Origin of the sequence: Variovorax sp. Root318D1, from assembly GCF_001424835.1 — a bacterium.
In the GTDB taxonomy this organism is placed as follows: Bacteria; Pseudomonadota; Gammaproteobacteria; order Burkholderiales; family Burkholderiaceae_C; genus Variovorax.
In genome coordinates this window covers 1-55,531 of sequence record NZ_LMCQ01000006.1, presented here as the reverse complement: position 1 = coordinate 55,531, position 55,531 = coordinate 1, and the positions used below count along the sequence as shown (strand labels likewise).

At 65.1% G+C, this 55,531-nt stretch carries 58 protein-coding genes and 1 pseudogene (1 of these 59 cut by a window edge); 44 read left to right on the top strand and 15 right to left on the bottom strand.

Annotated elements, in window-relative coordinates; all coding sequences use genetic code 11:
- The 5 genes in view from ASC78_RS07080 to ASC78_RS07060 are tightly spaced (at most 33 nt apart) and all read right to left on the bottom strand, a layout consistent with a single transcriptional unit that may run on beyond the window.
- Positions 1-143 carry the 5' portion of an ABC transporter ATP-binding protein gene (locus tag ASC78_RS07080; protein WP_055798471.1) on the bottom strand. Its footprint begins 568 nt before the window's first position, so 143 of the gene's 711 nt are visible here — the first part of the coding sequence; it begins with the start codon at positions 141-143; its stop codon lies off the left edge, out of view.
- Positions 140-955 carry an ABC transporter ATP-binding protein gene (locus tag ASC78_RS07075; RefSeq protein ID WP_055798468.1) on the bottom strand — a complete coding sequence of 272 codons (816 nt, stop codon included), beginning with the start codon at positions 953-955 and terminating at the stop codon, positions 140-142. The genes ASC78_RS07080 and ASC78_RS07075 overlap by 4 nt, the downstream gene beginning before the upstream one ends.
- A gap of 33 nt (positions 956-988) precedes the next feature.
- On the bottom strand, positions 989-1,555 hold the full coding sequence (locus tag ASC78_RS07070; protein ID WP_055798465.1) for a thiamine pyrophosphate-dependent enzyme: 567 nt from the start codon (positions 1,553-1,555) through the stop codon (positions 989-991).
- Positions 1,556-1,558: 3 nt separating this feature from the next.
- The gene (locus ASC78_RS07065) at positions 1,559-2,077 is read right to left on the bottom strand and encodes a thiamine pyrophosphate-binding protein (protein WP_055798463.1); all 519 of its coding nucleotides are present in this window, start codon (positions 2,075-2,077) and stop codon (positions 1,559-1,561) included.
- On the bottom strand, positions 2,074-3,537 hold the full coding sequence (locus tag ASC78_RS07060) for an aldehyde dehydrogenase (RefSeq protein WP_200934278.1): 1,464 nt from the start codon (positions 3,535-3,537) through the stop codon (positions 2,074-2,076). The genes ASC78_RS07065 and ASC78_RS07060 overlap by 4 nt, the downstream gene beginning before the upstream one ends.
- Before the next feature lie 101 nt (positions 3,538-3,638).
- On the opposite strand from ASC78_RS07060, the gene ASC78_RS07055 reads away from it, so the two are divergent.
- From ASC78_RS07055 to ASC78_RS27400, 8 genes and pseudogenes are all read left to right on the top strand, one after another.
- Positions 3,639-4,475, top strand: a complete 837-nt coding sequence (locus tag ASC78_RS07055) for an IclR family transcriptional regulator (protein WP_055798460.1) — start codon at positions 3,639-3,641, stop codon at positions 4,473-4,475.
- Positions 4,476-4,580: 105 nt separating this feature from the next.
- Positions 4,581-5,540, top strand: coding sequence for a dipeptidase (locus tag ASC78_RS07050; RefSeq protein ID WP_055798457.1), 960 nt, complete (start codon positions 4,581-4,583; stop codon positions 5,538-5,540).
- 17 nt (positions 5,541-5,557) lie between these two features.
- Entirely contained in the window at positions 5,558-6,313 is a 756-nt protein-coding gene (locus ASC78_RS07045; RefSeq protein WP_055798454.1) for an RraA family protein, read from the top strand.
- On the top strand, positions 6,307-7,284 hold the full coding sequence (locus tag ASC78_RS07040) for a Bug family tripartite tricarboxylate transporter substrate binding protein (RefSeq protein WP_082517458.1): 978 nt from the start codon (positions 6,307-6,309) through the stop codon (positions 7,282-7,284). Before ASC78_RS07045 ends, ASC78_RS07040 begins: the two co-directional genes overlap by 7 nt.
- A 3-nt stretch (positions 7,285-7,287) precedes the next feature.
- Entirely contained in the window at positions 7,288-8,109 is an 822-nt protein-coding gene (locus ASC78_RS07035; protein WP_055798449.1) for an amidohydrolase family protein, read from the top strand.
- The gene (locus tag ASC78_RS07030; RefSeq protein ID WP_055798446.1) at positions 8,106-8,765 is read left to right on the top strand and encodes a glutathione S-transferase family protein; all 660 of its coding nucleotides are present in this window, start codon (positions 8,106-8,108) and stop codon (positions 8,763-8,765) included. Before ASC78_RS07035 ends, ASC78_RS07030 begins: the two co-directional genes overlap by 4 nt.
- Positions 8,766-8,783: 18 nt before the next feature.
- Positions 8,784-8,975: a DUF1508 domain-containing protein gene (locus ASC78_RS07025; protein WP_055798443.1), complete on the top strand. Its 192-nt coding sequence runs from the start codon at positions 8,784-8,786 to the stop codon at positions 8,973-8,975.
- Between the two features lie 55 nt (positions 8,976-9,030).
- Positions 9,031-9,198: pseudogene (locus tag ASC78_RS27400) on the top strand (aldehyde dehydrogenase family protein); the annotation flags it as partial.
- A 153-nt stretch (positions 9,199-9,351) separates the two neighbouring features.
- Here the strand turns inward: ASC78_RS27400 and ASC78_RS07020 are convergent.
- Positions 9,352-9,807 (bottom strand): cupin domain-containing protein, encoded by a 456-nt coding sequence (locus tag ASC78_RS07020; RefSeq protein WP_055798441.1) that lies wholly within the window; start codon positions 9,805-9,807, stop codon positions 9,352-9,354.
- 480 nt (positions 9,808-10,287) lie between these two features.
- Between ASC78_RS07020 and ASC78_RS07015 the strand changes: the two genes are divergently transcribed.
- From ASC78_RS07015 to ASC78_RS06990, 6 genes are all read left to right on the top strand, one after another.
- Entirely contained in the window at positions 10,288-10,557 is a 270-nt protein-coding gene (locus tag ASC78_RS07015) for a hypothetical protein (protein WP_157634403.1), read from the top strand.
- A 109-nt stretch (positions 10,558-10,666) separates the two neighbouring features.
- Positions 10,667-11,518, top strand: a complete 852-nt coding sequence (locus tag ASC78_RS07010; protein ID WP_055798435.1) for a YihY family inner membrane protein — start codon at positions 10,667-10,669, stop codon at positions 11,516-11,518.
- Positions 11,519-11,539: 21 nt separating this feature from the next.
- Complete coding sequence (locus ASC78_RS07005) at positions 11,540-12,559, top strand: AraC family transcriptional regulator (protein ID WP_055798433.1); 1,020 nt, start codon at positions 11,540-11,542, stop codon at positions 12,557-12,559.
- 179 nt (positions 12,560-12,738) lie between these two features.
- On the top strand, positions 12,739-13,479 hold the full coding sequence (locus ASC78_RS07000; RefSeq protein ID WP_055798428.1) for a nitroreductase: 741 nt from the start codon (positions 12,739-12,741) through the stop codon (positions 13,477-13,479).
- On the top strand, positions 13,476-15,128 hold the full coding sequence (locus ASC78_RS06995) for an AMP-binding protein (RefSeq protein ID WP_055798427.1): 1,653 nt from the start codon (positions 13,476-13,478) through the stop codon (positions 15,126-15,128). The genes ASC78_RS07000 and ASC78_RS06995 overlap by 4 nt, the downstream gene beginning before the upstream one ends.
- On the top strand, positions 15,121-15,561 hold the full coding sequence (locus tag ASC78_RS06990) for a MaoC family dehydratase (RefSeq protein ID WP_055798424.1): 441 nt from the start codon (positions 15,121-15,123) through the stop codon (positions 15,559-15,561). The genes ASC78_RS06995 and ASC78_RS06990 overlap by 8 nt, the downstream gene beginning before the upstream one ends.
- 28 nt (positions 15,562-15,589) lie before the next feature.
- Here ASC78_RS06990 and ASC78_RS06985 read toward each other — a convergent pair whose 3' ends face one another.
- The 4 genes from ASC78_RS06985 to ASC78_RS06970 form a co-directional block, all read right to left on the bottom strand.
- Positions 15,590-17,113, bottom strand: a complete 1,524-nt coding sequence (locus ASC78_RS06985) for a tripartite tricarboxylate transporter permease (RefSeq protein WP_055798421.1) — start codon at positions 17,111-17,113, stop codon at positions 15,590-15,592.
- Between the two features lie 10 nt (positions 17,114-17,123).
- The gene (locus ASC78_RS06980; protein WP_327198115.1) at positions 17,124-17,546 is read right to left on the bottom strand and encodes a tripartite tricarboxylate transporter TctB family protein; all 423 of its coding nucleotides are present in this window, start codon (positions 17,544-17,546) and stop codon (positions 17,124-17,126) included.
- A 227-nt stretch (positions 17,547-17,773) separates the two neighbouring features.
- Positions 17,774-19,069 (bottom strand): aspartate carbamoyltransferase, encoded by a 1,296-nt coding sequence (locus ASC78_RS06975; protein WP_055798416.1) that lies wholly within the window; start codon positions 19,067-19,069, stop codon positions 17,774-17,776.
- Between the two features lie 96 nt (positions 19,070-19,165).
- Positions 19,166-20,473 carry a replication initiation protein gene (locus ASC78_RS06970; RefSeq protein ID WP_235505013.1) on the bottom strand — a complete coding sequence of 436 codons (1,308 nt, stop codon included), beginning with the start codon at positions 20,471-20,473 and terminating at the stop codon, positions 19,166-19,168.
- Positions 20,474-21,069: 596 nt separating this feature from the next.
- Here ASC78_RS06970 and ASC78_RS06965 point away from each other — a divergent pair.
- From ASC78_RS06965 to ASC78_RS06935, 7 genes are all read left to right on the top strand, one after another.
- Positions 21,070-22,305, top strand: a complete 1,236-nt coding sequence (locus ASC78_RS06965) for an AAA family ATPase (RefSeq protein ID WP_055798412.1) — start codon at positions 21,070-21,072, stop codon at positions 22,303-22,305.
- A gap of 231 nt (positions 22,306-22,536) precedes the next feature.
- Positions 22,537-23,616, top strand: coding sequence for a ParB/RepB/Spo0J family partition protein (locus ASC78_RS06960; RefSeq protein WP_055798409.1), 1,080 nt, complete (start codon positions 22,537-22,539; stop codon positions 23,614-23,616).
- 241 nt (positions 23,617-23,857) lie between these two features.
- A complete protein-coding gene (locus tag ASC78_RS06955) occupies positions 23,858-24,091 on the top strand; it encodes a hypothetical protein (RefSeq protein ID WP_157634402.1) in 234 nt (77 codons plus the stop codon).
- A gap of 479 nt (positions 24,092-24,570) precedes the next feature.
- The gene (locus ASC78_RS06950) at positions 24,571-24,831 is read left to right on the top strand and encodes a hypothetical protein (protein ID WP_055798404.1); all 261 of its coding nucleotides are present in this window, start codon (positions 24,571-24,573) and stop codon (positions 24,829-24,831) included.
- Positions 24,777-26,729: a phage integrase family protein gene (locus ASC78_RS06945; RefSeq protein WP_235505012.1), complete on the top strand. Its 1,953-nt coding sequence runs from the start codon at positions 24,777-24,779 to the stop codon at positions 26,727-26,729. Before ASC78_RS06950 ends, ASC78_RS06945 begins: the two co-directional genes overlap by 55 nt.
- A gap of 184 nt (positions 26,730-26,913) precedes the next feature.
- Positions 26,914-27,801: an amidohydrolase family protein gene (locus ASC78_RS06940; protein WP_055798398.1), complete on the top strand. Its 888-nt coding sequence runs from the start codon at positions 26,914-26,916 to the stop codon at positions 27,799-27,801.
- A 36-nt stretch (positions 27,802-27,837) separates the two neighbouring features.
- On the top strand, positions 27,838-28,752 hold the full coding sequence (locus tag ASC78_RS06935; protein ID WP_055798395.1) for a LysR substrate-binding domain-containing protein: 915 nt from the start codon (positions 27,838-27,840) through the stop codon (positions 28,750-28,752).
- Positions 28,753-28,772: 20 nt separating this feature from the next.
- Here the strand turns inward: ASC78_RS06935 and ASC78_RS06930 are convergent, their stop codons facing one another.
- Together ASC78_RS06930 and ASC78_RS06925 are read right to left on the bottom strand one after the other, a co-directional pair.
- Positions 28,773-29,750, bottom strand: a complete 978-nt coding sequence (locus ASC78_RS06930; RefSeq protein ID WP_055798392.1) for a Bug family tripartite tricarboxylate transporter substrate binding protein — start codon at positions 29,748-29,750, stop codon at positions 28,773-28,775.
- A gap of 41 nt (positions 29,751-29,791) precedes the next feature.
- On the bottom strand, positions 29,792-30,829 hold the full coding sequence (locus ASC78_RS06925; protein WP_162246090.1) for a porin: 1,038 nt from the start codon (positions 30,827-30,829) through the stop codon (positions 29,792-29,794).
- A gap of 265 nt (positions 30,830-31,094) precedes the next feature.
- Between ASC78_RS06925 and ASC78_RS06920 the strand changes: the two genes are divergently transcribed.
- Positions 31,095-34,103, top strand: a complete 3,009-nt coding sequence (locus ASC78_RS06920; protein ID WP_235505011.1) for a PAS domain-containing protein — start codon at positions 31,095-31,097, stop codon at positions 34,101-34,103.
- A gap of 102 nt (positions 34,104-34,205) precedes the next feature.
- On the opposite strand, the gene ASC78_RS06915 is transcribed toward ASC78_RS06920, so the two are convergent.
- Complete coding sequence (locus ASC78_RS06915) at positions 34,206-35,153, bottom strand: LysR substrate-binding domain-containing protein (protein ID WP_055798384.1); 948 nt, start codon at positions 35,151-35,153, stop codon at positions 34,206-34,208.
- A 236-nt stretch (positions 35,154-35,389) separates the two neighbouring features.
- Between ASC78_RS06915 and ASC78_RS06910 the strand changes: the two genes are divergently transcribed.
- The 21 genes from ASC78_RS06910 (at position 35,390) to ASC78_RS06810 (ending at position 53,394) form a co-directional block, all read left to right on the top strand.
- Positions 35,390-36,538 (top strand): ABC transporter substrate-binding protein, encoded by a 1,149-nt coding sequence (locus ASC78_RS06910; protein WP_055798380.1) that lies wholly within the window; start codon positions 35,390-35,392, stop codon positions 36,536-36,538.
- Between the two features lie 54 nt (positions 36,539-36,592).
- Positions 36,593-37,810, top strand: a complete 1,218-nt coding sequence (locus tag ASC78_RS06905; RefSeq protein WP_055798378.1) for a cytochrome P450 — start codon at positions 36,593-36,595, stop codon at positions 37,808-37,810.
- 3 nt (positions 37,811-37,813) lie between these two features.
- Positions 37,814-38,752 (top strand): alpha/beta hydrolase, encoded by a 939-nt coding sequence (locus tag ASC78_RS06900; RefSeq protein WP_055798376.1) that lies wholly within the window; start codon positions 37,814-37,816, stop codon positions 38,750-38,752.
- 28 nt (positions 38,753-38,780) lie between these two features.
- The gene (locus tag ASC78_RS06895; RefSeq protein ID WP_055798371.1) at positions 38,781-38,951 is read left to right on the top strand and encodes a rubredoxin; all 171 of its coding nucleotides are present in this window, start codon (positions 38,781-38,783) and stop codon (positions 38,949-38,951) included.
- Between the two features lie 2 nt (positions 38,952-38,953).
- A complete protein-coding gene (locus tag ASC78_RS06890; RefSeq protein ID WP_055798368.1) occupies positions 38,954-39,265 on the top strand; it encodes a ferredoxin family protein in 312 nt (103 codons plus the stop codon).
- Positions 39,266-39,293: 28 nt separating this feature from the next.
- The gene (locus ASC78_RS06885; protein ID WP_235505010.1) at positions 39,294-40,682 is read left to right on the top strand and encodes an FAD-dependent oxidoreductase; all 1,389 of its coding nucleotides are present in this window, start codon (positions 39,294-39,296) and stop codon (positions 40,680-40,682) included.
- A 7-nt stretch (positions 40,683-40,689) separates the two neighbouring features.
- The gene (locus tag ASC78_RS06880; RefSeq protein WP_055798366.1) at positions 40,690-41,493 is read left to right on the top strand and encodes a coniferyl-alcohol dehydrogenase; all 804 of its coding nucleotides are present in this window, start codon (positions 40,690-40,692) and stop codon (positions 41,491-41,493) included.
- A 46-nt stretch (positions 41,494-41,539) separates the two neighbouring features.
- Positions 41,540-42,112, top strand: a complete 573-nt coding sequence (locus ASC78_RS06875; RefSeq protein ID WP_055798362.1) for a RidA family protein — start codon at positions 41,540-41,542, stop codon at positions 42,110-42,112.
- Between the two features lie 22 nt (positions 42,113-42,134).
- Complete coding sequence (locus ASC78_RS06870; protein ID WP_055798359.1) at positions 42,135-43,409, top strand: flavin-dependent oxidoreductase; 1,275 nt, start codon at positions 42,135-42,137, stop codon at positions 43,407-43,409.
- 47 nt (positions 43,410-43,456) lie between these two features.
- Positions 43,457-44,395: a branched-chain amino acid ABC transporter permease gene (locus ASC78_RS06865; RefSeq protein WP_082517455.1), complete on the top strand. Its 939-nt coding sequence runs from the start codon at positions 43,457-43,459 to the stop codon at positions 44,393-44,395.
- Positions 44,368-45,222 (top strand): branched-chain amino acid ABC transporter permease, encoded by an 855-nt coding sequence (locus ASC78_RS06860; RefSeq protein ID WP_055798357.1) that lies wholly within the window; start codon positions 44,368-44,370, stop codon positions 45,220-45,222. Before ASC78_RS06865 ends, ASC78_RS06860 begins: the two co-directional genes overlap by 28 nt.
- A complete protein-coding gene (locus ASC78_RS06855) occupies positions 45,219-45,980 on the top strand; it encodes an ABC transporter ATP-binding protein (protein ID WP_055798354.1) in 762 nt (253 codons plus the stop codon). The genes ASC78_RS06860 and ASC78_RS06855 overlap by 4 nt, the downstream gene beginning before the upstream one ends.
- Positions 45,973-46,713, top strand: a complete 741-nt coding sequence (locus ASC78_RS06850; protein ID WP_055798353.1) for an ABC transporter ATP-binding protein — start codon at positions 45,973-45,975, stop codon at positions 46,711-46,713. Before ASC78_RS06855 ends, ASC78_RS06850 begins: the two co-directional genes overlap by 8 nt.
- A complete protein-coding gene (locus ASC78_RS06845; RefSeq protein ID WP_200934277.1) occupies positions 46,710-47,645 on the top strand; it encodes a VOC family protein in 936 nt (311 codons plus the stop codon). The genes ASC78_RS06850 and ASC78_RS06845 overlap by 4 nt, the downstream gene beginning before the upstream one ends.
- Positions 47,646-47,659: 14 nt before the next feature.
- On the top strand, positions 47,660-48,064 hold the full coding sequence (locus tag ASC78_RS06840; RefSeq protein ID WP_055798350.1) for a RidA family protein: 405 nt from the start codon (positions 47,660-47,662) through the stop codon (positions 48,062-48,064).
- Positions 48,061-48,831 carry a ribonuclease activity regulator RraA gene (locus ASC78_RS06835; RefSeq protein ID WP_055798347.1) on the top strand — a complete coding sequence of 257 codons (771 nt, stop codon included), beginning with the start codon at positions 48,061-48,063 and terminating at the stop codon, positions 48,829-48,831. The genes ASC78_RS06840 and ASC78_RS06835 overlap by 4 nt, the downstream gene beginning before the upstream one ends.
- Positions 48,828-49,253 (top strand): cupin domain-containing protein, encoded by a 426-nt coding sequence (locus ASC78_RS06830; protein ID WP_055798344.1) that lies wholly within the window; start codon positions 48,828-48,830, stop codon positions 49,251-49,253. Before ASC78_RS06835 ends, ASC78_RS06830 begins: the two co-directional genes overlap by 4 nt.
- A 13-nt stretch (positions 49,254-49,266) precedes the next feature.
- Positions 49,267-50,796: an aldehyde dehydrogenase family protein gene (locus ASC78_RS06825; protein ID WP_055798341.1), complete on the top strand. Its 1,530-nt coding sequence runs from the start codon at positions 49,267-49,269 to the stop codon at positions 50,794-50,796.
- A gap of 9 nt (positions 50,797-50,805) precedes the next feature.
- Entirely contained in the window at positions 50,806-51,711 is a 906-nt protein-coding gene (locus tag ASC78_RS06820) for a fumarylacetoacetate hydrolase family protein (protein WP_055798338.1), read from the top strand.
- 39 nt (positions 51,712-51,750) lie between these two features.
- Positions 51,751-52,338 (top strand): flavodoxin family protein, encoded by a 588-nt coding sequence (locus ASC78_RS06815; RefSeq protein ID WP_055798335.1) that lies wholly within the window; start codon positions 51,751-51,753, stop codon positions 52,336-52,338.
- Positions 52,339-52,401: 63 nt separating this feature from the next.
- A complete protein-coding gene (locus ASC78_RS06810) occupies positions 52,402-53,394 on the top strand; it encodes a Bug family tripartite tricarboxylate transporter substrate binding protein (protein ID WP_055798331.1) in 993 nt (330 codons plus the stop codon).
- 63 nt (positions 53,395-53,457) lie between these two features.
- Here the strand turns inward: ASC78_RS06810 and ASC78_RS06805 are convergent, their stop codons facing one another.
- Both ASC78_RS06805 and ASC78_RS27395 read right to left on the bottom strand, forming a co-directional pair.
- Positions 53,458-54,099 (bottom strand): TetR/AcrR family transcriptional regulator, encoded by a 642-nt coding sequence (locus ASC78_RS06805; RefSeq protein ID WP_055798738.1) that lies wholly within the window; start codon positions 54,097-54,099, stop codon positions 53,458-53,460.
- A 90-nt stretch (positions 54,100-54,189) separates the two neighbouring features.
- On the bottom strand, positions 54,190-54,369 hold the full coding sequence (locus tag ASC78_RS27395) for a hypothetical protein (protein ID WP_157634401.1): 180 nt from the start codon (positions 54,367-54,369) through the stop codon (positions 54,190-54,192).
- On the opposite strand from ASC78_RS27395, the gene ASC78_RS06800 reads away from it, so the two are divergent.
- Positions 54,362-55,531, top strand: coding sequence for an NADH:flavin oxidoreductase/NADH oxidase (locus ASC78_RS06800; RefSeq protein ID WP_055798329.1), 1,170 nt, complete (start codon positions 54,362-54,364; stop codon positions 55,529-55,531). The two genes, ASC78_RS27395 and ASC78_RS06800, sit on opposite strands and share 8 nt — an antisense overlap.

Below are 55,531 nucleotides of genomic sequence, written 5' to 3'. Positions count from 1 at the left end.
GCGCGCAAGGTGGTGGTCTTGCCGGCGCCGTTGGCCCCGAGCAGGGCCACGATCTCGCCCGGTTGCACGTCGAAGGCGAGGTCGTGCAACACCTCGACCGCGCCGTAGCCCGCACACAGGCTACTCACTTGCAGGAGGGTCATGACCGCTCTCCGACGGAGTTCGATGGGCGCCCCAGGTAGGCGGCCACCACCTCGGGATTCGCGCGTACTTCAGCGGGCGCGCCCTGTGCGAGATTGCGCCCCAAGTGCATCACCACCAGCCGGCTGCACAGGCCCATCACCAGTCCCATGTGGTGCTCCACCAGCAGCACGGTGAGACGATGCGCATCGCGGATGCGCCGCACCAGGTCGCCGAACTGCGCCACTTCGCCGTGCGTGAGGCCGCCGGCCGGCTCGTCCAGCAGCAGCAGGCGCGGCCGCGAGGCGAGCGCGCGCGCGATCTCCACGCGCTTCTGTGTCGGATACGGTATGGCGCCGGCCGGTTCGTTGCGCAGCGCATCGAGATCGAGCTCGTCGAGGATGGAACGGCACCGCGCGACGAGGCCGTGCTCGGCCTGGCGCGCCGCCGCGGGCCGCAGCAGGCTGCCGAGCATCGACTGGCCCGCCGAATGGTGCGCGCCGAGCATCACGTTCTCCAGCACGGACATTCCGCCGTAGAGCCCCACGTTCTGGAAGGTGCGGGCGATGCCCGCGGCGACAACCTCGCGCGGATGGATGCGATCGATGGCGCGGCCTGCGAAGCGGATGCTGCCGCCAAACGTGTCGTACATGCGCGTGATCCCGTTGAACAACGTGGTCTTGCCCGCGCCGTTGGGCCCGATCAGCCCGCAGATCTCACCTTCGGCGAGTGTCAGGTTGACCGCGTCCAAGGCACGCACGCCGCCGAAGCGCACGCTCACCCGGTCGATTTCCAGCAGGGGCGGCGGCGCGCCCGGCTGCGTTGTTGGCGTCATCGTTGTCTCCGTCTTTGTTTTGTCTAAGTGGCCTTAGCTACTTGCCAGGGCCTTGGAAAATTCCCGCCGCGCGCGCACCCCGTGGATGTGCTCGTAGTCCGGCGCAGGCATCGTGTCTCCCGGCTCCAGGTAGAGCTCGACGAACGTCGGGCCAGGCGCGCTCAGCAGCGTCGGCACCTTCGCCGCGAAAGTGGAAAGTTCCGAGAACGATTCGGTACGGCGGTATCCGGCATTGCGCGCGATACCGGCGAAATCGAGGACGCCCTGCGCCGGGATAGGATGACCGCCGTTGGCCTCGTAGCTCCCGTTGCGCGAGACGAAGTGAATGAGGTTCTTTGGCGCGGCTGCCGCGATCGTGACCAGCGTGCCGAGATTCATCAGCAGACTGCCGTCACCATCGAGCACCACGATGCGCCGCTGCGGCATCGCCAGCGCAAGACCCAGCGCGTGGGACGAGGCCAAGCCCATCGCGCCCACGGCCACGTAGTTCAGGGGATGCGGACGGATCGCGAGCCACTCGAAGGCGGACGAGTAGGTGGACACCACGATGTCGTCGGGCAAGAGACTGGCGAGCAGCTGGAAGCAGGCGTCACGTTTCATAGGTCAGGCACTGGGATAGCGTGTGATGAGGACGGTGAGCGGTTCGCTCAGGTCGAAGGCGCGCGTGATGGCGGGCGCGATCCCGGCGGCGTCTTCGTCGTTTCGCGCGAGCCGATAAGGCATGCCCATCGCCTCGATCAAGGGGACCATCCGGTTCACCCCGTAATTGGCGGATTGCCTCGGGTCCTCCGGCGCATCCGCGAACAAAAGGCCAACCAGCATGCAGATCGGCTGGCGATATTCCATCGCGATCGCGCGGATCGCGTTCATGGACGCCAGGAAGCCCGTGTACTGGATGAGGATCGCCGCGCGCTTGCCGCCGGCCAGGAGCCCCGCGCTGATGCCGATCGCTTCCTCCTCCCGGCATACCCGCAAGAGCTTGAGCTGTGGGTCCGTGGCGAGGGGGCGCAGCACGCCCTCAGAGGTTGTCAGGTCTGGAACGGAGACGACGTACTCGATCCCGGCGGCCTTGAGGGCGCCCAGGATCGCAGCGCCACTGAGTGGGGAATGTGCTTGGCTCATTGGTACTCAACCCAAACGCTCTTGGTCTGCAGGAACTCGCGAACCGCCTCCTGGCCGTTCTCGCGGCCGAAACCCGACCTCTTGAAGCCGCCCAGCGGCGTCATGCTGCTCACTCCGCGGTAGCTGTTGATCCACACCGTCCCAGCTTCGAGCGCTTCGTGCATCCTCAGCGCGCGGTCCAGGTCGCGCGTCCACACGCCGGCGGCCAGGCCGAAGGGGGAATCGTTGGCGAAGGCGACCGCCTCGGGTTCGGTCCCGAAGCGCATCACGGCAAGCACGGGCCCGAAGACCTCCTCCCGCCACACGCGCATGGAGGCCGTCACGCCGGTGAAGATCGTGGGCGGAACGAACAAGCCACCGGAAGGGCAGCCTGCACTGAGCTCGCCCTCGAACGCGCGGATCGCACCTTCCCGATGCGCATCGGCGAGGTGCGATTGGATCGCGTCGAACTGGGCGCGGGTGGCGATTGGCCCCATCGTCGTCCCCCCGGAAAGAGGGTCGCCAACCACGATGGCACGCGCCTGCTGCGTCAGTCGCCGCACGAATTCGTCGTAGATGCCCGCCTGCAGCAGCAGCCGTGAGCCCGCGACGCAGGACTGGCCGCTGGACGAAAAGATGCCGGCCGCCACCGTCGGGACCGCCCGGTCCAGATCGGCATCGTCGAAAACGATGACCGGCGACTTGCCGCCAAGCTCCATCACGGTGGGCTTGAGGTGCTTCGCGGCGAGCGTGGAGACGGCGCGCCCGCCAGCCTCCCCCCCGGTAAATGTGACTTTCGCAACTCGCTCGTCTGCAACCAGGGCTTCACCGATCTCATGGCCATAGCCGGTCACTACGTTGACGACGCCCGCCGGAAAACCCGCTTCGGCCACGAGCCTGGCGAAGTGCAGCGTGGAAACCGACGCGTGCTCCGAAGGCTTCACGATCGTCGTGCAGCCTGCGGCAAGGGCCGGCGCGATCTTCCACGAGGCAATGACCAGCGGGGAATTCCAGGGCGTGATGGCGAGCACCACGCCCACCGGCTCGTGCCGCGTGAAGTTGAAAACCCCGACGCGGTCGACCGGGATGACCTCGCCCTGAACTTTGTCGGCCAATCCCGCGAAGTAGCGCCAGTGCTGCGGCAGGTAGGCGTACTGCTTGCGCAGCTCGGAGATGGGCTTGCCGTTGTCGCGCGCGTCCAATCCCGCAAGCAGTTCCGCGTCCCGCTCCAGGAGCCCGGCCAGGCGCAACATCAGCGCGCCGCGCTCCGTGGGCGTCAGCTGGGCCCAACGGCCGCGCAACGCCTCGTGGGCGGCGGCCGCCGCCGCGCCCGCATCCTCCGCGTTGCCGCGGGGGATCATCGCCCAGGCTTTCTCCGTGGCCGGATTCATCGAGGCAAGCCACTCACCGCCGGCGGGCTCGTACGCTTTCCCACCGATCTGCATCGGGTATCGCGCCACTTCAACCTTCTCTGTCGTCATTCCATCATTCCAGCATTTGGACCAAACATGCACGATACTTTCCATCAGGCGTCAGCGACCTGCCAAATGCCCTTCGTTTCATTCCACATAATGGACCACCCATGACAACTCAAACCCTCGAACGGGCCATCGGCCTGATCCGCATCCTTGCCTCGGCCGGGGCAGATGGTCGACGCCTGGTCGAGCTGCAGCAGGCTTCGGGGCTGACGAAGCCCACGGTCCACCGCATCCTCGATACGCTGAAGCAAGAGGGGATGGTGGAGCAGCTGGACGAGACGCGCCGCTACCGGTTGGGCCAGGAGCTCGCCGTGCTGGGCTGGTCGGCCAACCGGACCGTCTACGACCTCAAGGAGCTCGCGGCCGAAGAGATGGCGGCGGTGGCCGCCAAGACGGGCGACACCAGCTTCCTCGCGATTCGAAGCGGGATGGACACCGTCTGCATCGACCGCCAGACCGGCGACTATCCGGTGAAGGCCTTCACCGTGGAGGTGGGCACACGCCGCCCGCTGGGGATAGCGGCAACGGGTGTGGCGCTGCTGGCCGCGTTGCCTCCCGAGGAGAGCGCCGTCGTTCTCGAAGCGATCAAGGCACGCCTAGGGAGCTTTCCCAACGCGAGCGTCCGGCAGATTCGGGAAGCGATGGAGCGCGCCAGGACGGCGGGGTACGCGCTGAGCGAGGGACTGATGCTCAAGGAAGTGCGAGGTGTCGCGGTGGTCATCAGGGACGGCGCCGACCGCCCGATCGCCGCCATCGGCACCGCCGCCATCAACGACCGCCTTCGGAACTCGCGCATCCCCGAGATCGTGAAGATCCTGCGGATGCATGCCAGCCATATCCAGCAACGCATCGTCACGGCCGAGAGCGGCACGGGAACAGGCAGCGTCCGCCAGTTTCGCGGCGCGGCGGCCAGAAAAAAGGGGAGCACAAAGTCCAAATAGCGGAACATTTTGAAGGCAATTTGCGGGTGATTGAAGATCGCATCGAAGATTCGGTTGTCGAAAAGGTCCACGTTGTGGATCGCGACCCGAACCCCAATCACCCTCATGTTCAAAATCTTCGATCTTCTCAATGGGTCGCGCCTGACGGCCCCCTATGTGGAAAGCTGTCTTGCGAATGGTGTGGCCGCCGTTCACATCACCCTCAACAACTTCCAGGGCATCAATCCCGTCCCTGACCTGCGTCACTCGCTCAATCAGCTGGCCAACTACCGCGCGCACCTGCGCACGCTGGACGGCCTGGTCAGGATCGTCGAATCGTTCGACGATTTCGAGCGAGCCCGTGCCGACAAGAAGCTCGCCGTTGTGATGGGCTACCAGAACGTGCCAGGCGTCGAGCGCGATCTGAACCTGCTGCGCCTGTTCCATGACGCCGGCGTGCGCGTGATCCAGATCGCACACAACATCCGCAACCTCTATGGGGACGGATGTGCGGAACCCGCCGACGCCGGCCTGTCGACGTTGGGGCGTGAGCTGGTCGGGGCCCTGAACGAGCTGGGCATCGTGATCGATCTGTCCCATGTGGGCGATCGCTCTGGGATCGAGGCGACGAGGCTGTCGAAGCAGCCGGTCTCCGTCACGCATGCCAACGCTTTCGCAGTCTGCCCCAACATGCGCAACAAGTCCGATGCGCTTCTGGATGCGCTCAAGATCAATGGTGGCGTGATCGGCGTCACCTATCTGCCACCCGTGGTTCGCATGCCCGGTGGCGATGCGCCTACCGCCAACGATGTCATCGCCCATATCGCGCACTGCTCGACGCGCATCGGTGTCGAGCATGTGGGCATCGGCTCGGACTTCATCACCGACCAGCCGGCGGAACGGTATCAGGAGTTCATGCGCAAGCCTGAGGTGTATGGCACCTGGCCCTGGCGCTATCCGGTGGACAACTTGCAGCAGCAGCAAGAGCTGCTCGAGTCCCTTCTCGCGCAGGGCTTCACCCGCGCCCAAGTCGAGGGCATCGCCCAGGACAATTTCATGCGGCTTTTCAAAGCCGTTCTCGCATGAGAACGCCAGGAGACAACATGGTCAAACAACCCCTTGGAAAAATCCCGCGCGAAGCGATCCTGCAGCTGAGCATCCCGCGCTATGACCGCGAAATCATCGAAGGCTTCCACCAGCTGGAGGATCTGACCGGCACCGTCTCCGACGCGCTGGACGAACTGGGTATCGACACCGTGGTGCCCGGCTGCAACCTGCCGCCCAACCTCCCCTCGGCCAGGATCGTCGGGCCAGCGCTCACGCTTCGCAACGTGGAGCAGCGGGACAACGCCTACCGCGGAGCGAAGGATCGGGTTTCGAAGATGGCGGAGATCGAAGCTCACAACCTGGCCGAGCCTGGCGACGTCCTCGTCATCGAGGGCGTCGTGGGTATCTCCAACATGGGCGGACTTTCGGTCACCATCGCGCAACGCCAAGGCGAAATCGGCGCCATCATCGACGGCAGCGTCCGGGATGTGCAGCACTCGCGCGAGCTCCAGTTCCCCGTCTGGTCGCGCGGTCCCAGCTCCATCACCGGCAAGTGGCGCCTGGAGACGGTGGCCGTGAACGGGACCGTGACCATTCTGGGCGTCCAGGTGCGCCCTGGCGACCTGGTGGTGGCGGACGAGGGCGCCGTGTGCTTCGTCCCACGTGACGCGGTGGAGGCGGTGCTCAAAAGGGCCCACGAGATCGCAGCCGGCGAAGCCAAGCGGTACGCGGATATCCGGGCGGGTGTGCCGGTGCCGGAGCTGGCCCAGCGCACGCACGTGTACAAATTCAACCCGCAACAGCAATGTTGAAGAGACGCCAGATCACCCGCGCGATCCTCGCCGCCAGTTGTGCTGCCGCTATGCCGCTGCGCGCGCAGGAGCCCTATCCGAACAAGCCGGTTCGCGTGTTGGTGCCATCGACGGCCGGCGGCGGCATCGACCTGCTCGCCCGCATGTTTGCGCAGCGCCTGTCCGAACAAATGGGGCAACAGTTCGTTGTGGATAACGTGGGCGGCGCGGGCGGAACCATCGCCTCTGGCACCCTGGCCAGGGCGGCTCCTGACGGCTACACATTGATTTTCCAGGCGACGACGGCGGCTGTGAATGCGGCCTCCCTTACGAAGCTCCCGTTCGACCCGGTCACTGCGCTGACACCGATTTCCATGGCGGCGGAGTTTCCGCTCGTGATGGTCGTCAATCCCGACGTGCCGGCCAAGGACATCAAGGAGTTCATCGCCCTGCTGCGCGCGAATCCAGCCAAGTACAGCTATGGCTCGGCGGGCGTCGGCACCGGCACGCACCTCGCCGCGGAGTGGTTCAAGCTGATGGCCAAGGTCCACATCCTCCACATCCCGTACAAGGGCACCGGATCTGTGATGCCTGACCTCATCTCGGGACAGGTGCACATGCTCTTCGACGGCGTGCCCCCGCAGTCCGGGCATATCAAGCAGGGTCGGGTGCGCCCCCTGGCCGTCACCTCGAAGAATCGCTCGCCCGCACTGCCCCATGTGCCGACGATGGCCGAAGTCCTTCCCGGTTACGAGCTGCCCTTCTGGACCGGAATCTTCGCGCCCCCCAACACCCCGGCGCCCATTGTCGACAAATTGGCCGGCGAGATCCGCAAGGCGACCGCGTCGCCCCAGCTGGCCACCAAGCTGCAGGAGTTCGGTGCCGAAGGCCACCCGATGACGCCCGTGGAGTTCGCAAGCTTCTGGAAACAGCAGGTCGGCCTCTTCAGGAAGATCGTCAAGGACGCCAACATCAAGCTCGAAGAGGGCTAACGCATGTTCAAGATCACAGACATGGCGGAGTTGCCACTCGTGGACACCCACGCCCACATCTACACCACCTCCATGCCGCTCGCCAAGGATGCGTGGCGGCAAGTGGAGAAGCCGGCGCCGGTAGAAGCTTTTCTTTCGACGCTGGATTCGCATCACATTCCGTTCGGCGTGATCGCCGCCGCCAGCATGTTCGGCGAGTACAACGAGTACACGCTGCAGTCGCTGCGGGCGTCGCCACGGCTGCGCGGCACGGTCATCGTTCCGCCGACCATCGATCCCTACATCCTGCGCCGCATGCGCGACGACGGGGTGGTGGGTGTCCGTTGGGTGTGGTTCATGCAGCCCGAACTCCCGGATGTGCGTTCCGCCGAGTACCGATTGTTCCTGGCACGCCTGGCGGACCTCGACATGCACGTCCAGATTCTGCTGGGCGGTGAGCGCTTGGCGCCGGTGCTGGAGGCGCTCGCGGATTGCCCGGCGAAGGTGGTCGTCGACCACTTCGGCTTCCCGGATCCCAAGCTCGGTACCCAGTGCCCCGGCTACCAGGCGGCTGTGCGCGCCGTGGACAACGGACGCACCTGGGTCAAGATGGCCGCGTGGCATCGCCTCGGCGAGTCTGGCCCGCAGGTCGGCGCCGCTTTGCTCGCCGCGCTCGGCACCGAGCGCGTGCTCTGGGGCAGCGACTGGCCCTTCGTCGCCGCGCATGAGGGCTACGCCTACGGCGAAGCGGTCAAGTCCTTCTTCGACGCTGTCCCCGACCCTCTGCAGCGGCGGCAAATCTCTGAAACAGCACTGCGGCTGTACTTCGGCCACTCAACCCCATGAACAAGCTATTCATCACCCCTGCCTCCCACTTCACGCGCAAATGCCGCGTCACGCTCATCGAACTCGGTCTGGAAGACCGCTTCGAGCTGATCCCCACCAGCTGGCCGCACAACTGGGGGACCGAAACCACCCCGTACCGGGAAGACTTTCTTGACGCCTCCCCCATCGCCAGGATTCCGGCGCTGCTGACCGAAGATGGACTGCGCCTGGCGGACTCGTCCACCATCTGCGAGTACCTGAACGACGAGCTCGGCAACTTCCGGTTGTGCCCTCAGGCCGGGAGGGAGCGCTGGGAGATTCTCTCCGTCGTCTCCGTCGCCACGCATGGCTTGATGGAGGCCCAAGTGCTGCGGCGCGCAGAGATGCTGCGCAAGCGCGAGGGATCGCCCAGTCCGCAGGAATTTTCCGGCAGCTTCGTGCGCAAGATGATGGACCGCCAGGACCGCTGCTACGAGTACCTCGACAAGATCTGCGGAAACTTTCGCGATGAGCCTGACCTGGGGCAGATCGCGGTGGCCTGCGCTTGCGCCACTTCTGATTTTCGATTCCCGGAGGATGACTGGCGCAATCCGGCACCACGCTTGGCGAAGTGGTACGACAGCTTTGCCCAGCGTCCTTCCATGCAGACCACGATGCAGGGCGAGACCCCGCGCTGATCCAGGAGAAAACACCACATGAAATTCATTTACTACCGCGAGGAAAGCTCGAATCTCTGGCGCTGGACGCTGTACGGCGACGATCGCCGAAAAGTCGCGGAGAGCGTCGAGAAATACTACAACCAGGCCGACTGCCTGGCGGCCATCGAGTTGGTCAAAAACTCCAAGGATGCGGAGGTCACCCAGCGAGAGCGCCACGACCACAACTAGCCCTACCGCCGGCATCGCAGCCGTGGCTCGCGTCAACCACTGGATCGATGGCTAGATCCTGCCGGCCGCCGGCGCCCGAACCTCGCCCGTTTTCAATCCCGCAACGGGAGCGAACACCGGCCGTGTTGCGCTCGCCACCCGCGACGATGTCGACCGTGCGGTCGCATCCGCCGCCAGGGCATTCCCCAAGTGGTCACAGACCCCGCCCATCCGTCGCGCGCGGGGCCCGTGACGGCTACGGGGAGAAAGGTGTGCGCTACTACACGAAGCAGAAATCATGCAGCGCAGGCCAGCGAGCAAACGCGCGGGCGCTGAGTTCAGCATGCCGGCCGACGTCAACCGCCATCTGTGGCGGCATGACGCCGGAGGGGGCGGCTTAGCTCGGCACGTGGATCAGCGACTGATGCTCGGCCGAGATGGCCACAAGTCGCTTGAGATCAGGCGACGTGGGCGAAATCTCGCGATCGATGTGTTCGAACATCGCCGAGGCGGCTTCGCGGCCGGTCATGGAGATCATCTGGGCACCGCCCTTGCCGATACGAAACCAGTGAACCGTCCCGGCCGGCAAGTGCACGAGCGTACCGGCTCTGGCGACATGGTCCTGGTCGTCGAAGCCGAACTCGACGTCGCCGCTCACCACATAGAACGACTCGTCCCACGGATGATGGTGCGGCGGCGCGCCACTGCCTTCTACGCCGTCCTGCAGGAAGATTTCGTATCCGCCCGTGTTCTTGCCCGAGGCGAGGACCTTCACCTGCAGGCCGACCACCTCGAGCGGGCGCGGGTAGGTGGCGGGTTCGATGAAAAAAGCGGACCGCTTGACGGAGTCCATGAGTTATCTCCTGAATTTGTTGATACGAGCGCCGCGAGAACTTTTGCGAGAAGGCGGGGTGGTGCATTCCTGGTCTGCGGGCAACCGGTGCGACCTCCGCCTCGGTTTTTGACATGCTAGTCAGTAACTCATGCGCTACAAGTTTTTTTCGGCATGTTCCATGATGTGGACCTCTTGAGTGGGGAAAGATCATTGGCGCATGGCCATCCGACGCCGGAATCTCGGGGTGCTGTTCCGTAAATTGGACCAACGGGCGAGCACCCAGACACTGGAGTGTTGATTGGAGTGAACCCCTGCAGCTGGACCACAGGGAAAGCAGACTGATACGCTGAGGGATGCGCTCTACTGTTGGTTTGCGCCCATCTCTGACCCTAGGGGGATGCGGATAAAAACTTGGACTGGGTTAAGCCGTAAGTCCAAGACTCTCTCTGTAGCGCTGCGACTGGGTGATGCCCTCCTTCGGCAAGGAGGTCGATGAACATGGACCGGCGTTCTGCGCACTGCAACACCGAACTGGGCCTGATCGTCGACAGCCCGGCGCTGGCCGGCGAGCTGGCGGATCTGATCCAGCGCGTGCGCATGCCCGCAAGCTTCAGCGTGAGCGAGACAGCCGCGCGGCGCGGCGGGCTGCAATGGAGTTTCCTGCGGGACGGACGCCGCTGGGTGCTGCACCGCGAGCCGGAATCAAACTGGGCGCAGCGGCTTCGCTGGTCAATGCTGTCGCTGTTGGTGGACGAAGATTTCCTTTGACGCTACCCGTGACGGCCGAAGAGGTCTCCGATCTACCGATCACAATTGCGCGCACTGGCAGCGGTCCTCGCGGCCGCGAAGCCATTCGAGTTTTCTCCCTCTGCGAACCATGTTCACCCTCACGCGCTTGACCATCGACCGCGCCCGCAAAGAGCGCCTGCCCCAGGTCGCCGGCAGCCTGGCGTTCACGACCTTGCTGTCGATCGTGCCCTTGCTGGCAGCGAGCTTTGCGCTGTTCACGCGGTTCCCGGTTTTCACGCGGTTCAAGGATGCCCTGCAGGAGTTTCTGCTGAACAGGCTGCTTCCGGCCGACATCGCCCGCACGGTGCTGAAGTACCTGAACCAGTTCGTTGGGAATGCCAGCGGCCTCACCTGGGTCGGTTCGCTCTTCCTGCTGGGCACCGCCATCGCGATGCTGCTCACGGTGGAGAACGCGCTGAACCAGATGTGGAAGGTGCGCAAGAACCGGCCGTTCTTCAAGAGGGTCGGCCTGTACCTGCTGATGCTGGCCGTCGGCCCTCCCGTGCTGGGCCTGAGCCTGTGGGCCACGTCGTACCTGCTGGGCATCTCGCTGGGTCTCATAGGCGCGCTGCCGCGTTCGCTCGCATTCGTGCTCGACCTCGGGCCGCTCCTGCTCGGCGTGGCCGTGCTGACGAGCATGTTCTATCTGGTTCCGAACACCAAGGTGCGACTGCGCGATGCCTTCGCGGGCGGCTTGATCGCCAGCGTGGCCTTTGAGCTCGGCAAGCGCGGCTTCACCAACTATCTTGTGAAGGTGCCGACGTACAAGGCGCTGTACGGGGCCTTTGCGGCCCTGCCCATGTTCTTGCTGTGGGTGTATTTTTCGTGGCTGGTCACGCTGGTCGCGGCCATGCTCACGGCCAACCTGGCGCTCACGCGCCGCAGGCCGGCAAGCAAGGCCACCCGAGGCTCGCAGCCAGGCCGGGCGCGCCCCGACTAACGATTCTTGAGCGGGGTTTGTATGAAGTCAGCAGGCTTGAAGGGAACGGTTTCCATCGAGTTGGTGCACGAGGCGATCCATGCCGCCGCGCTACGGAACATGGACCTCAGCCGTGTCCTCGAAGCCGCGAAGCTCGATCGCGACCTGCTCAACGCACCGCGCGCGCGCGTGTCGGCCGAGGCGTATTCGCGAATGTGGGTGGCCTTGGCCGATCTGATGGACGATGAGTTCTTCGGCCTCGACAGCCATGGACTGCGCCGGGGGAGCTACGCGCTCATGACGCGGGCGGCAGTCAGCTCGGACAACCTGGAGCACGCCATTCGTCGCATCCTCAGGTTCCTGCACGCCACGTTGGACGACTTTCAAGGGGAGCTGGTCCGCTCGGCGGACGAGGCGCGCGTGATCCTGCATGACGGCGGCGTGCTGCGCCGGCTGTTCGGCTACGGCACCTGGTTCATCCTCGTGCATGGGTTGGCATGCTGGCTCGTGCACCGGCGGATTCCTTTGCGCGAGATGCAGTTCCGATGCCCGCCTCCTGCCGATGACAGCCACTACCGCACGCGGTTCTGTGAGAACGTGAAGTTCAGCGGCAAGACCACGCACATCACTTTCGCGAGCGATCTGCTGGATCTGAAGATCGCTGAATCCGCTGAGACGGTCGACAACTTCTTGCGGGCGGCGCCGGCCAATCTGCTGGTCAAGTACCGCAACGACGCGAGCACGAACGCACAGGTGCGCCATCGGCTGCGCAGCCAGCGGCCCGATGCATGGCCCGACCTGGAGCAGCTCGCGCAGGAACTCTCGGTTTCCGGCACCACGCTGCAACGGCGCTTGCAACAGGAGGGCCTGAGCTACCAGCGGGTGAAAGACGATCTGCGACGTGACATCGCCATCGATCTCCTGTCGAGTGCGTCGTTGACGGTGGCCGATGTCGCCGAGCGGACCGGATTCCAGGAAACAAGCGCCTTCCATCGCGCATTCAAGAAATGGACGGGCGTCAGCCCCGGGGCCTATCGGTCGGCAGTGCCTACGGCCGAATAGCCGCCAGCGTTCTGGCGCGAGGACTGAAGCCACTGCACTTGGAGTACCCGGAGGGGTGCCCGGGTACCTCGGCCGTGCCGCTGTCTTTGGGCATCGACCCGCAAACCCTTGACCGATAGAGTGGCCATGAACGAGCACCTGCAGCGGGTGCATGGCCGTGAATTGCAAGGGTATCTGGAATGAATCGAATGATGGCGCCGCCGTTGAACGCGCAAGCCCTGCGGGACGCAGTCGATTGGGCAATCGCCTCTCGGCGCAGCGTCAGGGCGTTCTTGCCCAGGCCGGTCTCGCAAGAAGAAATCGAATCGATTCTCTCGACAGCGCGCTACAGCGCGTCCGGCATGAACATGCAGCCTTGGCATGTGCATGTCCTCACTGGCCCTGCGAAGACCCGCCTGTCCGCTGCGATTGCGCAGCTCGACGACGATCCTCGCAGGTCACAGGACCTGGCCGAGCCTTACGACTATTACCCGCGCGAATGGTTTCCCCCCTACCTGGAGCGGCGCCGCAAGGTGGGTTGGGATCTCTACGGCTTGCTCGGCATCGCCAAGGGCGACAAGCAACGCATGCACGTGCAGCACGGGCGCAACTACCGGTTCTTCGATGCACCCGTGGGATTGTTCTTTACGGTAGACCGCGCGCTGCAGGAAGGAAGCCTGCTGGACTACGGCATGTTCCTGCAAAGCGTAATGGTCGCCGCGCGAGCCCGCAATCTCCACACCTGCCCCCAAGCCGCCTTCCTGAAGTTCCATCGCCAGATCGCCGCGCTGCTGGAAATTCCCGCGGGCCAGATGCTCGTTTGCGGCATGAGCTTGGGCTACGCCGACCCGTCTTCGATCGAGAACTCGCTCGTCACCGAACGAGAGCCGGTTTCCACATTCACGACGTTCCACAACACCGCCAAGGAGACAAAACCATGAGTGCGGAATCCTATGGAAAAGGCCTTGATCGCTGCGAGGCAAATCATGTGCCGCTGACGCCGCTCGGCTTCCTCGATCGCGCTGCCCAGGCGCATCCGAAGCGCCTGGCTGTGGTGCACGGCGATCTGTCGCGAACATGGGAGCAAACGCGAGAGCGTTGTCATCGGCTTGCGTCGGCGCTGGTGACCAGAGGCATCCTGCCGGGAGACACGGTCTCGGTCTTGGCGCCCAACACACCGGCCATGCTGGAGTCGCACTTCGGCGTACCTCTGGCCGGCGCCGTGCTCAACGCGATCAACCACCGCCTGGACCCTGAAGGGATCGCGTTCATCCTGCGTCATGGCGAGTGCAAGCTGCTGATGGTCGACCGCGAGTTCTCCGGGACGGTCGCGGCCGCCTTGAAGCTTCTCGACAATCCTCCTGTCGTCGTCGACATCAACGACCACCTCGCTCCGCCCGGGGAAAGCATCGGCGAGGCCGACTACGAGTCTCTGCTGGCGAGCGGAGATCCGCGCTTTCCCGGCTGCTGGCCGAGCGACGAGTGGCAGCCGATTGCCCTGAACTACACCTCCGGTACGACAGGCGATCCCAAGGGTGTGGTTGCCAGCCACCGCGGGACCTACCTGATGAGCCTGCTGCAAATCACCAACTGGGCGATGCCGCGCGCACCGAAGTATCTGTGGACGCTGCCGATGTTCCACGCGAACGGATGGTGCTTCACCTGGGCCATCACGGCGGCAGCGGGTACCCATGTTTGCCTGCGCCGCGTGTCCGGCGACGCGGTGCTGCAAGCCATCGACACGCATGAGATCGATCATCTCTGCGCAGCGCCGACCGTGATGGCGATGCTCGCGGACTCGGCGCGGCACGTCCGATTGTCTCGTCCCGTGCGCGTCCTTACCGCGGGCTCTCCCCCTCCCCTTTCCGTGCTGAATGCGGTTCTGGCCATGGGCTTCGATGTGGAACACGTCTTCGGCATCACGGAGGTTTCTGGAACGCCGGTGAGTTGCGTGTGGCAAGACGGCTGGAACGATCTGCCGCAGGCGGAACAGGGCAAGTTCCGGGTGCGCCAGGGCGTGCGCGCCGCCATGTTCGAAGGCCTCATGGTCGGCGACGCAGACACGCTCGAACCCGTTCCGCACGACGGAAAAACCGCAGGGGAACTCATGCTGCGCGGGAACACGGTGATGATGGGCTACTTCAAGAACGAGGCCGCAACGCGCAAGGCGCTCGCCGGTGGCTGGTTCCGTACCGGCGACGTCGCGGTCCTTCATGGCAATGGATATGCGCAGATCACCGACCGGTCGAAGGACGTGATCATTTCCGGCGGAGAGAACATCTCGTCCGTGGAAGTCGAGGACGTCGTTCATGGACACCCGGCGGTCCTGCATGCCGCCGTCGTCGCACAGCCCGACAAGAAATGGGGCGAGGTGCCGTGCGTGTTCATCGAGCTCAGGGCAGGTGCGCCGGCACCTTCCGAGCAAGAGATCATCTCCTTCTGCCGCGAACGGCTGGCCCACTTCAAGTGCCCGCGCCGGGTGATATTCAGCAGCTTGCCGAAGACGGCCACGGGAAAAATCCAGAAGTTCCGGCTGCGCGAGCAGGCTGGCAGCCGCGAAGCCATCACCCTCCTCTCGAACCATGAATGAGATCGAACCGGCGGGCGCGCCCATCGCGCCTGGATACCGCTTCGTGCGGACCCATGCATTCAGCGAGGAGCAAGTGAGCCGCTTTGCGATGGCCGCGGGCGACGAGAACCCGCTGCACCACGATGCGGAGTTCGCGCGCGGCACGCGCTTCGGCGGATTGATCGCAAGCGGTACCCACACCACGTCTCTCCTGCTGGGACTCACCGCCACGCACTTCGCCAGGAGAGGGAGCGTGCTGGGCACCAGCTTCTCGGTCGACCTGCTGCGCCCGGTGCTCGCGACCGAGACGGTCCTCATGGAATGGCAGGTGACGTCGATCGCCGCCCACTCGAAGGGCGGCAGCATCCTGGAATTGCAAGGCGCGATGAAAGGCGCAGACGACCGGACCCGCGTTCTCGCGCACGGCACGGTGCTTTTCACGCCGGATTCCTGATCCATGCGTGGCGCACCGGGCCGCGGTCCTACTCCTGCGGTTCCAGCGCCAGGGGCGCGGGTGCAATGGCCCCTTTCCTCCGGGCCTGAAGAATGAACGAGACCACTTGCCACACGACGAAGATGCCGATCATGCTGAGCAAGGTGCCGCTGATGGGACGCGAGACGAAGGTGTTGAAGCTTCCGCGGCTCAGCAGCATCGCGCGGCGGAAGTTCTCCTCGAGCATCGGGCCGAGGATGAATCCGAGCATGAGCGGCGCGGCGTCCAGTTCGAGCCGCATGAACATATAGCCCATGAAGCCGAAGGCGGACGTGATGAAGACATCTTCGAGGTTGTTGTTGACGCTGTAGGTACCGATGCAGCAGAAGAACAGGATCGACGGGAAAAGCACGCTGTACGGAATCTTGAACACGGAGAGCCAGTAGCGCACCAGCGGCACGTTCAGCACCAGCAGGAACACGTTGCCGATCCACATGCTGGCCACCAGGCCCCAGAACAGCTCGGGGTGGGCGCCGATCATGTTCGGCCCCGGCTGAATGCCCTTGATGATGAAGGCCGCCAGCATCAGCGCCATCACGGCGTTCTCGGGAATGCCGATGCTCATCAGCGGAATGAAGCTCGTGCGCGCGGCCGCTTCATCCGCCGCGGCCTGGCCGGCCACGCCCTCGATGCAGCCGGAGCCGATCTCGTGCTTGTACTTGCTGACCTTCTTGTCGAGCGCGTACGCGGCGAACTGCGCGATGGTGGGGCCGCCACCGGGCAGGATGCCCAGGAGAGAACCGACCACGCTGCCGCGCAGCGCACTGGGGATGATCCGCTTGAACTCCGCCCAGGTGGGAATGAGGTTGATCTTGCCGTTGAAGGGCGAGCGCTCTTCGCGGGAGTCGAGGTTCTTGGTGATCTCGGCAATGCCGAAACAGCCCAGCGCGATGCTCACGATGCCGACTCCGTCGGTCAGGAAAGGCATGTCCAGCGTGAAGCGCGCCATGCCGCTGTTCACGTCGGTGCCGATCGTTCCGAGCAGCACGCCGATCATGCACATCGCCAGGCCGTTGAGCAGGCTGCCGGTCGTGACGAAGCTCACGCACACGAAGCCGACCAGCATCATTGCGACGTAGTCCGCGGGACCGAACAGGAAGGCGACCTCGCCCAGCATGGGCGCGAAGAACGACAGCACCAGGATGGCGACCGTGCCGCCGATGAAACTGGAGAAGCCGGCCGTGAAGAGCGCGAGGCCCGTCTGCCCCTTCAGCGTCATCGCATACCCGTCGATGCAGGCCACGATGCTGCTCGCATGCGGGATCTTCATGGTGATGGCGCTCACGCTGTCGCCATATTGCGCACCATAGTAGATGCCGGCCAGCATGATGAGCGCGCCGGTCGTTGGAATGGAATAGGTCAGCGGCAGCAGCAGGCTGATGGTTGCCAGCGGGCCGAGGCCCGGCAGCAGGCCGACCAGTGTGCCCACCGTGCAGCCGATGGCGCAGAACATCAGGTTCTGCCACGTGAGGGCGTGCGAGAAACCGAACGCCAGATTGTTCAGGACTTCCATGGTCGTGGCCTCAAAAAAGCGGCAGGTTCAAGCCGAGGAGTTTTTGAAGCGCGAACGCCATGGCGATCAGGCCGACCGAAATCTTGACGTTGCGCACCCACGAGTTCGAGCTGCCGGCGAAGGCCGAGCAGAACACCATGAAGACGATGCCCGCGACCATGTCCAGGTACATCGAGATCAACGCAAAGCCGCAAAGGCTTCCGAGGATGAGTGCGATGTTCTTGAAATGGAGGTCCAACCGCACCGGCTCGACGAAGAACGCACGGACCACCGTCGAGGCGCCGATCAGCAGCAGCAAGCTGCTCACCATGACGGGAAAAAGACCGGGTCCGGCGCGGCTCAGGTCTCCAATGGGGTAGCGAAGCGCCGTGAGGCCGAAGGCCAATGCGATTGCCATGAGGAAGAGCCCCCTGACAAGGTTTCTGTTTCTCATACGTTCCCGATGCAGTGGGTTATCGAACGCAACCGGCGCAGCTGAAGCTGGTCGGGCTTGTCTCCGTCCGGGTGAAGCCGGACGATCGAATGCTCTTGCGTCGAGCTGATCGCAATCTGACGCCGAGGCGAGGGGAACTACGTACCTTGCGAGCGATGCGATCGAGAGGCGAAGGCCGCCTGGGCGGGACCGTCGTATGTCAGGGTGGCTTCGGGCGGATTGAAGCCCTAGTCACGCCCATCGAAGTCCGCATCGTCCGGTCCAACGTGCGCTGGCGAGCGCCAGGTGGCGTCGCGCATCGAACGTGCCACCTGTTTCTCCACGCCCATCAGCACCGCGAACAGCGCCATTCGCACCGGGATGCCGTTGTCCGTCTGCCTGAAGATCGCCAGCCGCGGGTCGTGGTTGAGGTCGACGCTCAAGTCGTTGGCGCCCGGGCGGCCGTCGCGCGGCAAGGGGTGCATGAGGATGGTGTCGGGCTTGCAGACCGCGTCCACCAGGGCCTTGCGCACCTGGAATTCGGGCGTGTAGCCCTCGATCATCTCTTCGCCCACGAAGCGTTCCTTCTGCACGCGCGTGGCGTAGACCACGTCGGCGCCCCGCAGGCCCTGCTCCAGCGACGGGGTCTGCTCGACCACATGGCCGTTGCGGGCGACCAGTTCCACCAGATACGCCGGCATTTCCAGCGAGGGTGGCGCGATCAGCGTGAACTTCAGCCCGCGGTAAAGCGACAGGAGGCGGATCAGCGAATGCACCGTGCGACCGTACTTCAGGTCGCCGACCATCGCCACGTGAGCGCCGTCGACCAGCTTGCCCAGGCGCGAAAACTCACGCTGCATCGTGTAGAGGTCGAGGATGGCCTGGCTGGGGTGTTCGCCCGGACCATCGCCTGCATTGATGACCGGAATGTTGGTGGCGCGCGCGAACTCGGCCACCGAGCCCTGCTCGGGATGGCGGATGACCAGCGCATCGACATAGCCGCTCATCACGCGGCTGGTGTCGTAGATCGACTCGCCCTTTGCCATCGACGAGAAGGTGAAGCCCGTGGTGTCGCACACAGTGCCGCCGAGGCGGCAGAAAGCCGCGCCAAAACTTACCCGCGTGCGCGTGCTGGCCTCGAAGAACAGGCTGCCGAGCACGGCGCCTTCGAGCACCCGCGTGACCTTCTGGCGCCGCGCGATGGGCTGCATGACGTCGGCGACCTGGAACAGGTCTTCCAGGCTGCCACGGTCGAACTGCGCGACCGACAGCAGGTGTGAGCGGCCTTCGACCGCGATGCGCTGTGCAAGCGGGCGGTCGGGATTGGCGCCGCCCGCGGCCGCTGCACCGAGCGCCTCGCGATCGAGGATCTCGGCCACGAACTTGCCGACCATCTCCGGCATGGCTCGCGACTCGCGCGAGTCGTCCGGCAGCAGCCACGTGTCCAGTGCGCGGCGCCGCACGCCGAGCCGCTCGGAAAACGCGTCCCGCGTGAGGTTCAGGCGGCGCATGGCGTCGCGCAGGATGTCTTGCTGGTGGCTCATGCGGCGACTATATACGCCATGCGTAGGCATGAATACGCACAGCGTCTATTTTTATGGATTTCTACGACCGCAGTGCGTAGAAACGCGGAACGGCGCTTAGATACCAACCACCCCGCGCTGCAGTGCAAAGTCCAGCAGCACCCGGTCGGTCGGCTCCTCGGGCCAGGTGTCCTGCGCGAGCCAGCGATAGAAGGTCGTCGCGGCCACCCGGCTGGTCGGACCATCGCGCCGCCAGGCGCGCGCGATCGGGGCCGCCATCTGGTCAAGGCGATCGGTCTCGAAGCGTGTGCGCACTTCGGTCTGCATGGGCTGCGGCATTTCGGCGAACACCGCGCGCGCCTGCCCCATGCGGTCGTTTTCCCAGAGCTCGCGGATGCGCCGCAGCCGGTCGGCCTCGGACAGGGGCGCCACGGGCGGCGCGAGCGCGGGCGGCTGCCCGTTGCCGCCGCCCGCGGGCTCCATGGGGGTCACGCCGGCATAGCCTTTCTTCAGCGCGTCCTTGAAATAGGCGGCCGGCGACTTGAGCTCCGGCATGGCGGCGTTGCGCAGCCGCTGGTCCACGTGGTCGAGCGTCGCCCGAATCTGCCCTTCGTCGGTCGTGGCGTAGAGGTCCTGTGCCTCGTCCTGCTTGAGGCCGAGGGCGATCAGGCGTCCGACCAGTTCCAGGTCGAAGACATTCCGGTTCGATGCGCTGATGTCGCCCAGGCGCTGCTGGACCTTGGGAACCACCCTGAACTGGATCTCCTCGATCTTGCGGCCGCGCTTGTGCTCGATCAGTTCGAGCCCGAAGTCCTCGCACAGCGCGTCGATCTCGGCCAGCGCCTTGCTGATGACGTCGCGCTTGAGAAAGCGGTAGTCGACCTCCTTGATGTCGCTGCGGCCCGTGAGCACGGCCGCCCACCAGACGACGTCCTCGCGCATCGAAAGGCGCCCGGGCGAGGTGAGATAGCGCGCGCCGATCTCGTAGAGCACCGCGGCGGAATAGCTGCGCATCTGGCTGCTCATCTCGAGCAGCACCCGGGTGTACTGGTGCGGCTTGACCAGCCGCTCCTTGATCTCGTCGGGATAGCGCCAGGTCACCATGCAGGGTCGTCCCCTGCCCTGTTCCTCGATGGTGACGGTACCCAGCAACTGCGACGACACCCACCGCTTGAGGGAACTGCTGCTGGTCGACCACTCGATGGTCGTGGCCTGCATGTCGCGCAGGTGCGATTTCAGCAATTCGGTGTTGTTCGAATTGAAGCGGGCGTCGCCGATCAGCTCGCTCAGCGTCAGCTTGTAGACCGGTTCGTCCACGCCCTGGCGCTGGGAGTGATAGAGCAGCGCGTTGTAGATGCGGCGTGACAGCAAGGTGAGCCGACCGCGCTTGGGGCGGATGGCGATGGCCTCGTTGGCCTTGGCCACGCTTTGCTCCTCGGCGGTGGGCAATTGCCGGGGCGGAGCCCGTGAATTTGAATTTTCTTCCTCGTCCATGCGCTGCACCGGCAATAAAGTGGTTTCACATCATGCCTTTGCATTGTGATTCAGTCAATTCACATTAGACGTGCAACGGTGCCTTGGTAAGTTTGCAATAAACACTTGGGATATTGAAGAGTTGAGCTTGCGCTTTCCCGTTTCGTGACAGGTACTTACGTCAATGTCTGTGAGTAGGGTTGGGATTGAATGTGAGAACGGTTGGGGTTTGATGTGAGCCTCGTTGGGAGACAAGCGCTACTTATGTGAGTGCGGATGGGTTCCAATGTGAGTGGATATGGGCTGCCACCCTCCGCCGGACCCGCAATCGGGCCCAAAGCGGGCGATGCGCCCGGCTTGGTGGCTGCCCAAGGCGCCCTGCCCCCGTTTGCGGCTGCTTGCGGGACTGCATCGGCAGCCCTCGAGGACCTTGGTCCCCAATCTTCCTCACAATACTTGGGAGCGCTGAGGCGGGTCTGTCGGTAAAACTTGTCCATTCGACAGATTCTCATAGAATTGCCAGATTCTGTCGAATAGGGCTATCCAAAATGTCAGTTCCCGTCCCGTCGGTCAGTGGAAACCTGGTTTCCACCGAGCTCCAGGTTCCACCCCGCCAAACCATCAACATGCAAAAGATCGCGGCGCTTGCCACGCGCGCCGGATCGATGGTGGAGCAGATCCGCGGCATGCTGCTGGCACCCGAGGCCCGCAAGATTCCGCCGACCTACTCCACGGCCCAGCTGGCCGCGCTCTGCGGGGTCGACAAGGCCCATGTCGCCTACCGCATCACCAAGGAAGATCTCCCTGCCGGTCGCCTCACCCCTTCGGGCGGCAAGCGGACCTTCGAGCTCGACGAACTGCGCCGTTGGACCCGAACCTACCGCGCGGAAAAGATGCGGCCCGCGGGCCGCAAGGCCATCACCATCGCGGTCGGCAACTTCAAGGGCGGCGTGGCCAAGACGACCACCGCCATGGTGCTGGCCCAGGGGCTCAGTCTCCGGGGCCACCGCGTGCTGGCCATCGACACCGATCCGCAGGGTTCGCTCACCACGCTGCACGGCCTGTTGCCCGAGGCCGAGGTCACCGAAGACATGACCATCGGTCCGCTGTGCGACGGCAGCGAGAACGACATCCGCTACGCCATCCGGTCGACCTACTGGGATGGGATCGACCTGGTCGCTGCCGCGCCCTTTCTCTTCTCCGCGGAATTCGCCCTCCCCGCCCGCCAGATGCAGCAACCCGGCGCGAAGTTCTGGGACGTGTTGAACGAAGGCCTGGAGTCGGTGCGGGATTTGTACGACGTGATCGTGATCGACACGCCCCCTTCCCTGTCTTACGTCACCATCAACGCGTTATGGGCCGCCAACGGCATCGTCGTTCCGGTGCCGCCCTCGGGCCTCGACTTTGCGTCGTCGGCCCAGTTCTGGTCCTTGCTCGCCGACCTTGGCGGCAACCTCGACGGCCAGAGCAAGGACCGCGAAGGCAAGGCCTTCGACTTTCTCCATGTGCTGCTGAGCCGCGTGGACGCGGCCGATCCGGCCATGCCGGCCGTGCGGCAGTGGATCCAGGCGACTTACGGTGAATACACGCTGCCAGTCGAGATTCCGAAGACGAGCGTGACGAGCAACAAGGCGGCCGAGTTCGCCACGGTCTACGATGTGCAGAAGTACGAGGGCGCAGCCAAGACCTACAAGCGGGCGGTCGACGCCTACGACTCGTTCGTCGAACTGGTCGAGCAGTCGGTGATCGGCGCCTGGACCGCGCAAGGGAGGGCTTCGCAATGACCGTGGTGCCGATGCACGCCCACAATCCTTCAGGTGGAAACCTGGTTTCCACGCGGCCGGTCCTTCGGTATGTTCCAGCGGGACCGCAGATTTTGAAGTCCGTGGAAACCTGGTTTCCACGGCGTGAGTTTCCAGCACCTGCGAGGGCGGGGGAGGGCGCCGGTTGCGCCGACCACACATCGCATTTCACGACATCGAGCGCCGCGCACGCCGCGCCAAGGAGCGTCCATCATGGCTAGCACCCGCAAGCGGCTGGAGGCGTTGACCGCCGGCTTGATGCTTCCTGAAGCCGCCAGGGATCCGGTTGCCGCGCCAGCGTCGGCTGCATCGGCCGCCGAGCCGCCCTCCGCATCCAACGCAGTGGAAACCAGGTTTCCACCGGCCGTGGGTGGGAGCCTGGCGCCCCGCACCGGCCCGGGCCAGATGATGGCTTTCCGCGGCCAGATCCAACAGGTTGAAGGGGAGATGGCTGCGCTGCGCGAGAAGCTGAGCCAGTACGAAGGCTCGCTGCCGACGCGAAAGATCGACCCCAAGACCATTCGTCCAAGCCGCTGGGCCAACCGCCATGACGCCTCGTTCTCGAGCAGCGCCTTTGCCGGCCTGAAGGCGGACATCGAGCACGCCGGCGGCAATGTCCAGCCGATCCTTGTGCGGCCCATCAAGGAAGAGCCTGGGCAGTTCGAGATCGTCTTTGGCCATCGCCGGCATCGCGCCGCGCTGGAACTCGGCATTCCTGTGCTGGCGTCCATCTGGGTCGACGAACTGGGCGATGCGGCGCTTTTTGCCGCAATGGATCGCGAGAACCGCGAACGCGCGGACCTGTCCAATTACGAGCAGGGCCTGATGTACCAGCGCGCGCTCGAGGAGCAGCTGTTTCCGACCCAGCGCCAGCTCGCCGAGGCGCTCGGCGTGAGCCACACCTGGGTGCGCAAGGCATTGATGGTCGCGCAGCTGCCGCCGGCCGTGGTGGAGTGCTTTCGCAGCCCGCTCGAAATCAGTTTCCGGCATGCCGAGCAGATCAACGCGGCGATGGAAAAGGATCGGCGCGGTGTGCTGAAGCGCGTCGAAAGGCTGCGGGGCCACAGCCTCGCGCCCGCCATGGTCGTCGCCCGGCTGCTCGATGCGAAACCGGGGTTCGAGCGATCGGAAAAGCTCGACGTCGTTTCGGGCGGCCAGAAGCTCGGAACGCTGGTTCGCGCGAAGAGCGGCGAGATCACGATCACCCTCAGCCCCGAGGCCGCGACCGACGCAAGCCCGGATGCGCTCGAGGCGGGCATCGCGGAAGCCTTGCGCAAGGCACGCACGCTGTGAAAGAGGCCGCCCCGCGCGGGTGGTCCCTTGATTGTGAGAGGCGTTGGGATTCTTTCGCCCCGTAAAGCGGGAAACTTGGGGGGCGAGGGCGGCAGTTCCTCGCGGAGCTTGGCGCCTGTCGCGCAGTGAAAAATGCGAGGGCAGGGCAGGGGAGCGAGTCCCTTGTCGGGCGAATGTTCGGCCCGGGCACGTCGTTTGCCGGTCATCTGGCATGCACATTGGCCCCCTTCACGAGCAGGCTGTGGAACTGACCCCCAAGGCCGCACGGATTGCCGCTCTTCTTCTCGTTGCCGACGATGGCCTCCCGGTGCCCCTGCGGCGTTCGCTCGGCATGGCGCTGTTGGCCTCCGCTGGGTCGGCGGGCGATGCCGCAGCACAGTGGGCGCCAGAGGACCCGGACGCCACCGCCGCACGGCGCTTCGTGGCCGCCTGCCTGGAGGTTGGCAGGCGCTTGCCCTGCAGCGACCCGCGGTGACCAAGGGCCGCCCCCATCACCTCCGCGGCCTGGTTCTTGGTCTTTCTCCCTCGTGGCCGGGGCGGCATAGCCAAATACGGCCAACTTTGCAGCCATCGATGGCGAATGCAGGGGCCACCGTCGCCCCGGCGGGGCGAGGGCGGGAGCTCGCGCGGTCCTTCGTCGGGAAGCTGTCCGGATGAGCGGACTCCTGGAGGGCTGGGGAAGGAAATCTGGTCCCGCCGAGCCTGCGGACGGGCAAACCTTGGCACTGGACACACCTCAAAGGCCCGATAAAATCGTTAGGTATCAACAACTTAGGCGCGACACCTTACCTAAGTGCGTTATTGCAACACAAAATGTGTATTGATGATTACTTCATTTATCATCAAGCAATTCATGACACAGACCATCGTTCAAGCTCCCGGCAAGCCGCCGCTCAATGCCATATCCCGCCTCGCTGCGCCGAGCCGGCTGATCTCCGCCTAGACTAGAACGCCATGGCTTCCGTTCCCACACCTTCCCAGTTGGCCCATATCGACGATGACGAGCTTGCCCGGCTTGCAGTGAGCTGGCGCGCGCTCGCAGGCCGCGGCGATCGCGAAGCCTTCGGGATCGCGCATGCGCTCGAGGTCGAGCAGCGCCGGCGCACGCGAGAGAGCCAGCTGCAGCAGTTGCCGCCCGAGCCTCCTGCCGCGCCGCGGCCATGGTGGAAGTTCTGGCAACCGACCGGCGAGCGGAACCCGACATCGGTTTCATGAAGACCGGCGCCGCGCGCAAGCTGCACCGCGGGCACTTCGCGTTCATGCGGGCGCTGGCCCAGGGCCTGGATGAACGGGCCAGTTGGGACCGCTACCTGCGGCTAGAGGGCGAGCACACCGATCTGCGCACGGTGCGCCGCACCATCGGCTGGATCCGCGACGAATTCGCGGCAGCGGCGCGGCGCGAGCGCAGGCCCGGCACCGCCCGCCTGATCCTGCTCGATCCCGACCGCTTCCCGGCGGCACCGGCACTGCCGAGCCTTGCCGAGTTCGCCGCGGCGCAGGGCCTCGAAGACTTCTCCGAGACCGAGCAGATCGAAGCCTACGAAGCGGCCTATCCCGCCGCCGGTGGGGGAGGGCAGGGCGCGCGGCCGTCGCGGCGCGCCCAGGTGATCGAGCGCCAGCTCGAAGCGTTGCGCTGGCTCGAAAACCTGGTCGCGCAGGATCCGCGTCCCGGCGACAGCGTGGCCGCCTGGCTCAATCCATCGGTGGCCGCGCGCCTCGAGCGCGCCGCCGTCCCAACGCTGTCCGCACTGGTCGACCGCGTCAACGGCATCGGCGCGCGCTGGTGGGCGCACGTGCCCGGCGTGGGCGAACTCAAGGCTGCACGGATCCTCGACTGGCTCTGCGCGAATCAGAAGGCGCTCGGGCTGCACATCGGTTCCCACGCCTTGAAACCCAGGGCGCAGCTCGCGCCACTGGCGCTCGCTGCCGTTGTGCCGACCGGAACCGCGCTGGTGCCGTACGAAAAGTTCGTTCTGCCTGCCGATCTCGACGGCAGCGCCGGCACCAACCGCGCAGCGCGCGAACGCTGTTTGCTCATGGCCGCGAACGACCACGAGGCGATCGGCGCATGGCTCAGCGCCAAGCGCCCCGGCGACGGGGGCGGCGAGCTGTCGGCCACCCAGCGCGCATACCGCAAGGAGGCCGAGCGCCTGCTGCTGTGGGCCGTGCTGGAGCGGCGCAAGGCACTGTCGTCGCTCACGGTGGAGGACGCCACGGAGTACCGCGACTTTCTGCTCGATCCGCCCGCGGGCTGGTGTGGTGCGCGCCACCACCAGCGCTGGTCGCCGCTGTGGCGGCCGATGGAAGGGCCGCTCGCGCCGTCGGCCCTGCGCCAGGCGATTGCGATCCTGCGAAGCCTCTGCGCGTTCCTCGTCAACCAGAACTATCTGGTCGGCAATCCGTTCGCGACCCTCGCGCCGCCATCCGGCCTGCAGCAGCCGCTCGATTCGCGCCGCGCGTTGAGCTTCGCGCAGTGGGACCACGTCGACGCGCTGCTCCAGGCGCATGCCGACACCGAAGCCCGGCGCCGGCTGCGCCGCGGCATGCGCTGGCTCTACGCGACCGGGCTGCGGCTGGCTGAGATCACTGGGGCGAAATGCGAGGATCTGGAACAGGTCGAGTACCACCCTGGCGACGGTATGGCCGCGACCGGCTGGCAGCTCGCGGTGGCCGGCAAGGGCGGGCGCCGCCGGCAGGTGCCGGTGCCGTCGGCGCTGGTGGCCGAACTCGAGGACGAGCTCGCTCGGCATGGCTTCGAGCGGCAGGTCGGCGCCGTTGGCAACCGCGGCATCCATGTGCTCGCACGTTTCGACACCGCCTCGCGGCGCCCGGCGGCCTGGTCCGCTTCGGGCCTTTACCAGGCGATCAAGGCCTTCGTCGCCCAAGCCGCCTCCAGCCTCGAGGGCGCGGAGGCGCAGCAACTGAAGAAAGCGAGCACTCACTGGCTCCGACACTCGCACGGCGCACACGCGCTGCGGGGCCGCGACGGCCAGATGCCCGTGCCGATCCAGGTGGTGCAGAACAATCTCGGACATTCGTCGGTGGGAACGACGGCGATCTACCTGACCGCCGATCGCACTCCGAGCTTGGCGCCGGTGCGCGCCGCCGGCTGAAGGACAAGGCCGCGCGGGCCGTGGAGTGGAGCGCTCCGCCAGCCCGGCAAGCCATACCGAAACTCGCTAGCTGCTAGCGCGTTTGCATGCTCGCTCGGCGCCGCCGATCCGCGCAAGATGACCGGCATGCATACCCGCGCAACCCGCTCTTATTCTTCTTCTTCAACGGCCATGGCCATCCGCCATGCCGGCTAGCACCATGGACAAGGACTGGCTCTCGTTCCATCCCGCCCCGTCGAAGCCGCGCTTCACGCCGCCGCCCGGCGCCGTGGACGCGCACTGCCATGTCTTCGGCCCCGCAGCGGAGTTTCCGTTTGCGCCCGAGCGCAAGTACACACCCTGCGACGCTTCGAAGGACCAGCTCTTTGCGCTGCGCGATCTGCTGGGCTTCGAGCGCAACGTGATCGTGCAGGCGACCTGCCACGGCAACGACAACCGCGCGCTGCTCGATGCGCTGGCGCATTCGAACGGCCGCGCGCGCGGCGTGGCCTCGGTGGCGGCAGATGTCGGTAACGCCGAACTCCGCCGGCTGCATGAAGCCGGCGTGCGCGGCGTGCGCTTCAACTTTCTCAGGCGCCTGGCCGACTTCACGCCGCGCGAAGTGCTGATGAGCATCGCCGAACGCATCGCCCCGCTGGGCTGGCACGTGGTCGTGTATTTCGAGGCCGAGGACCTGCCCGAGCTCTGGGACTTCTTCACGCGCCTGCCCACCATCGTGGTGGTCGACCACATGGGCCGCCCCGACGTGAGCCGGCCGGTCGACGGGCCGCAGTTCGAGCGCTTCGTGCGGCTGCTGCGCGAGCACCCGAACATTTGGTCGAAGGTGAGCTGTCCCGAGCGCCTGTCGCTGTCCGGGCCTCCCACCTACGACGACGTGGTTCCCTTCGCGCGGCGCCTGGTCGAATCATTCCCCGACCGCGTGCTGTGGGGCACCGACTGGCCGCATCCCAATCTCAAGTCCCACATGCCCGACGACGGCACGCTGGTCGACATGATCCCGCGCATCGCGCCGACCGCCCAGCTGCAGCGCCAGTTGCTGGTGGACAACCCGATGCGCCTGTACTGGTCCTAGACGGCTGAGAGGGCAGCGCAGCCTAGACTACGTGTCATGGACCTCAAGCAGCTGGAGTACTTTGTCCGCGTGGCGGAGCTCGGCAGCTTCACGCGTGCGTCGATCGTGATCGACGTCGCGCAGCCCGCACTCAGCCGACAGGTGCGCCAGCTCGAAGTGGAGCTGCGGCAGAACCTCTTGACCCGCAACGGCCGGGGCGTCACCGTGACCGATGCCGGCAAGCTGCTGCTGGAGCACGCCCGGGGCATCCTGCACCAGATCGAGCGCGCGAAGGAAGACCTCGGCCGCATGCGCGGCGCGCTCGCCGGCCGTGTCGCGGTGGGCCTGCCGCCCAGCATCGCGAAGCGTATTGCCGTGCCACTGACCCGCGCCTTTCGTCAGCAGCTGCCCGATGCGCGCCTCTCGATCACCGAGGCGCTCTCCAGCGCCATGCAGGAGTCGGTGATCGCGGGCCGCATCGACCTCGCGCTGCTCTACAACCCCGCACCCTCGGCCGACATCGACAGCGTGGTCATCCTCGAAGAAGACCTGTACCTCGTCCGGCCGGCGCAGCCAGGCGGCGGGGCCGAAGGCGAAGTCTCGCTGCGCGACGTGGCGTCGCAACCGCTCGTGATTCCGACCAAGCCCAATTCGATCCGCATGCTGGTGGAGGCGGAGATGGCGAACATCGGATGCCGCCCGACGATCGCAATGGAGATCGACGGCGTGGCCGCGATCCTCGACCTCGTCATCGACGGGGTGGGGCTGGCCGTGCTGTCCTCGAATGCGGTGCTCACCGCGCCGCGTCCGGAGGCTTTTGCAATCCGCCGGATCACGAATCCGCAACTGCGCAGCCGCCTTGCCCTGGCCGTCAGTTCCCAGCGGCCCGCCACGCTGACGCAGCAGGCCGTGCTGAAGCTGGTGCGCGAGGTGGTGCATCAGACGATGAACGGATCGGCGCCGCCTGCGTGACGGGGCTCACGGCGCGACGCTCACTGCTTCGGAATGCCGGCCAGCCGGATCACTTCCGACCAGCGCTGGATCTCGTTCTTCAAGAGCTCCGCCTGCTGCTGCGGCGTGCTGCCCTGTGCCTCGACGCCGATCTGGCGCAGCCGGTCCTTGACCTCGGGCGCGGCCAGCGCGGCATGGACCTCTTTGTTCAGGCGTTCGATGACGGCCGGCGGCGTCTTGGCGGGCACCGCAAAGGCGTTCCACGAGGCCACGTTGAACTTGGGCGCACCGCTCTCGGCCACGGTCGGCGTGTCCGGCAACGCGAACGAGCGCTTCGTGCCCATGACCGCGATCGGCCGCAGTGACTTGCCGCTGATCTGCCCGAGGAGGGGCGCGAGGATCTCGACCCCGGCATCGATCTGTCCGCCGCGCAGCGCAGTGATCATGGCCGGCGAGCCGTTGAACGGGATCACCTGCGCGTCGATGCCGGTGCTGCGCTTGAGCAGCTCGGCCGCCAGGTGCTGCGTGCTGCCCACGTTGATCGTTCCGATGTTGACCGTGCCCGGATGTGCCTTCGCATGCGCGAGCAGCTCCTGCATGGTCTTGAACTTGGAGTCCGCCGAGGTCACCACGGCCAGGTCGAAATAGCCGATCGTCGAAACCGGCGCAAAGTCGCGCACGGTGTCGAACGGCAGGCGCTTGAACAGGCCCACGCTCACGGCATTGCCGTTGGACATCAGCAGCACCGTGAGTCCGTCGGGCGCCGCCTTGGCCACGGTGTCGGCGGCGACCACGCCGCCCGCGCCGGGCTTGTTGTCCACGATGATGCTTTGCCCCATCGACTCGGACATCTTCTGCGCGACGACGCGCGCCGTGAGGTCGGCCACGCCGCCGGGCCCGAAAGGCACCACGAGGCGGATCGGCTTGGTGCTGGCCGGCTGCGCGTTTGCGCCCATGGCGATGGAGGCTGCGGCCAGCACGAGCGCCGACCGCCGCGAGAGTGAGAAGAAGGTGTTCATAGGGTTCGATTCACTGTGGAACAAGCTTGCACAAAGAGGCTTCAGAAGCGGTGCCGCATGCCAAGCGCCAGGCTTGCGCGCCGCTCGTATCCGGTGAGCCGGTCCGAGAGATAGACCGCGTAGAGATCGGTGCGCTTGGAAAGATAGTGGTCATAGCCGAGCGCTGCCGTCGTGCGGCTCGTATCGGCAATGGGCATGTCCCTCTTCGTCTGCGCGATCGACGCCATGATGCGGCCGGCGCCCACAGGCACCGCCACGCCAAGCTGCGCGGTCCGCGTGGTGGTGCGAATGTCGGGCGTGTCTGTATGAAAGTACTGGCCGTAAAGCTTCACCGCCTCGAAGTCGTACGAGAGTCCGGCCATCTGCGCCTTCTGGCTCGAGATCGGCGCCGCAAGGCCCGGACCGGCCTTGACCTGCTGCGCCGAGATCACCGCCGCGAACGGGCCCTTCGCATAGTTGATGGTCAGGTTGACGTTGCGCACGCCGCCGCGGTTGGTCACCTCGCCGAGCCCGTAGGCCGCGGACACGCGGAACCCCGCCATGTCAGGTGACGCGTACTGGAGCGTGTTGTCCCAGACGCTGTCGCCCAGCACCGCGCGGTTGTACCCCGTGCTCCAGACCTGCAGCATCACCGGGCTCAGGTTGGCCGATGCGAGAAAGGGATTGAAGTTGCCCGTGGCCGCGTAGAGCGCATTGGTCTGCCGGCCCGCGCTCACCTGTCCGTAGGCGCCGCCGAGCCCGACATAGGCATTGCGCGAGAAGTAGGGGTCGGCCGTCGTCCGGCCGAAGGTACCGCTGTCGGCCTGGAAGAAACTCTCGAGCGCAAAGAACGAGCGCAGGCCGCCGCCCAGGTCTTCGCTGCCCTGTACCCCCCAATACGAGGTCGTCATGCCGCCACTGTTCAATACCTTGGTGCGGCCGGGCTGGTCGCTGCGGCGCAGCGAACCCACGTATGCGTCGACGACGCCGTAGATGCTCACGCTGTCTGCCGCCGATGCGCTTTGCGCGAGGGCGGGAAACGATCCGAGCGAAGCGGTGGTGAGGCCTGCCGCAAGGCAGGCGCGGGTGCGCATATCCATCTTCTTGTCTCCGTGTTCCATGAAGCGCCGGCGGATGTCTTCAGCTCCTACCCTGGCGTGATGGACTATCGCCAGTCCGCGCGCACGCCGCTATCCGACCCCGCCACTTCTAGATATGTCGCAGCGGCATGGCTCGGCACGCCACGGCAACGCGCATTCCTCACGCGGACTTTGGATCGGGTCGCTTCGCGGCCCGTTGCTATCATCGAAAAATGCAGCCTAGAACCACCGCCTCGGCGGCGAAGGAGACACAGTGCGGCTCAAGTTGAGAACGAAAACCGCGCTGCTGATTACATTGCTCGTGCTCGCCCTGGTGGGTGCCACCGGAGGGTGGCAGTACCGAAGCCTCTCCAGCGAGTACGTCGACCTGATGCGCGAGCAGCAGCAGGCGTTGACCGAAAGCGCCGCGGCGGATCTCGACTACAAGCTGGGCGTTCATTTGGCCGCCCTGGCGCGTGCGGCCCGCGAACTAGGCGAGCGCGGCTTCGCCGATCCCGCGGCGCAGCAGCGTTTCCTTGCGGACAAGGACCTGCGCGCGATGTTCGACAACGCCGCGCTGGCCACGCTGGACGGCGCCATCGTTGCGATCAATCCGCCTGCAGGCCAGCCGCCGAACGTCGCCGACCGCGACTACTTCAAGCGGGTGCGCGACTTGCGCCAGCCCGCCATCTCGGCGCCCCTGCTCACCAAGGGCAGCCAGCAGCCTGCCGTGGTGATGGCCGTGCCCGTCGAAGCACCGGACGGCCGCCTCGTCGGCGTGCTGGGCGCGGCGCTGAACCTGCAGCGCGCCAACGTGCTGGGCGATCTCAGCCGCGCCACCGTCGGCCGCGGCGGTCACTACGAAATCGTCACGCGCGGCGAGTCGCCCCGGATCGTGATGCATCCCGATCCGAAGTGGCTGCTCAAGCCCGCCGCCACCACGGTGGCCTTCACCGACGGTCCCGAGAACGACCTGGCAACACACGCCACGGTGCGCAGCGCCGACTGGGACCTGCGCCTGGTCGTGCCAGCACGCGCTGCCTACGCGCCCCTGGAACTGGCGAGGCGAAACCTGCTGCTGCAGTTGTTTTGGCTGGGCCTGGGCTGCGCGTTTCTCGTCTGGCTGGGCACGGCCTGGGTCATGCGTCCCCTGGAGGCGCTGAGCAACGCGATACGCACTCTGCGCCATTCACCCGACAGCCAGGTCAAGCTCGATGTGGTCGCCAACGACGAGCGCGGCGATCTGGCGCGCGAGTTCGATGCATTGATGACCGAGCTGCGAGAGCAGCGGCTCGAGGTGGCAGCCGTCACCGATGCATCGCCCGTGGGGCTGTTCCGCTGCGACAGTGGCGGCCGCATGACCTATGTGAACGACGAGTACTTGGCGATCCACGGGCTCGAGCGTGAGGAGGCGGCAGAAGGCTGGCTCACGCTGGTGCGCGAGGAGATCCGGGAGAAGGTCCGCCAGGATTGGATTCGCCTCGTCAGCGCGGCCGAACCGCTGAACGCCACGCGCCGGCTGCATCGCAAGGACGGCACCCAGGTGCTGGTGGCATTGCGAAGCCGTCCCGTGATCGCAAGAGGCCGCGTCCTGGGGCATGTCGGAACGGTGACCGACATCACCGAGCGCACGCGGGCCGAGCGGGCCCTTCGCACGCTCACGGCCGTCTTCGACATGACGACCGACTACATCGTCCAGCTCGATGCGGCCGGCCGGGTCATCTACATGAACCCGGCCGCGCGCCGCCGCACGGGAATCGATCCCCAGGCACCGATCGAACAGCTGAGCGTGGCCGACTTCAATCCGCCGAAGACAATCCAGAGATTCAGGTCGGAGGTGGTGCCCACCGCGGTCAGCACTGGCGTCTGGGTGGGCGAGTCGATGGTGTGGGATGCGAAGCGGCAGGAGTTTCCGGTCAGCCACATGGTGATTGCGCACCGCGACAAGCTCGGCAAGGTGGAGTATTTCTCGGGGCTGATGCGCGACATTTCGGCGGCCAAGGCCGCGGAGCAGGCACTGCGCGAAAGCGAGCACCGCTTGCGCATGGTGACGGACCATCTGCCCGCACTGGTCTCCTACATCGACCGGGACCTGCGCTTCAGGTTCGTCAACAAGGCCTACCAGGATTGGTTCGGGGTCGAGCCCCAGCAGCTGCTCGGCCGGAGCCTGCAAGCGTTCTACGGCGACGAGGCGTGGGCGCAGATGGAGCCGTACATCCGGACGGCCCTGGGCGGGCGCCAGGTGACCTATGAGCGCAGAGTGACGGGGCCCGGCGGGCGTCGCGACATCCAGGCCACGCTGGTGCCCGAGCGCAACGAAAAGGGCGAGGTGATGGGCCTCTACACGCTCGACAGCGACATCACGGCGCATCACGAGGCGGAAGAAGCGCTGCAGGAGAGCGAGGCCCGCCTGCGCACCGTGGCCGACGCGCTGCCAATGCGCGTGGCCTACATCGACGCGGACGAGCGCTACCGCTTCAACAACTTGGCCTACGAGCGCGAGTTCGGGCTGTCCCGAGACCAGATCCAGGGACACACCGTCCATGAACTCCTGGGCGACCCTGCCTACGAGAGCGTCAAGCCGCACATCCGCGCCGCCCTGGCCGGTGAGGTGGTCACCTTCCAGAGCGAAGTCAACCAGAGCGACAGCTACAACTGCTACGAGGCCCAGTACATTCCCCAGCCCGCCGCAAACACCGAAGCCATCGTCGGCTTCCACGCCGTGATCACCGACATCACGCGCCAGAAGCTGGAGGAGAAGCGCTTGGTGAATCTGGCGCAGATCGATCCGCTCACCGGTCTGGCCAACCGCGCGGGCTTCGAGGCGCGCCTGGGGGAGGCCATGGACCGCAGCCGGAGCGCAGGCGCCCTGATGGCGCTGATGTACCTGGACATCGACGGCTTCAAGCAGATCAACGACCAATTCGGTCATCAAGCGGGCGACGAGCTGCTGAAGGCTTTCTCGAGCAGGTTGTCGCAGGGCCTGCGCTCCACCGACGTGCGCGCGCGCCTGGGCGGCGACGAGTTCACCGTGATCATGGAGGGGCTGCCCCATGCCGACATTGCGGTCTCCGCCGCCACGAAGCTCGTCATGGTCATGCAAACACCTTTCGTTGTCGGGCAGCAGCGAACCATCAAAGTCACAGCGAGCATCGGCCTGGCGTTCTACCAGGGCGGCACTGCAACCGCCGCCGCACTGGTCGGGCAGGCGGACGAGAAGCTCTATCAGGCCAAGCGGGCGGGCCGCAACAACGTGCAGGCGGCGACACAGCCGGTCGAAGGCGATCGGCCATAGTTTTTTTGGCTTCGGCTGGAGGTTTGCACGGCGTGTGTTGAAGTCTTGCATCCCGAGCCAGGGCCAAGCGAAGAGGGATCCGGGGAGCGGCGGCTCAGAAGCTCACGTGCCGATGAACAGTTCTTGCGCCGCCTGCTCCAGGCACTCAGCGAAGGTGGCATCTCCGGTGTAGGGCGAGTGTCCGCGCAACCACAACAGTCCCACCGGGCGAACCAGGCGCGGCATCTCCGTGCGCAGTGGGGCCAGGGTGCCGAGTTCCGCATACTTGTGGACGAGCGAGGCGGGCAAAGTCGCGATCGCGTCGCTGCCCTGCAGGTAAGCGAGCGTGACGTTCAGCGAAAGCGTCTCGACGAAACTGATGGGCGGTTCGACGCCGTTCATTTCGAATGCGGTGAGCAGGGGCTGGCGCAGCAGCGAGTCATGTGGCGGCAACACCCACGGACATTCCACCAGTTGGCGCCAAGTCGGTTTGCATTCGCCCCGCGCCAGCGGGTGGCCGTTGCGGGCAACCAGCATGGTCGCGTCCTCGAACAGGGCCTTTTCCTCGAGGTTCGTTGCGGCCAACTGGGACGGTAACGTGCCGACGATGAGATCAAGGTGCCCGAGCCGCAGTTCTCCCAGGAGGACGTCCATGGTGGCCTCGCGAACCATGATCGACGACTTGGGAGAGGCTTGCTTGAAGAGCATCAGCGCCTTGGGGAGCAGCCAACCGGCCGACGCCGGTAGCACGCCTACACGGATCTTGCGGGACGTTCCCGTGGCCAGCGCGTGCAGTTCCTCGCCTGCCTCCGACAGATCCTGCAGGACCTTGCGAGCGTGCCGGATCAGACATTCACCGTAAGGCGTCGGCCGGAGTCCGCGACCGGTACGTTCGAAAAGCGCATGGCCCATGGCCGCCTGCAAATCCGTCAGCGTGCGGGACAGCGCTGGCTGCGTCACGTTCATGGCGGTGGCCACCTTGCCTTGATGACGAAGGTCATCGAGGGCCACGAGGACCTGCAGGTGGCGCAGCTTCAATCCGGCGCGGATGTACCAATCCAGTTTGGCCATCGGATGTCTCCTGATATGCATTCCCGCGAGAGCGGCAAGACGCGAATCATCGCAGCAACCAAGACGAGCCTGGATTCAGGGGGTGGCGTTTTAACAAAAACGTTATATCGAGCACTTATTTTTCTAATTGTCACGGGGACTTTGCGCGCCCATCATTCGGCTCCCGGGGATAGAAAAAGGCCCCAAAAAGTACACAGATCGCTAGCCCGACCAACGTTCTGAAGGAGCACGAAAACATGTTGAATAAGTCGCTGCGCTGGGCCGCCGGCTTGGTGCTTGCCGCCGGCCTGGCCTCAGGCGCGTGGGCGCAGGCCCCCATCAAGATCGGCTTTCATGCCGGCCTCACCGGTCCTGCCGCGGCCGACGGCAATGCAGCACTCGCAGCCGCCCGGGTGGCGATCGAGCAGGCCAACGCGCAAGGCGGCATCGCCGGCAGAAAGCTTGCGCTCGTCGTCGAGGACGACCAGGGCAAGCCTGAACACGCGGCGCAGGTTGCCAACCGCCTGATTGGCGAGGGCGTGCGCGCGGTGATCTCCGCCGCCTATTCCGCGCCGGCGCGCGCCGCCGCACCGGTTTTCCAGAAGGCGCAACTGCCCTACGTGGTCGCGGTGTCCTCGGCGCCCGAAATCACGCGGGGCGGGAACTACATGTTCCGCGTCACCAGCGTGGGCGAAGTGCAGGGCCGCGCTGCTGCCAAGGCGATGAGCGAGCTGCTGCACAAGAAGCGCGTCGTGCTGCTCACGGTGAAGACGGACTTCGGCAAGGCGCTGGTTGCGGGCTTCAAGGAAGCGGCGCCACGCTTTGGGTTGGAGATCGTGAAGGAGTACGAATACGCACCGACCGATCGCCAGTTCGGGCCGCTGATCGCATCCATCAAGGCAGACAACCCGCAAGCGATCTATGCCACCGGGTTCTATTTCACCGGAGGCCCGCTGGTGTCGCAATTGCGAAGCGCCGGCGTCACGGCCGACATCATGGGTGCGGAATCGCTCAGTCCACAGCAATTCATCGACATCGCCGGCCCGGCAGCCGAAGGCACCGTGATCACCAACGTCATCGACTGGGGCTCACAGGACCCGGCGATCGTGGACTTCCTCGGCCGCTACAAGGCGGCGACAGGAACGCCCGCAGCTGCGGTGGCCGCGACGACGCATGCCGCGACGACCGTCCTGCTGGCTGCCTTGCGCAACGCAAAGTCGGACGAGCCGGCCAGGATCCGTGCGGCGCTGGAGACCACCGAAGTCATGACCGTCATGGGTCGGGTCAGCTTCAACAAGCTGCGCGAGGTGAAGAAGAACTTTCCGCTGTCCATCGTCCGCAACGGCAAGTGGCAACGCTTCGGTGTCATAGACGACGCCGGCCTGCTGGCACCTCCTGAGCAGTGAAACCCCCGGAAAAGACCATCGCACCCCTGGTGCGTCAATGAAGGTGAAACACAAATGACCTATCACGCCCGTACACGCAAAGTGGCCCACGATGACCTGGCCTGGGACTTCGGCACGCAGACCTACCAAGTCTTTCCATACGAACACTATCGCTGGTGCCGAGAGAACGACCCCGTACACCGGGTCGATCTGCCGAACGGCAATGTGGTCTACATGATCACGAAGTACGACGACATCAAGGCGGCGGCACTGGACCACAAGCGGTTTTCCGCCGCGGTCACGGACACCGTCGGCTGGCTGATGTTCAAGGATCCGCCCGAGCACACCACGATCCGCAGCAGCGTGCAATCGCATCTGTCGAAGAAGGGCATCGATCTGATCGATGCGGCCATCGACCGCATCAACCGCGAGACCTTCCAGTACCTGCTGGACGGCCGGGGTGGCGACGCCGCCACGTACTGCCAGCTGTTCCCGGCGGCAGTGGTCAACCACATGCTCGGGATCAAGATCGACCCGCAACAGATCGACTATTGGATCGGCTGCTCGCTCAGGGCAATGGGCCAGGCCTTCGGCTTGCCAGGCAAGCCGGAAGACCACAAGGGCCAGGCGGATCTTGTCGCGTTCCTCGAAGGTGTGGTGCGCGACTACATCGCACATCCGGAAGACAACATCGGCTCGCTGCTTGCCCAGAACGCGGTACCGGGCGGCAAATTGTCCGTGCGCAACGTGGCCGACTTCATGAACATGCTGTTCACGGGTGGACATGAAACGACCACCTTCACCCTCAGCAGCGCGATCGGCATCCTGGCGCAGGACCCGGCGCTGTTCAGGCGCATCAAGGACGATCGCACGCGCATCCCCGCCTTCATTGACGAGACCCTGCGCTACCGGCCGGTGCTGCAGTCGAACCCTCGTATCGCAGCTGAGGACATCACGATCCGCGGCGTGACGATTCCCAAGGGCTCCATCGTGAAGCTGTGCACCGGCAGCGGCAACATGGACGAAGACGTCTTCGAGAACCCCGAGGAGTTCAACATCGACCGGCCCAACGTGAGTGAGCATCTGTCGTTCAGCCGCGGGGTCCACACCTGCATCGGCGCCGTCCTCGCCCGACGCGAGTTGTCCAAGGCCATGACGCATTTTTTCGAGACGATCGCTTCCATCCAGCTGGACCCCGATCGCCCCGTGAAACCCCACCTCGGGGGAACCGGCAACGAGCACGGCTTCGATTCCGTGCCCGTCGTGATCGAAGCGGATGCGGTGAGGGCCTGAGCCGTGAAATACACGAGCATCGAACGATCGAGTCCGCAGTCGCAAGCGGTGCGTGAGAACACGCGCGGCTTTCGCGCAAGCTGCGAGCGCCCCGACGCGGTGTCGGTGCAGGAACGCAGGCTGGCCATCATCGGCATGATGGAGGAGGGCTACAGCGAGTACGTGCGGCGCGAGGGCGACCTCTTCGGTTCGGTGGACATGAACGGTGTAGCGGCCGAGGTGGTCAGCATTTCGGGAACGAAACCCGATTGCAATCTGCTGTTTCTCCACGGCGGTGCCTACTTCCTTGGCAACCCCCAAACCGCCCGGACCCTCACGGTTCCATTGGCGCGTCTCGCCAATGCCAAGGTGTTCGTGCCCGACTACCGCCTGGCCCCGGAACACCGGTTTCCTGCCGCGGCGGACGACGCCTTGGCCGCGTACAGATACCTCATCGAAGTGGAGGGAGTCGACCCAGGCAGCCTGTTCGTCGGCGGAGACTCCTGCGGCGTCAACCTGGCCTTCAGCGCGCTGCTGAGAGCGCGAGAAGCAGGGCTGCCCAAGCCGCGCGGCATCGTCGCTTTCTCGCCCTGGCTCGACCTGACTTCTTCGCTGCCGTCATTCCGCACCAATGCGCAGCTCGACGAGTTCGTGCACGTCAATATCGTCGATACGTGGGTCGCGCAATACATGGGGGAGGAGAGCTGGGCCCATCCGCTCGCATCGCCCTTGGGCGCTGACCTGAAAGGCATGCCGGCCTGCTTCATTGCCTGCGGCAGTACCGAAATGTGGCATGACGATGCCGCGGTTCTCGCGCACAGGCTCGACAAGCTCGGCGTCGATGTCGAACTCGAAGTCTGGAAGGACATGCCACACGTCTGGCCCATCTTTTCCGGGCAGCTACCTGAAGCAGACCAAGCCCTGAGCAATGCAGCGCAGTTCATGCGCCGCTGTCTGCGCTGATCGACCTCATCCCTTGACTGGAAAGAACATGGACTTCAAAAGCTATATCTGTTTGAGCTGCGGTTGGGTGTACCACGAGAGCGATGGTTTGCCCGAGGAAGGGCTCGCCGCGGGAACGCGCTGGGAGGACATCCCGGCGGACTGGCAGTGCCCGCACTGCGGCGACAAGAAGTCGGATTTCAACATAGTGGAGTTCTGATCATGACTGTCATCGTCACGGAAAAATGCGATGGATGCCGGTTCACCGACTGCGTGACCGTCTGCCCTGTGGCCTGCTTCCATACCGACGGCACGATGGTGTACGTGAACCCGGTCGAATGCATCGACTGCGGTGCCTGCATCCCGGTGTGTCCGGTCCATGCCATCTACGAAGCGAGAGACCTGCCGGCCGAGTTCGAGCACTGGAGAGGGGTGAACGCCGAGCGCGCCGCTGGCCTGCCGAACATCTCCGAGAAGCTCGAGCCATTGCCGACGGCATTCAGCCGCCAGCAGGCCATGGGCTATGGCAGTTGAGCCGATTTCCTACGCGGGAATGAACCCCATGCGCATCGCGATCATCGGTAGCGGACCTTCGGGCTTCTACGCTGCAGAAGCCGTACAGAAGAAGGTGCCTGGCGTGGCCATCGACATGTTCGAACGCCTGCATGCGCCCTATGGCCTGGTTCGCTATGGAGTGGCCCCCGATCACGAAAAGCTCAAGTCGGTGACCAAGGTCTTCGACATGGTCGCGGGCAAGCCCGGCCTGCGATGGTTCGGCCAGGTGGAGCTCGGGCGTGACATCCAGCTGGAGGACCTCACGCGGCGGTATCACGCAGTTGTGCTCGCCACCGGCGCCCAGGCCAGCAGAAGGCTCGGCATCCCCGGGGACGACAAGCCGGGCAGCTACAACGCCGCGGACTTCGTCGCCTGGTACAACGGCCATCCCGACTTCCGTCACCTTCAGTTCGACTTGTCAGGCGAGACGGCGGTCGTGGTCGGCCATGGGAACGTGGCACTGGATGTCGCGCGCATCCTGCTCAAGCCGGTCGACGAGTTGGCTTCTACCGAGATCGCCAGCCACGCGCTGGAAGCGCTTCGCAACAGCAAGGTGCGCAAGGTGTGCGTGGTCGGCAGGCGTGGACCGGCTCAGGCCAAGTTCACCAACAAGGAACTGGCCGAGTTCGAGCAGCTTGCAGGCGTTACTGCGATGGTGCGCGACGACGAGCTGACATTCAACGAGGCCAGCCGATTCGAGCTGGAGAGTCCGGCCGGAGACGAGGCCCGCAGGAACGTGGTGCTTCTGCGCAAGTTCTCCGATGTGGCCGCCGATGCCGTCTCTCCCAACGAGCGGTGCATCGAATTCAGGTTCTGCCTGGCACCCGTGCGGCTGGAGGGGAACGACGAAGTCGAAGCGTTGGTGCTGGAACGTACGGCCTTGACCGGATCCGCCTTCCAGCAGGGATCGCGCGGCACGGGCGAGTTTTTCCTCATGCCCTGCCATGCCGTATTTGCCAGCGTTGGCTACAAGGGTGTTGCACCGGCCAACGTTCCCTTCGACGCACGCGCAGCGACCGTGCGCCATGTGAACGGCAGGATCGTCGACGAGTCAGGCGTGCAACAGCCGGGCCTCTATTGCACCGGTTGGATCAAGCGCGGCCCGAGCGGCGTCATCGGCACCAACCGCAACGACAGCGTGGAAACCGTGGCGACGTTGTTGGCCGACCTGCAGGCCGGCGCGCTGGGTGAGCCGGCGGCTGGCGACGACATTGCCGACCTGCTTCGCGACCGCGGCGTCGATTTCCTGGACTTCCAGGCGTGGTCCAGGTTGGACGCGTTCGAAAAACAAACGGGAGCGCGCTCCGGTAAAGCGCGAGAAAAACTGGTCCAGCGGCACGAAGTGCGCGCGGCGCTTCAAGCAGTCGCTGGATCTTCATTGACATGCACTACGTGAGAAACACATGGACCTAAATCTTTCCGGCAAGAAATTCTTCGTCACTGGCGTGGCCTCAGGAATCGGTCACGCCACCGCCGAGCTGCTGATTCGAGCTGGCGCCGAAGTCGTGGGCGCCGATCGCGCCGAGTTGAGCAAGCCGCTGCCACTCGCAGCCTTTCATCACCTGGATCTGAGCGATCCCGCGCTGATCGATCGCGCCGTCGCTGCGGCAGGTGACGGCTATGACGCGCTGATCAACGTCGCGGGGGTGTCGTCGCTCGCTTCGACCGACATGCAGTTTCGCGTCAACTTCCTCGGCACGCGGCACCTGACCCTCGCGATGGTGCCGAGGCTCAAGGCCAAGTCAGCTGTCTTCAACGTCGCCTCCAGCACGGCGGTGCGCTGGGAGCAGCACCTGGACCGTTTCACGCCGCTGGTCGAGACCAAGAGTTTCGAAGAGGGCCTGCAGTGGCTCAAGGCGAATCCTCAGGAGAGCCCGATTTCTTATGCGTGGTCCAAAGAGGCGCTGATCATCTGGACCATGAGGACGGGGCTTGAATGGATCGGCACGGGGCGCCGCATCAATGCCTTGAGCCCGGGACTGACCTACACGCCGATGCATGCGGAGTTCGTGCAGGCACACGGCGAGGCCCTGCTGAAGAAGGACGCCGAGCGCACCGGCGACGCAGGCAGCGCCGAAGACGTGGCCAAGGCCCTGGTCCTGCTGCAGCACGACTACGCCGGCTGGTGGAACGCAGCCAACATCAACGTCGACGGCGGCTTCAGCGCCTCGGTGTTGATGGCGAAGGAAAACTTCGGCGACGTCTGAGGGCCCGCTGGGCAAGTGTCAGGACAGTTGAGTCAATCCAGGAGACATGATGAAAACCGCAATCCGTTCCAAGATCCGACCGGCCTTCGTGCTGGTCACACTGATGCTGGCAGCCGCCACTGCATCGGCTCAAAGCGCAAGCACGGTCGAGTCCAGGCTCAAGGCCGAACTGACCGCCATGGGCTACCCCGAAGGCAAGCTGCCGAACCTGCTGCCCGACAGCGGTCCCTGGCTGCATGGCGCCGTAGTCGGAAACCTGCTGTTTCTCTCGTCCGCCGCTCCGCAAGATGCCAACGGCCAATGGGTCAAGGGATCCATTCCGGACAAGATTTCGGTGCAGAACGCACCCATGCTCGCGCGCCGTGCGTGCGTGCGGCAGATCGCCCGGATGAAGCACGTGCTGGGGGACCTGGATCGGGTCAAGCGGATCGCCTACGTGCGTTTCAACATTGCCGTGGAGCCCGGATTCACCGACCTCACCCCGATTGCAGAAGGCTGCTCGACGCTCTACGCGGCGGTGTTCGGTGAGGCCGGAAAGCATCCGCGGGTCATGGAAGGTGTGAGCGCCAACCCGAGCAACACGGCGATGGAAGTCGAAACGATTGTGGAAGTCCGGTGATCCGGATTCTGAAGGAGCAGATATGGAAGTGATTGTTGTTGGGGCAGGCATCGGTGGACTGAGTACGGCACTCAGCCTCCACGATGCAGGAATTCCCGTCAAAGTTTATGAAGCAGCGCCCCGCATCGAAGCGATGGGTCTTGGTATCCACCTGCAGCCCAATGCCGTGCGTGAACTCACCGAGCTGGGCTTGGGTGACGCGTTGATGGCGATTTCCGTCGGCATCGAGAACCTGGGCTTCTACAGCGTGCATGGCCAGAAGATCTGGAGCGAGTCGCGCGGCAGCGCTTCGGGCTACCGCTGGCCCCAGTGCGCAGTGCACAGAGGCGATTTGCAAGTGCTCTTGCTCAAGGCCGCGAGGGAGCGCATTGGTGAGCAGAACATCGTCACCAATCACACCTTGACCGAGTTCGAACAGGACAAGGATGGCGTCACGCTGCACTTCATCGACAGCGAGACGCGGCAGCGGCTGCCCTCCGTCAAGGGCAGCATCCTGGTGGCCGCAGATGGCCTGCATTCGAGCGTGCGCAAGCATTTTTATCCCCAGCAGGGGTTGCGATTCGGCGGGCAGCTGATGTGGCGCACGGCCGTGGCCGTGGAGGCCTGGCTCGGCGGCAACACGATGACCATGATCGGCCACCGCAACCAGAAGCTGGTGGCCTACCCGATCCGTCAATTGCCCGATGGCCGCGTCCTTGGCAACTTCATCTTCGAACTGGGTCAGTCCGGTGACGGTCCGCCGCGCGAGGAGTGGAACCGCAGGATCGACAAGGCCAAGTTCGCGCACGCCTTTGCGGATTGGAAGTTCGACTGGCTCGACGTCCCCGCGCTCATTCAAGCGGCGGACAGCATTTTCGAGTTTCCGAAAGTCGATCGCGACCCTGTCGAACGCTGGTCATTCGGGCGTGTCACCTTGCTGGGGGATGCGGCGCATCCGATGCACCCAGTTGGATCGCAGGCCGGCTCCCAGGCCGTGGTGGACGGTCGCGTGCTGGCCAAGCATCTGGCCGACCATCCGGACCGCCCCGAGTTCGCCCTGCAGGAATACGAAGCGGAGCGGCTGGCTCCGATGCGCGACATCTGCCTGTCCAACCGCAACCTGTCGCACGAGATCATCATGGACCTCGTGCAGGAGCGTGCTCCCAACGGGTTCAGCGACATCGACGATGTCATCCCGGCAGCCGAGATCGCGCAGCGTGCCGAGGCATTCCGCACCAGGGCGGGATTCGACGTGACATCCCTGAATGCTCGCGAGTCCCACTCGCGCCATCGGGGGTGCCCGGTTCTTCGCGCTTGAGGCCCTGGCCTCCACTTGACCATCTTCAAGCAAGAAGTGCGCTTTCCATGAACCTTATTCTGAATCTCACCACCCAGGGGCTGATCAACGGCGCGATCTACGCGCTGGTCGCGATCGGCCTGGCCATGGTGTTCGGGTTGCTGCGGGTGCTGCACATTGCGCACGCGGGCCTGTTCACCCTCGGAGGCTACCTGGGCCTGGTCATTACCAACGCCACGGGCAGCTTCGCATTGGGCATGCTCCTGAGCATGGTGGCCGTAGCCGGCTGCGGAATGCTGATGTACCGGTTCTGCTACGAACCGATCCTCGAGCAGCCGCCGTATGTGCCCCTGATCGCTTCCGTGGGCATGTTTCTCGCCATCGAGGAACTCCTGCGACTGGTGTTCGGCGACTATGGCCTTTCCTACCGCGTGCCGCCGCTGCAAGGCGCCGTGGTGCTCGCTGGCATGCAGATCAAGTACGCCGAACTGGGCGCCGTCGCCATGGCGGTCATTCTGCTGGTGGGCCTTGCAGTCTTTGCCGCGCGCACACGCGTCGGCATGGCTTGGCGCGCCAGCGTCAGCGAGCCGCGCATGGCGGCATCGTGCGGCATCAGCTTGCGGCAAGTGCGCTATCTCAATTTCGCGATCGGCTCCGCCTTCGCCGCGGCCGCCGGTGTGATGGTGGGCGTGCTCAACAACCTGGTGGAGCCATCGATGGGCGCGGTGCCGACCTACAAGGCGCTGGCGATCATCGTCCTCGGGGGGCTGGGCAACATGGGCGGCACCTTGGTGGCATCACTGCTGCTGGGCCTGGTGGAAGCATTTGGATCGACCTACCTCGCCAACGTGCTGGACCGCGACAGCGTGGCATTCGCCGCAATGCTCGCCGTGCTGCTGGTCAAGCCGGAAGGCCTCTTCTCCGGCGGCCACTGGCGTCGCCGGCTGGTGCAGCTTATGAAACAGAAAGGAGCGACTCAATGGGCGCTTATGAAACGTCACTCCTGACCCTGGTGGCCATCCACGTGATCCTGGCGCTGAGTCTCAACCTCATCACGGGCTTGTGCGGGCAGGTGAGCCTGGGGCACGCGGCGTTCTTCGGCGTTGGCGCATATGCGACCGCGCTGCTCGCCAAGGCCGGCTTCGGCATGGCTGTCACTTTGTCCTCTGCCTTGCTGCTGGCTGGCATCGTCGGCCTGGTGGTCGGCTTCTGCAGCCTGCGGGTGCGGGATGATTTCCTGGCGATCGCGACCATGGCGGCGGGCTTCCTGTTCGTCGGCGCGGTGCGCACGACCGATGCACTGGGGGGAGAGCTCGGCATCTCGCAAATACCTGCGACCGGTCTCGGTACTGCCTACCCGCTCCTGGTGGTTGCCTGTGCGGCATTGACAGGGTTGGTCTGCTGGGTCGTCAAGCGCAGCTGGCTGGGCTATGTTTTCGAAGCGGTCAGCGCCGATGAGCCGGCTGCGCGCAGCCTTGGAATCGACACGCCGCTCTACAAGCTGGCGGCGTTCACGATCGGCACCGCGCTGGCAGGCCTGGCCGGTTGCCTGTACGCGTATCACCTGGGCAACGTGGGCGCCGAGGCATTCGGGTTCCCCGTCTCGGTGATGATCCTCGCCATGGTGGTGATCGGCGGCATGGGTTCGCTGTGGGGCAGCGTGCTCGCCGCGACACTGCTGACCCTTGCACCCGAGTGGTTCCGCTTCGTGAACGACTACAAGCTTCTGGTGTTCGGGCTGCTGCTGTTCGCCATCATGCGGATCGCCCCGCAAGGACTGTTTCCCTGCCTGGTGCAGCAGCTGCGCCTGCTGCGGGCGAAGGAGATCGCATGAGCACGAAGCTGTTGCAGGTGCGTGACCTGGGCGTGCGCTTCGGCGGAGTCGTTGCGGTGAACGGTGTCTCGTTCGAACTCGCAACGGGGGAGCTGGTGGGGTTGCTTGGACCTAACGGGGCCGGCAAGACCACCCTGCTGCGGCTCATTTCCGGAGCGGTCGCACCCGGATCGGGCGAGATCCGATTCGGCGGCCGTTCGATCAGCCGGCTGGCCGCGGCTGCGCGCGCGCGGCTCGGAATGGCGATGTCGCACCAGATCGTGCGTCCATTCCGCAACATGAGCCTGTTGGACAACGTGGTGCTGGCCGCCGGAGCCGAGATCACCCTCACACCATGGCGCGCTGTTGCCACGCTGGATCGCAAGTGCCTGCGCGAGGCAGCGCTGCGCTGCCTGGACATGGTCGGCATCGCGGCTTTGGCGAACAGCATGCCCTCGACTCAGCCGCTCGGGGTGCTCAAGCGCCTGGAGGTTGCCCGGGCCCTGGCGACGAGGCCCCAGTTGCTGCTGCTGGATGAACCGCTGGCGGGCCTCGGGCACGACGAGGCGGTGCGACTGGCCGACCTCATCCAGCGGCTGAATGCATTGGGGACCACGATCCTCCTGATCGAACACAACCTCGCAGAGGTGATGCGGATCTGTCCGCGCATCGTCGTGCTGGACAACGGCCGCAAGATCGCCGACGGCCGCGCCGCCGAAGTGATGGCGAACCCGCACGTGGTCGAGGCTTACCTCGGCGAAGGAGCAGTCCATGCTTGAAGTCGAGCGCTTGAGTTGCGGGTATGGCGCCGCCGTCGTCCTGCATGAACTCTCTTTGACGGTGAAGAGGGGAGAGATCGTCGCGCTGATCGGGCCGAACGGCGCTGGCAAGACCTCCACGTTGCAATGCATCGCCGGCCATGTGCGCGCGACCAGCGGCAATGTCCGTTTCGGTGGCCGGGATATCACCGCCTTGACGCCGCAGGCGCGGGTGCGTGCCGGCATCGCCATCTCGCCCGAGGGCCGCAAGCTGTTCGGCGACATGACGGTGCGCGAGAACTTGTTGGTGGGAGGCTATTCGCAACCCGGCCGCGTGGCTGCGTACAACATGCAGCGCGTGCTGGACATGTTCCCCCGGCTGCAGGAACGATTCGGATCGATGGGACGCACGCTCTCCGGTGGCGAGCAGCAGATGGTGGCGATCGGCCGCGCGCTGATGGCGCAGCCGGATCTCATTCTCATCGATGAGCTGTCGCTGGGCTTGATGCCGAAGAATGTGGACATCTGCTATGCGGCGCTTGACCAGCTCAAGCAGCAGGGGCTGGCGGTGCTGCTGGTCGAGCAGAACCTGTCCAAGGCACTCGCGTTTTCGGATCGCGTGTACGTCCTGGACTCCGGACGGCTGGTCTGGTCGGGCAGCGCCAAGGCCGCGCGTGCGCGCGGCGACCTGGCTGCCACCATTCTGGGACATGCGCCCGCCGAGGCCGGCGCGCAAGAGGAGGCACTCCCATGAAGGCGATCGACCTGGCCTATGTGCGCTACCAGACGCCGGATCTGTCGCGACTGGAGACCTTCCTGCTCGACTTCGGCATGCATCCGGCCGCGCCCTGCGACGGCAAGCGCCTGCTGATGCGCGGGAGCGGCACCGCGCCGTTCGTCTACGAGGCCGTACTGGGCAGCGAACCTCGCTTCCTCGGCGCCGGATTGCAGGTGGCGTCGCGCGCCGACCTTGCTGCGCTGGCGCGCTTGCCGGGCTCGAGCGCGGTTGAGCCGGTGTCCGAACTTCCCGGCGGTGGCGAGCGCGTGCGCATGCGCATGCCCGACGGCTTCGAGATCGATGCTTTGTACGGCGCCGTGCCCGCGCAGCCGCTGCATCTTCCGCGAGCGGATGATTTCAACGCCGCCGCAGCCAAGCCGCGCAAGAACGTGCCGGTTCGGGTGGCACGGCAGACCCAACCGGTGCGGCGCCTGGGCCATTTCGTACTGCACGTCAGTGATCACGAGGCGTCGGTGGGCTGGCTGCGCGAACGCTTCGGGCTCATCGCCTCGGACTACCTGGCCGTGCCCGGCCAACCGGGTCGCACCATCGGCAGCTTCCTGCGGGTGGATGCGGGGGAAGCGTGGGTGGACCACCATTGCATGCTCGTGCTGCAGGCGCCGGTGGTCGGCGTGCATCACTGCTCGTTCGAGATGGACGGGCTGGATGCGGTGATGAGCGCGCACGACTTCCTGCTGGAGCGAGGCTACACGCTCGACTGCGGTGTCGGCAGGCACCTGCTGGGAAGCCAGATCTTCGACTACTGGCGCGATCCCTTCGGCTTCCGGATCGAGCACTACACCGACGGCGACGTGGTGAACCACCTGCACCGCGCCAGCGTCTTCGCCGGCACGGCCGACGAGACCACCCAATGGGGGGCGAAACCGCCTCTGGACTTCTTTTCTTGACGGAAACAAAGCGAATGACGATACAACGCATCAGCAGCCCCGAAGTCACCGAGCCGGCGCCGGGCACCTGGTCCAACTGCCTCAAGGTGGGCGACACGGTTTACGTCGCAGGCCTCACGGCCCGCGATCGCAACATGCAGCCCGCGGGCGGCGACGAGTACCACCAGGCTCGCTTGATCTTCGAGCGGATCCAGCATCTGGTCACTGCCGCGGGCGGCACCATGCGCGACGTGGTGAAGCTCAACATCTACGTCACGCAGATCGCAAATCGCGAACAGGTCTGGCGGGCTCGCCGCGAATTCTTCGATGGCGCGTTTCCGGTCGCCACATTGGTGGAGGTCAGCGCGTTGGCGCAGGCCGCGATCCTGGTGGAGATCGAAGCGGTCGCCGTGCTGGGACATGGAGGAAGGCCATCATGAACCTCAGGGAACAACCGATTCACAGCGACGTCGCACCCGGTCTGTCGCCAGCCACACGCGAGAAACTGTCGCAGGTGGGGACGGCGAACATTGCCAACTCGCTGCTCAGGCGCGGGTTCCGCAACGCCTACCTGTTGGGGCTCCATCCGGTTTCCGGAATGCAGGAGTCGATGGTGGGCCCGGCCTACACGCTGCGTTTCATGCCGGCGCGCGAGGACATCGACACCATGGCCAACTACGGCCGTGACGACAACCTGCACCGCCGCGCCGTGGAGGAGTGTCCGCCCGGCCACGTGCTGGTGATCGACACGGGCGGATGCGTGCGCTCGGCTGCCGCGGGCGACCTGATGGCGTTGCGCATGCGCCAGCGTGGCGTGGCAGGCGTGGTCACCGACGGAGGCTTCCGGGACACACCCGGTATCCGCGCCACGAACCTGCCGGCCTATCAGCGGCAGGCCGCGCCGCCGGCTACGCCCATCGCCATGCACCCGGTCGAGCTCAATGGGCCGGTGGGCTGCGCAGACGTGGCGGTGTACCCGGGCGATGTGCTGGTGGGCGATGCCGAGGGCGTGGTGGTGATCCCGCAGCACCTGGTTGACGAGATCGCCCAGGAAGCACTGGAGGCGGTCGATTACGAGCGCTTCGCGGCACTGCACATCTCACGCGGGCGCCCGATCTTCGGGTTGTTTCCGGCGACCCCGGAAAGCCGCAAGGAATACGACGGCTGGGTCGCGGCCGGGCGTCCCTCACTGGAGGTTCTGCAATGAATCCGCCCAACGAAGCCACGATGAAGACCCTTGAACTGCTGATCCGAACGCAGGAGCTCGATCCGGCCAAGTGGATCGACTTTTCCGAGTACGGATTTCGCCAGTACTTTCTCTGGAAAAACGCGGACACCGGGGCCAGCATCGCCTTGCTGGAGTACCAGAAGGGCGGCCGCATCCCCGTGAAGCACTCGCATGCGTCCAACCAGTTCATGTACTGCCTGGAAGGCGACTACGAGTACACGGACAGCCAGCTTCGGCTGACTCCGGGTTCGTTCTACATGAACCCGAAGGACCATCCGCACGGCCCCACGGTCGCGCACGAGCGCAGCGTGCTGATCGAAATCTACGACGGCCCCCACTACTACGAGAAGCCGGCGTTCCACACGGACCAGTCCATCTCCGGCTTCCTTTCCAAAACCTGAGGAACTCACGCAAATGTTTGACACGCAAGAAGTGCTGCGCCAATTCGGCATCCAGCCGATTCATGCCGGCGCCTGCTCCGGCCCCCAGGGCTGGAGCACAACCGAAGACCGCGCACTCATCGACGCAGTCAATCCAGCCGACGAAACGGTGACCGCCCGCGTTGCTGGTGCGAATGCCGCCGACTACGAGAAGGTCATGGCCGCGGCAGTCGCCACGCAGCAGTCCTGGCGCATGGTGCCGGCACCGCGGCGCGGTGAACTGGTGCTGCGCATCGGACAGCTCGCAACCGAACACCTCGAAGGTCTGGCGGCCATCGTCGCGCTCGACACGGGCAAGTCGCTGATGGAGGCTCGGTCGGAGGTGAAAGAGCTGGTCGACATGGCGACCTTCGCCGCGGGCCAGTCGCGCATGCTGTACGGCTTCACGCAGCAGTCGCAGCGCGCAAAGCACCGCATGTACGACCAGTGGCTTCCACTGGGCGTGGTGGGCGTCATCTCGGCCTACAACTTCCCCGCGGCCGTGTGGGCCCAGAACGGCTTCCTGGCCGCGATCGGCGGCAACACCGTGGTCTGGAAGCCGAGTCCGAAGGTGCCGCTCACGGCCCTGGCGCTTCAGCACCTGAGCAACATCGCCATGCAGGAAATGGGCTTCGAAGGCGTGTTCACGCTCTTCATTCCAGAGAGCAACGAGCTCGCCGAATTGCTCGTGGCCGACGCGCGTGTCGCACTGGTCTCGTTCACCGGGTCCACCACGGTGGGCCGCAAGGTGGCCAGCGTCGTGGGCCGCACGCTCGGGCGGCGCTACATGCTGGAGTGCTCCGGCAACAACGGCTGCATCGTGGACGAGACGGCGGACCTCAAGCTGGCCGCGCGCAGCATCACCTTCGGCGCCGTGGGCACGACCGGGCAGCGCTGCACCAGCACGCGCCGGGTCATCGTGCATCGTTCCGTCGAAGGCGAGCTCGTGGAGCTGCTGAAGAAATCCTTTGCACAGATCCGAATCGGCGACCCGCGCGATCCCGGCGTCGTGGTCGGGCCGCTCGTGGACAAAGCCGCCGTGGGCCACTTCGAAAGCGCGGTGCGCGACGCCGCTGCATTGGGCGGCCAGGTCGTTTTCGGCGGCCGGCGCATCGATCGCCCCGGCCACTACGTGGAGCCGACGCTCATCACGCAGGTTCGTCCGGAGTGGCCTTGCGTGCAGCACGAAACGTTTGCACCCATCGTGTACGTGGTGGCGTACGACACCATCGAGGAGGCCATCGACATCCACAACGGCGTGCCCCAGGGCTTGGCGTCCGGCATCCACAGCACGAACCTCGGCAACATCGAGCTGTTCCTCTCGGCCGCGGGCAGCGATTGCGGTATTGCCAAGGTCAACATGGGCACGACCGGCGCCGACATCGGTGCTGCGTTCGGCGGCGAAAAGGAGACGGGCGGCGGTCGAACTGCCGGGTCCGATGCCTGGAAGGGCTACATGCGCCGGCAGAGCGTGTGCATCAACTGGGGTGGCGAGTCGCCCTGGGACAGCCGGCTCAAACTCTGAGGAAAATTCTTGAAACTAGGAACTGTTGAACTGCGCACCGGCGAGGAGCGCCTCGCCTGTCTGCGCGCGGAGGGCAACGTCGTGATAGCTCCGCGTGAGTTCGGTGACATGCAACGCGTGATCGACGCATGCGACAGCGCGATTCCGGCATTGCGCAAGCTCTGCGAGTCTCCGCAGTCCGAAGGCACTGCGCTCTCCGAGCTGCGGCTTCTGTCTCCGATCCGGCGCTTGCGCCGCGACGTGCTGTGCACGGGATGGAACTACTGGGACCACTTCTACGAGAGCGAGGGCAAGCGCGAAGGGCAGGACGTCCCCAAACCCGAAGCCCCGACCTTTTTCACCAAGGGACCGGATGTCCTGATCGGGCCGCACGACGACATCGCGTTCGACGCCGTCATTTCCGGAAAATGGGACTACGAGGCCGAGATTGCGCTCGTCATCGGCAAAGAGGGGCGCAGCATCCCTCGCGAGCACGCGATGGCGCACGTGTTCGGCTATTGCCTTGCGAACGACGTTTCCCAGCGCGACCTGCAACGCCGGCACGGCGGCCAGTGGCTCAAAGGAAAGAGCATCGACGGCACCATGCCCCTCGGCCCGTGGCTCACGCTGCGCGACGACGTCGACCTGGCGAACGTCACTCTCGAATGCGAATTGAACGGCGCAGTGATGCAGCAGGCAAGTGCATCGCAGATGGCATTCGGCATTGCCGAGCTGGTGAGCGAACTCTCGTTTGGAATGACCCTGAGGCCGGGCGACGTGCTCCTCACGGGCACCCCCAGCGGGATCGGCAACGCACGGACACCGCCGGTGTTCCTCAAGGAGGGCGATCTGGTGGTCGTCCGCGCGACCGGCCTGGGCGAACTGAGAAACCGGCTCGTCGCCAAAGACCTGGGTGCCTACGAGACCCCCGCCTGACATCCCCAACCCAACGAAACCAAATCAAAGGAATTTTGCATGCCCACCATTGCAGTCGTCTTCCACTCCGGCTACGGCCACACCCAGCGCATGGCTCAGGCGGTGGCGCAAGGCGCCGGCGCAGAGCTCATCGCCATCGACGCCGAGGGCAACCTCCCGGCCGGCGGCTGGGAACAGCTCAAGGCGGCCGACGCCATCATCTTCGGCACGCCCACCTACATGGGCAGCGTCAGCTGGCAGTTCAAGAAATTTGCCGATGCCTCGTCCAAGTACTGGTATGCGCAGGAATGGAAGGACAAGATTGCCGCCGGCTTCACCAACAGCGCCGGCGTGAACGGCGACAAGCAGTCGACGCTCACCGCGCTGTTCACGATGGCCATGCAGCACGGGATGATCTGGGTCAGCCAGGGGCTGATGCCCAGCAACACCAAGGACGCGAAGCGCAACGACGTGAACTACCTCGTCTCCTTCAGCGGCGCCATCGCGCAGTCGCCTTCCGACGCGGGCGCCGGCGAAATGGCAGCGGGCGACCTGGAGACGGCGCGCCTGTTCGGCGAGCGCGTGGCGTCGGTGACGGCCCGGATGGCTGCCGGCCAGCCGCAGCATTCGAACGCTGCACCAGCTTGATCGCCGAGGCCATCAGATTGGCCTGAGGCGATTTCCTCACGATAACTACCAGGAGCAAACCGAGTGAAAACGCCCACCATCTTCAGCCGCCGAACCGCGCTGCTCGCGGCGGCCTGTTTGCTCCCCGGGGCGGCGGCTTTCGCGCAGGAGCCGCAGTTTCCCACGCGGCCGGTGCGAATAATCAGTCCGTTCCCCGTCGGAAGCGGGCCTGACGGCGTGGCGCGTCTCGTCGCGGACAAGCTCGCACGCGCCTGGGGCCAGCCCGTCACCGTCGACAACAAGCCGGGCGGCAACGGGTTCATCGCCATCAATGCCTTCAAGCGCGGCGCTACCGACGGGCACGACCTGATCCACCTGGAGAACGTGCACCTGACGGCGTACCCGCATCTCTTCAAAAAGCTGCCTTTCGACGGCAACAAGGATTTCGAACTCATTGCGCCGGTGTTCAAGACCTATTTCTTCATCACCGTTTCGGCCGACAGCAAGTACCGCAACGTGGCCGACCTGGTCGCCGATGCCAAGGCGAACCCGGGCAGGCTGAGCTATGGCTCCTGGTCGGTCGGCAACCCCGCACATCTTGGATCGGCGCTCCTCGAAACAATGACGGGCACCCAGATGCAGCACGTCGTCTACAAGGAGACGAACCAGCTTTACGGCGGTGTCGCCAACGGTGAACTGAACTTCGCGCTGGGGACCATCGCCACGGCGGGGCCGCTATACCGTGGCGGCAAGCTCAAGTTTCTCGCAATCGCGGCGCCCCGCAGGCTCGCGGCGTACAAGGACGTGCCCACGGTCGCGGAAGCGGGTGGGCCTGCGGGGTTCGAAGTCAGCGGCTGGACCGCCTTCGCCGCGCCGCGCGGCGTGTCCCCGGCGGTGCTGGAAAAAATCCGCCGCGATGTCGCCAAGGCCCTGAGCGAGCAGGATGTTCGCGACAAGTTCGCTGCTTTCGGCTACGAGCCCTTTATGGCAACGCCCGCCGAATTCGCCAAGCATATTTCCGCTGAATCGTCCCGATTCGCCGACGTCATCAAGAAAGTCGGCGCGCATCTGGATTGACGCGTCCGCTTTCCGGCTCGGGCGTGTGTGGCGCTATTGCCTGTAAACAGAGCCCGCGGACGGCTATGCCTTCTCGATCGACCGTGATGGCAACAGCCTGACCGCATGCGCCGCGATCCGGGCCAACTCGGCGTGAACCAGTCCGTCGCGTGCGTGGACTGACATGCCTTCCAGCATAGTGCTGAGTGTGGCTGCAAGGGACTTGACGTCGGTCTTCTCGGGAAGCTGGCCATCCCTGACGCCTTGTTTGAGACGCTGCGCGAACCGCCTCTTGCTGACTTGACGCAATGACTTGATCGCTTCGGAGACTTCTGTGGAATCCGCTGACACGTTGATGGCAGCCAGTACCACCAAGCACCCGCAGGGCGCGTGGGGCGACAGGAGGATGCCCGCCGCCTCCTTGAAGAACGCTTCGACCGCGCGGTACACGTCGGGCTCCGTCTCCAAGCCCGCCCAGGTCGCATCCCAATAAGTGCGTTCGTAGAAATCCACGGCCTCCAGAAACAGTTTGGCTTTGTTGCCGAACGCGGCGTAAAGGCTCGGCGGGTTGATGCCCATCGCCGTGCAGAGCTCCACCATCGATGCCGGCTCGTAGCCCCGGCGCCAAAACACATCCAATGCGCGCACCAAAGCCGCGTCGCGGTCGAACCCGCGGGGCCGTCCTTTGCTGCGTGGTGGGGTTGGAGGAGATGCGGCGTTTGACATGGTCATCAATCTTCTGGGATCAAAGCGCTTGACACTATCTGTAGTGATTACTATACAATGAAGTCATTCTGTAGCAGTCGATACAAATCATCAGCAGGGCAGGTGGAACCGGTGAATCATATTTGGCAGCGCTGCATGCAGCCGCGTGGCATTCGATTCGCTCGATGCAATCGGCACCAGCAGGCGAGAACGCTGGCGGTCGTAACCACTGCCCGGCCTGCCCGCAAGGCCATCAATCAATCTATCAATAGTGAGTTGGAAAATGAGCAAGTTATTTGAGCCTTTGACCTTGCGCGGAGTGACGCTGCGCAACCGCCTGGCACTGAGTCCCATGTGCCAGTACACAGCCAGCAACGGCTTTGTCAACGAATACCACATGGCCCACTATGGGCGCTTTGTGCTGGGCGGCTTCGGCCTGGTGATGGTCGAGGCCACCGGCGTGTCCCCCGAGGCACGGATCACCCATGGCGATGTGGGCATCTGGGATGACGCCCATGTGGAGGGCCTGGCTCGGATTGCGGCCTTTGCCAAAGAATACGGTGCCGTCCCAGGTATCCAGATCGGCCATGCCGGTCCCAAAGCCAGCATTCAGCGCGCCTTCGAGGGGAATGGTCCGCTGAACGAGCGTGATGTTGCGCGCGGCGAGCATCCATGGCAGGTGGTCTCTCCCAGCGCGCGTCCAGCGGCCGAGGGATGGCTGGTACCCACCGCGCTCGATGCAAGGGGCATCGCCAAGGTTCGGGCTGACTTCACCTCGGCGGCGCGCCGCGCACTGATGGCTGGCTTCGAGGTATTGGAGCTGCACTGCGCGCACGGGTTCTTGTTGAATGCATTCATGTCGCCCCTGACCAACGACCGGACCGACGAATACGGCGGCAGCTTTGAGAACCGCATCCGTCTGCCGCTGGAGATTGCCCGCGAGGTGCGCGAGATCTGGCCGCAGGACAAGCCGCTGTTCGTGCGTATCTCGGCGGTGGACGGCAGTCGGGATGGCTGGACCATTGATGACAGCGTGGCTTTCGCCAGGGAGCTGGCCAAGGTCGGCGTCGATGTCGTTGACTGTTCTTCCGGTGGTTTCGGCGTCTTCGACTATCCGATCGGCTATGGTTTCCAGGTGCCGTTTGCCGCCCAGATCCGTCGCGAGACGGGTATCGGCACCATGGCCGTCGGCCTGATCGTCGACCCGCATCAGGCGGAGACAGTCGTGACCTCGGGCCAGGCTGACATCGTCGCGCTGGGGCACAGCGCGCTACGCGATCCGCAATTCCCGCTGCATGCGCAGCAGACGCTGGGTGCGGCCGACCCGCATAGTCCCTACGCCGACTGGAACGTTCAGGCTGGCTGGTGGCTCAACAGCCGTGAAAGCAGACTTCAGCGGCTGGGCCCCAGGGCTTTTGTCGAAGAGCGCGTTGCAGAAATGAGCGGCGCCTGA

Excerpts from the sequence above, each read along its gene's own strand:
- ASC78_RS07060 (WP_200934278.1), bottom strand. The coding sequence starts at position 3,537 with ATGACGACAGAGAAGGTTGAAGTGGCGCGATACCCGATGCAGATCGGT.
- ASC78_RS07015 (WP_157634403.1), top strand. The coding sequence starts at position 10,288 with ATGGACCGGCGTTCTGCGCACTGCAACACCGAACTGGGCCTGATCGTC.
- ASC78_RS06990 (WP_055798424.1), top strand. The coding sequence starts at position 15,121 with ATGAATGAGATCGAACCGGCGGGCGCGCCCATCGCGCCTGGATACCGC.
- ASC78_RS07070 (WP_055798465.1), bottom strand. The coding sequence starts at position 1,555 with ATGAAACGTGACGCCTGCTTCCAGCTGCTCGCCAGTCTCTTGCCCGAC.
- ASC78_RS06840 (WP_055798350.1), top strand. The coding sequence starts at position 47,660 with ATGACGATACAACGCATCAGCAGCCCCGAAGTCACCGAGCCGGCGCCG.
- ASC78_RS06930 (WP_055798392.1), bottom strand. The coding sequence starts at position 29,750 with ATGAACACCTTCTTCTCACTCTCGCGGCGGTCGGCGCTCGTGCTGGCC.
- ASC78_RS06960 (WP_055798409.1), top strand. The coding sequence starts at position 22,537 with ATGGCTAGCACCCGCAAGCGGCTGGAGGCGTTGACCGCCGGCTTGATG.
- ASC78_RS07000 (WP_055798428.1), top strand. The coding sequence starts at position 12,739 with ATGAATCGAATGATGGCGCCGCCGTTGAACGCGCAAGCCCTGCGGGAC.
- ASC78_RS06940 (WP_055798398.1), top strand. The coding sequence starts at position 26,914 with ATGCCGGCTAGCACCATGGACAAGGACTGGCTCTCGTTCCATCCCGCC.
- ASC78_RS07065 (WP_055798463.1), bottom strand. The coding sequence starts at position 2,077 with ATGAGCCAAGCACATTCCCCACTCAGTGGCGCTGCGATCCTGGGCGCC.
- ASC78_RS06800 (WP_055798329.1), top strand. The coding sequence starts at position 54,362 with ATGAGCAAGTTATTTGAGCCTTTGACCTTGCGCGGAGTGACGCTGCGC.
- ASC78_RS06980 (WP_327198115.1), bottom strand. The coding sequence starts at position 17,546 with ATGAGAAACAGAAACCTTGTCAGGGGGCTCTTCCTCATGGCAATCGCA.
- ASC78_RS06805 (WP_055798738.1), bottom strand. The coding sequence starts at position 54,099 with ATGTCAAACGCCGCATCTCCTCCAACCCCACCACGCAGCAAAGGACGG.
- ASC78_RS07040 (WP_082517458.1), top strand. The coding sequence starts at position 6,307 with ATGTTGAAGAGACGCCAGATCACCCGCGCGATCCTCGCCGCCAGTTGT.
- ASC78_RS06845 (WP_200934277.1), top strand. The coding sequence starts at position 46,710 with ATGAAGGCGATCGACCTGGCCTATGTGCGCTACCAGACGCCGGATCTG.
- ASC78_RS06915 (WP_055798384.1), bottom strand. The coding sequence starts at position 35,153 with ATGGCCAAACTGGATTGGTACATCCGCGCCGGATTGAAGCTGCGCCAC.
- ASC78_RS06830 (WP_055798344.1), top strand. The coding sequence starts at position 48,828 with ATGAATCCGCCCAACGAAGCCACGATGAAGACCCTTGAACTGCTGATC.
- ASC78_RS06910 (WP_055798380.1), top strand. The coding sequence starts at position 35,390 with ATGTTGAATAAGTCGCTGCGCTGGGCCGCCGGCTTGGTGCTTGCCGCC.
- ASC78_RS07055 (WP_055798460.1), top strand. The coding sequence starts at position 3,639 with ATGACAACTCAAACCCTCGAACGGGCCATCGGCCTGATCCGCATCCTT.
- ASC78_RS06850 (WP_055798353.1), top strand. The coding sequence starts at position 45,973 with ATGCTTGAAGTCGAGCGCTTGAGTTGCGGGTATGGCGCCGCCGTCGTC.
- ASC78_RS06905 (WP_055798378.1), top strand. The coding sequence starts at position 36,593 with ATGACCTATCACGCCCGTACACGCAAAGTGGCCCACGATGACCTGGCC.
- ASC78_RS06865 (WP_082517455.1), top strand. The coding sequence starts at position 43,457 with ATGAACCTTATTCTGAATCTCACCACCCAGGGGCTGATCAACGGCGCG.
- ASC78_RS06935 (WP_055798395.1), top strand. The coding sequence starts at position 27,838 with ATGGACCTCAAGCAGCTGGAGTACTTTGTCCGCGTGGCGGAGCTCGGC.
- ASC78_RS07045 (WP_055798454.1), top strand. The coding sequence starts at position 5,558 with ATGGTCAAACAACCCCTTGGAAAAATCCCGCGCGAAGCGATCCTGCAG.
- ASC78_RS06945 (WP_235505012.1), top strand. The coding sequence starts at position 24,777 with ATGGTGGAAGTTCTGGCAACCGACCGGCGAGCGGAACCCGACATCGGT.
- ASC78_RS07030 (WP_055798446.1), top strand. The coding sequence starts at position 8,106 with ATGAACAAGCTATTCATCACCCCTGCCTCCCACTTCACGCGCAAATGC.
- ASC78_RS06875 (WP_055798362.1), top strand. The coding sequence starts at position 41,540 with ATGATGAAAACCGCAATCCGTTCCAAGATCCGACCGGCCTTCGTGCTG.
- ASC78_RS07035 (WP_055798449.1), top strand. The coding sequence starts at position 7,288 with ATGTTCAAGATCACAGACATGGCGGAGTTGCCACTCGTGGACACCCAC.
- ASC78_RS06860 (WP_055798357.1), top strand. The coding sequence starts at position 44,368 with ATGGGCGCTTATGAAACGTCACTCCTGACCCTGGTGGCCATCCACGTG.
- ASC78_RS06835 (WP_055798347.1), top strand. The coding sequence starts at position 48,061 with ATGAACCTCAGGGAACAACCGATTCACAGCGACGTCGCACCCGGTCTG.
- ASC78_RS06870 (WP_055798359.1), top strand. The coding sequence starts at position 42,135 with ATGGAAGTGATTGTTGTTGGGGCAGGCATCGGTGGACTGAGTACGGCA.
- ASC78_RS06995 (WP_055798427.1), top strand. The coding sequence starts at position 13,476 with ATGAGTGCGGAATCCTATGGAAAAGGCCTTGATCGCTGCGAGGCAAAT.
- ASC78_RS06885 (WP_235505010.1), top strand. The coding sequence starts at position 39,294 with ATGCGCATCGCGATCATCGGTAGCGGACCTTCGGGCTTCTACGCTGCA.
- ASC78_RS06950 (WP_055798404.1), top strand. The coding sequence starts at position 24,571 with ATGGCTTCCGTTCCCACACCTTCCCAGTTGGCCCATATCGACGATGAC.
- ASC78_RS06975 (WP_055798416.1), bottom strand. The coding sequence starts at position 19,069 with ATGAGCCACCAGCAAGACATCCTGCGCGACGCCATGCGCCGCCTGAAC.
- ASC78_RS06965 (WP_055798412.1), top strand. The coding sequence starts at position 21,070 with ATGTCAGTTCCCGTCCCGTCGGTCAGTGGAAACCTGGTTTCCACCGAG.
- ASC78_RS07010 (WP_055798435.1), top strand. The coding sequence starts at position 10,667 with ATGTTCACCCTCACGCGCTTGACCATCGACCGCGCCCGCAAAGAGCGC.
- ASC78_RS06985 (WP_055798421.1), bottom strand. The coding sequence starts at position 17,113 with ATGGAAGTCCTGAACAATCTGGCGTTCGGTTTCTCGCACGCCCTCACG.
- ASC78_RS06825 (WP_055798341.1), top strand. The coding sequence starts at position 49,267 with ATGTTTGACACGCAAGAAGTGCTGCGCCAATTCGGCATCCAGCCGATT.
- ASC78_RS07005 (WP_055798433.1), top strand. The coding sequence starts at position 11,540 with ATGAAGTCAGCAGGCTTGAAGGGAACGGTTTCCATCGAGTTGGTGCAC.
- ASC78_RS06925 (WP_162246090.1), bottom strand. The coding sequence starts at position 30,829 with ATGGATATGCGCACCCGCGCCTGCCTTGCGGCAGGCCTCACCACCGCT.
- ASC78_RS06895 (WP_055798371.1), top strand. The coding sequence starts at position 38,781 with ATGGACTTCAAAAGCTATATCTGTTTGAGCTGCGGTTGGGTGTACCAC.
- ASC78_RS07020 (WP_055798441.1), bottom strand. The coding sequence starts at position 9,807 with ATGGACTCCGTCAAGCGGTCCGCTTTTTTCATCGAACCCGCCACCTAC.
- ASC78_RS06890 (WP_055798368.1), top strand. The coding sequence starts at position 38,954 with ATGACTGTCATCGTCACGGAAAAATGCGATGGATGCCGGTTCACCGAC.
- ASC78_RS06855 (WP_055798354.1), top strand. The coding sequence starts at position 45,219 with ATGAGCACGAAGCTGTTGCAGGTGCGTGACCTGGGCGTGCGCTTCGGC.
- ASC78_RS06815 (WP_055798335.1), top strand. The coding sequence starts at position 51,751 with ATGCCCACCATTGCAGTCGTCTTCCACTCCGGCTACGGCCACACCCAG.
- ASC78_RS06880 (WP_055798366.1), top strand. The coding sequence starts at position 40,690 with ATGGACCTAAATCTTTCCGGCAAGAAATTCTTCGTCACTGGCGTGGCC.
- ASC78_RS07075 (WP_055798468.1), bottom strand. The coding sequence starts at position 955 with ATGACGCCAACAACGCAGCCGGGCGCGCCGCCGCCCCTGCTGGAAATC.
- ASC78_RS07025 (WP_055798443.1), top strand. The coding sequence starts at position 8,784 with ATGAAATTCATTTACTACCGCGAGGAAAGCTCGAATCTCTGGCGCTGG.
- ASC78_RS07050 (WP_055798457.1), top strand. The coding sequence starts at position 4,581 with ATGTTCAAAATCTTCGATCTTCTCAATGGGTCGCGCCTGACGGCCCCC.